At 71.4% G+C, this 54,001-nt stretch carries 46 protein-coding genes and 1 rRNA gene; 33 read left to right on the forward strand and 14 right to left on the reverse strand.

From position 1 onward, the window contains the following. Nucleotides 1-349: 349 nt before the first annotated feature. On the reverse strand, nucleotides 350-2,506 hold the full coding sequence (locus BM385_RS23200; RefSeq protein ID WP_093844260.1) for a hypothetical protein: 2,157 nt from the start codon (nucleotides 2,504-2,506) through the stop codon (nucleotides 350-352). 87 nt (nucleotides 2,507-2,593) lie between these two features. Then, nucleotides 2,594-3,037, reverse strand: coding sequence for a hypothetical protein (locus tag BM385_RS27335; RefSeq protein WP_019436419.1), 444 nt, complete (start codon nucleotides 3,035-3,037; stop codon nucleotides 2,594-2,596). 170 nt (nucleotides 3,038-3,207) lie between these two features. Here BM385_RS27335 and dxr point away from each other — a divergent pair, with 170 nt between their 5' ends. The 6 genes from dxr to BM385_RS23235 all read left to right on the forward strand — a co-directional run bounded on the left by dxr (nucleotide 3,208) and on the right by BM385_RS23235 (nucleotide 10,610). Then, nucleotides 3,208-4,485 carry a 1-deoxy-D-xylulose-5-phosphate reductoisomerase gene (gene dxr / locus BM385_RS23210; protein ID WP_093844261.1) on the forward strand — a complete coding sequence of 426 codons (1,278 nt, stop codon included), beginning with the start codon at nucleotides 3,208-3,210 and terminating at the stop codon, nucleotides 4,483-4,485. Then, entirely contained in the window at nucleotides 4,482-5,786 is a 1,305-nt protein-coding gene (locus BM385_RS23215) for a M50 family metallopeptidase (protein ID WP_019436421.1), read from the forward strand. Before dxr ends, BM385_RS23215 begins: the two co-directional genes overlap by 4 nt. Before the next feature lie 85 nt (nucleotides 5,787-5,871). Further along, entirely contained in the window at nucleotides 5,872-7,029 is a 1,158-nt protein-coding gene (gene ispG, locus BM385_RS23220) for a flavodoxin-dependent (E)-4-hydroxy-3-methylbut-2-enyl-diphosphate synthase (RefSeq protein ID WP_093844262.1), read from the forward strand. Nucleotides 7,030-7,366: 337 nt separating this feature from the next. Then, entirely contained in the window at nucleotides 7,367-8,218 is an 852-nt protein-coding gene (locus tag BM385_RS23225; RefSeq protein ID WP_093844263.1) for a GNAT family N-acetyltransferase, read from the forward strand. Nucleotides 8,219-8,242: 24 nt separating this feature from the next. After that, the gene (locus BM385_RS23230) at nucleotides 8,243-8,812 is read left to right on the forward strand and encodes a GNAT family N-acetyltransferase (RefSeq protein ID WP_051131256.1); all 570 of its coding nucleotides are present in this window, start codon (nucleotides 8,243-8,245) and stop codon (nucleotides 8,810-8,812) included. Nucleotides 8,813-8,897: 85 nt separating this feature from the next. Next, nucleotides 8,898-10,610: a proline--tRNA ligase gene (locus BM385_RS23235; RefSeq protein WP_026047857.1), complete on the forward strand. Its 1,713-nt coding sequence runs from the start codon at nucleotides 8,898-8,900 to the stop codon at nucleotides 10,608-10,610. Nucleotides 10,611-11,523: 913 nt separating this feature from the next. On the opposite strand, the gene BM385_RS23240 is transcribed toward BM385_RS23235, so the two are convergent. Genes BM385_RS23240 through BM385_RS23250 form a run of 3 tightly spaced genes read right to left on the reverse strand, consistent with a single transcriptional unit; the run spans nucleotide 11,524 to nucleotide 13,405 of the window. After that, entirely contained in the window at nucleotides 11,524-12,423 is a 900-nt protein-coding gene (locus tag BM385_RS23240; protein ID WP_093844264.1) for an aminoglycoside phosphotransferase family protein, read from the reverse strand. Continuing rightward, on the reverse strand, nucleotides 12,420-12,899 hold the full coding sequence (locus tag BM385_RS23245; protein WP_019436318.1) for a DUF4439 domain-containing protein: 480 nt from the start codon (nucleotides 12,897-12,899) through the stop codon (nucleotides 12,420-12,422). The genes BM385_RS23240 and BM385_RS23245 overlap by 4 nt, the downstream gene beginning before the upstream one ends. After that, nucleotides 12,896-13,405: a hypothetical protein gene (locus tag BM385_RS23250; protein ID WP_093844265.1), complete on the reverse strand. Its 510-nt coding sequence runs from the start codon at nucleotides 13,403-13,405 to the stop codon at nucleotides 12,896-12,898. Before BM385_RS23250 ends, BM385_RS23245 begins: the two co-directional genes overlap by 4 nt. Nucleotides 13,406-13,648: 243 nt before the next feature. Between BM385_RS23250 and rimP the strand changes: the two genes are divergently transcribed. The 8 genes from rimP to BM385_RS23290 all read left to right on the forward strand — a co-directional run bounded on the left by rimP (nucleotide 13,649) and on the right by BM385_RS23290 (nucleotide 21,740). Beyond that, nucleotides 13,649-14,194 (forward strand): ribosome maturation factor RimP, encoded by a 546-nt coding sequence (rimP, locus tag BM385_RS23255; RefSeq protein WP_019436316.1) that lies wholly within the window; start codon nucleotides 13,649-13,651, stop codon nucleotides 14,192-14,194. 2 nt (nucleotides 14,195-14,196) lie between these two features. After that, a complete protein-coding gene (nusA, locus tag BM385_RS23260; protein ID WP_093844266.1) occupies nucleotides 14,197-15,243 on the forward strand; it encodes a transcription termination factor NusA in 1,047 nt (348 codons plus the stop codon). Nucleotides 15,244-15,347: 104 nt separating this feature from the next. Then, nucleotides 15,348-15,644 (forward strand): YlxR family protein, encoded by a 297-nt coding sequence (locus tag BM385_RS23265; RefSeq protein WP_078576495.1) that lies wholly within the window; start codon nucleotides 15,348-15,350, stop codon nucleotides 15,642-15,644. 153 nt (nucleotides 15,645-15,797) lie between these two features. Further along, nucleotides 15,798-18,836, forward strand: a complete 3,039-nt coding sequence (infB, locus tag BM385_RS23270) for a translation initiation factor IF-2 (protein WP_078576493.1) — start codon at nucleotides 15,798-15,800, stop codon at nucleotides 18,834-18,836. A 78-nt stretch (nucleotides 18,837-18,914) separates the two neighbouring features. After that, entirely contained in the window at nucleotides 18,915-19,211 is a 297-nt protein-coding gene (locus tag BM385_RS23275; protein ID WP_026047856.1) for a DUF503 domain-containing protein, read from the forward strand. A gap of 38 nt (nucleotides 19,212-19,249) precedes the next feature. Next, complete coding sequence (gene rbfA, locus BM385_RS23280) at nucleotides 19,250-19,771, forward strand: 30S ribosome-binding factor RbfA (RefSeq protein ID WP_019436312.1); 522 nt, start codon at nucleotides 19,250-19,252, stop codon at nucleotides 19,769-19,771. Further along, nucleotides 19,768-20,700 (forward strand): tRNA pseudouridine(55) synthase TruB, encoded by a 933-nt coding sequence (truB, locus tag BM385_RS23285; RefSeq protein ID WP_019436311.1) that lies wholly within the window; start codon nucleotides 19,768-19,770, stop codon nucleotides 20,698-20,700. Before rbfA ends, truB begins: the two co-directional genes overlap by 4 nt. A gap of 92 nt (nucleotides 20,701-20,792) precedes the next feature. Then, nucleotides 20,793-21,740: a bifunctional riboflavin kinase/FAD synthetase gene (locus tag BM385_RS23290; RefSeq protein ID WP_093844267.1), complete on the forward strand. Its 948-nt coding sequence runs from the start codon at nucleotides 20,793-20,795 to the stop codon at nucleotides 21,738-21,740. Between the two features lie 96 nt (nucleotides 21,741-21,836). On the opposite strand, the gene BM385_RS28045 is transcribed toward BM385_RS23290, so the two are convergent. The 4 genes from BM385_RS28045 to eccE all read right to left on the reverse strand — a co-directional run bounded on the left by BM385_RS28045 (nucleotide 21,837) and on the right by eccE (nucleotide 27,900). Continuing rightward, nucleotides 21,837-24,605 carry an SCO5717 family growth-regulating ATPase gene (locus BM385_RS28045; RefSeq protein ID WP_254791714.1) on the reverse strand — a complete coding sequence of 923 codons (2,769 nt, stop codon included), beginning with the start codon at nucleotides 24,603-24,605 and terminating at the stop codon, nucleotides 21,837-21,839. A 253-nt stretch (nucleotides 24,606-24,858) separates the two neighbouring features. Beyond that, on the reverse strand, nucleotides 24,859-25,671 hold the full coding sequence (locus BM385_RS23300; RefSeq protein WP_093844268.1) for a DUF8017 domain-containing protein: 813 nt from the start codon (nucleotides 25,669-25,671) through the stop codon (nucleotides 24,859-24,861). A 163-nt stretch (nucleotides 25,672-25,834) separates the two neighbouring features. Beyond that, on the reverse strand, nucleotides 25,835-26,518 hold the full coding sequence (locus BM385_RS23305; protein WP_019436307.1) for a hypothetical protein: 684 nt from the start codon (nucleotides 26,516-26,518) through the stop codon (nucleotides 25,835-25,837). Continuing rightward, complete coding sequence (gene eccE, locus BM385_RS23310; RefSeq protein WP_093844269.1) at nucleotides 26,518-27,900, reverse strand: type VII secretion protein EccE; 1,383 nt, start codon at nucleotides 27,898-27,900, stop codon at nucleotides 26,518-26,520. The genes BM385_RS23305 and eccE overlap by 1 nt, the downstream gene beginning before the upstream one ends. Nucleotides 27,901-28,022: 122 nt before the next feature. On the opposite strand from eccE, the gene eccB reads away from it, so the two are divergent. From eccB to BM385_RS23325, 3 genes are read left to right on the forward strand one after another with little or no spacing between them, the layout of a single operon-like run. Then, the gene (gene eccB, locus BM385_RS23315) at nucleotides 28,023-29,531 is read left to right on the forward strand and encodes a type VII secretion protein EccB (protein ID WP_019436305.1); all 1,509 of its coding nucleotides are present in this window, start codon (nucleotides 28,023-28,025) and stop codon (nucleotides 29,529-29,531) included. A 14-nt stretch (nucleotides 29,532-29,545) separates the two neighbouring features. After that, the gene (mycP, locus tag BM385_RS23320; RefSeq protein ID WP_254791715.1) at nucleotides 29,546-30,781 is read left to right on the forward strand and encodes a type VII secretion-associated serine protease mycosin; all 1,236 of its coding nucleotides are present in this window, start codon (nucleotides 29,546-29,548) and stop codon (nucleotides 30,779-30,781) included. Nucleotides 30,782-30,800: 19 nt separating this feature from the next. Beyond that, nucleotides 30,801-32,219, forward strand: coding sequence for an outer membrane protein assembly factor BamB family protein (locus tag BM385_RS23325; protein ID WP_093844271.1), 1,419 nt, complete (start codon nucleotides 30,801-30,803; stop codon nucleotides 32,217-32,219). A 16-nt stretch (nucleotides 32,220-32,235) separates the two neighbouring features. On the opposite strand, the gene BM385_RS23330 is transcribed toward BM385_RS23325, so the two are convergent. Next, complete coding sequence (locus BM385_RS23330) at nucleotides 32,236-32,499, reverse strand: DUF397 domain-containing protein (protein WP_019436302.1); 264 nt, start codon at nucleotides 32,497-32,499, stop codon at nucleotides 32,236-32,238. A gap of 71 nt (nucleotides 32,500-32,570) precedes the next feature. Further along, the gene (locus tag BM385_RS23335) at nucleotides 32,571-32,846 is read right to left on the reverse strand and encodes a hypothetical protein (RefSeq protein ID WP_026047855.1); all 276 of its coding nucleotides are present in this window, start codon (nucleotides 32,844-32,846) and stop codon (nucleotides 32,571-32,573) included. A 197-nt stretch (nucleotides 32,847-33,043) separates the two neighbouring features. Here BM385_RS23335 and BM385_RS23340 point away from each other — a divergent pair, with 197 nt between their 5' ends. From BM385_RS23340 to BM385_RS26885, 6 genes are all read left to right on the forward strand, one after another. Beyond that, complete coding sequence (locus BM385_RS23340; RefSeq protein ID WP_093844272.1) at nucleotides 33,044-33,469, forward strand: hypothetical protein; 426 nt, start codon at nucleotides 33,044-33,046, stop codon at nucleotides 33,467-33,469. A 47-nt stretch (nucleotides 33,470-33,516) separates the two neighbouring features. Further along, the gene (locus BM385_RS23345) at nucleotides 33,517-33,873 is read left to right on the forward strand and encodes a WXG100 family type VII secretion target (protein ID WP_019436299.1); all 357 of its coding nucleotides are present in this window, start codon (nucleotides 33,517-33,519) and stop codon (nucleotides 33,871-33,873) included. A gap of 46 nt (nucleotides 33,874-33,919) precedes the next feature. After that, a complete protein-coding gene (locus tag BM385_RS23350; protein ID WP_093844273.1) occupies nucleotides 33,920-34,219 on the forward strand; it encodes a WXG100 family type VII secretion target in 300 nt (99 codons plus the stop codon). Nucleotides 34,220-34,301: 82 nt separating this feature from the next. After that, the gene (locus BM385_RS23355) at nucleotides 34,302-34,739 is read left to right on the forward strand and encodes a hypothetical protein (RefSeq protein WP_019436297.1); all 438 of its coding nucleotides are present in this window, start codon (nucleotides 34,302-34,304) and stop codon (nucleotides 34,737-34,739) included. A gap of 11 nt (nucleotides 34,740-34,750) precedes the next feature. Next, the gene (locus BM385_RS23360; RefSeq protein WP_093844274.1) at nucleotides 34,751-37,030 is read left to right on the forward strand and encodes a hypothetical protein; all 2,280 of its coding nucleotides are present in this window, start codon (nucleotides 34,751-34,753) and stop codon (nucleotides 37,028-37,030) included. Next, nucleotides 37,002-37,658 carry a hypothetical protein gene (locus BM385_RS26885; RefSeq protein WP_139275226.1) on the forward strand — a complete coding sequence of 219 codons (657 nt, stop codon included), beginning with the start codon at nucleotides 37,002-37,004 and terminating at the stop codon, nucleotides 37,656-37,658. The genes BM385_RS23360 and BM385_RS26885 overlap by 29 nt, the downstream gene beginning before the upstream one ends. 4 nt (nucleotides 37,659-37,662) lie before the next feature. Here the strand turns inward: BM385_RS26885 and eccCa are convergent, their stop codons facing one another. Next, nucleotides 37,663-41,586 (reverse strand): type VII secretion protein EccCa, encoded by a 3,924-nt coding sequence (gene eccCa, locus BM385_RS23365; protein WP_093844275.1) that lies wholly within the window; start codon nucleotides 41,584-41,586, stop codon nucleotides 37,663-37,665. 131 nt (nucleotides 41,587-41,717) lie between these two features. On the opposite strand from eccCa, the gene eccD reads away from it, so the two are divergent. The 6 genes from eccD (at nucleotide 41,718) to BM385_RS23395 (ending at nucleotide 48,802) form a co-directional block, all read left to right on the forward strand. Then, nucleotides 41,718-43,181, forward strand: coding sequence for a type VII secretion integral membrane protein EccD (gene eccD, locus BM385_RS23370; RefSeq protein ID WP_019436293.1), 1,464 nt, complete (start codon nucleotides 41,718-41,720; stop codon nucleotides 43,179-43,181). A gap of 152 nt (nucleotides 43,182-43,333) precedes the next feature. Next, nucleotides 43,334-43,624 (forward strand): 30S ribosomal protein S15, encoded by a 291-nt coding sequence (gene rpsO / locus BM385_RS23375; RefSeq protein WP_019436292.1) that lies wholly within the window; start codon nucleotides 43,334-43,336, stop codon nucleotides 43,622-43,624. Between the two features lie 320 nt (nucleotides 43,625-43,944). Beyond that, entirely contained in the window at nucleotides 43,945-46,167 is a 2,223-nt protein-coding gene (locus BM385_RS23380) for a polyribonucleotide nucleotidyltransferase (RefSeq protein ID WP_019436291.1), read from the forward strand. After that, nucleotides 46,164-47,564 (forward strand): M16 family metallopeptidase, encoded by a 1,401-nt coding sequence (locus BM385_RS23385; RefSeq protein ID WP_380980918.1) that lies wholly within the window; start codon nucleotides 46,164-46,166, stop codon nucleotides 47,562-47,564. The genes BM385_RS23380 and BM385_RS23385 overlap by 4 nt, the downstream gene beginning before the upstream one ends. A gap of 36 nt (nucleotides 47,565-47,600) precedes the next feature. Beyond that, complete coding sequence (gene dapB, locus BM385_RS23390; protein WP_093844276.1) at nucleotides 47,601-48,356, forward strand: 4-hydroxy-tetrahydrodipicolinate reductase; 756 nt, start codon at nucleotides 47,601-47,603, stop codon at nucleotides 48,354-48,356. 2 nt (nucleotides 48,357-48,358) lie between these two features. Further along, nucleotides 48,359-48,802 carry a tetratricopeptide repeat protein gene (locus tag BM385_RS23395; RefSeq protein ID WP_019436288.1) on the forward strand — a complete coding sequence of 148 codons (444 nt, stop codon included), beginning with the start codon at nucleotides 48,359-48,361 and terminating at the stop codon, nucleotides 48,800-48,802. A gap of 65 nt (nucleotides 48,803-48,867) precedes the next feature. On the opposite strand, the gene BM385_RS23400 is transcribed toward BM385_RS23395, so the two are convergent. Further along, entirely contained in the window at nucleotides 48,868-49,416 is a 549-nt protein-coding gene (locus tag BM385_RS23400) for an SCO5741 family PH domain-containing membrane protein (RefSeq protein WP_019436287.1), read from the reverse strand. A 59-nt stretch (nucleotides 49,417-49,475) separates the two neighbouring features. Next, nucleotides 49,476-49,631, reverse strand: coding sequence for a hypothetical protein (locus tag BM385_RS27340; protein ID WP_175543088.1), 156 nt, complete (start codon nucleotides 49,629-49,631; stop codon nucleotides 49,476-49,478). A 159-nt stretch (nucleotides 49,632-49,790) separates the two neighbouring features. Between BM385_RS27340 and thyX the strand changes: the two genes are divergently transcribed. From thyX to BM385_RS23420, 4 genes are all read left to right on the forward strand, one after another. Beyond that, nucleotides 49,791-50,513, forward strand: coding sequence for an FAD-dependent thymidylate synthase (thyX, locus tag BM385_RS23405; protein WP_019436285.1), 723 nt, complete (start codon nucleotides 49,791-49,793; stop codon nucleotides 50,511-50,513). A gap of 191 nt (nucleotides 50,514-50,704) precedes the next feature. Beyond that, nucleotides 50,705-51,604, forward strand: coding sequence for a 4-hydroxy-tetrahydrodipicolinate synthase (dapA, locus tag BM385_RS23410; protein WP_019436284.1), 900 nt, complete (start codon nucleotides 50,705-50,707; stop codon nucleotides 51,602-51,604). 196 nt (nucleotides 51,605-51,800) lie between these two features. Next, nucleotides 51,801-53,486 (forward strand): ribonuclease J, encoded by a 1,686-nt coding sequence (locus BM385_RS23415; RefSeq protein WP_019436283.1) that lies wholly within the window; start codon nucleotides 51,801-51,803, stop codon nucleotides 53,484-53,486. A gap of 364 nt (nucleotides 53,487-53,850) precedes the next feature. Then, nucleotides 53,851-54,001: ribosomal RNA gene (locus tag BM385_RS23420) — 16S ribosomal RNA — on the forward strand; the annotation flags it as partial.

Raw genomic sequence — 54,001 nt, forward strand, 5'->3', positions numbered from 1 at the left:
TGTTCTGTGGTGGGCCGCGATGAGAGAACTTCAGCCAGAGGATCTTTCTCTGCTTTCAGGGTATATGCGACTGCACTGAGGGCCCAATGGTCATCGACGGAGATTCGACAGTCCGTATACCCCTCGAAACTGTGCTCATTATTCTGCCTGACTTCTTCTCCGGGCGGAAGGGTCGCCTCGAGGAGATGTGAGTCAACGCTTACCTCGCATATGTGATCGGGTACGGTATAGGTGGCCTTTTCTTCTCCTTGTGCGCACGAGGAGGCCAGAATCAATGGGATTGTCACCAATGCTCCGGTGCATGTGCGCGACGCTCGTGACTTTTGACTTCGCTTATTATTGTAATATGTCATGAATTCCTGTTGTTTCCGAGGTTTGCGCTTGCGTGAATTTCCCCGACGCGCCCAAAGCGCGTATTGTGGCTTTCGCTTGATTCTGCCCAGTCGGGATGGATCTCGTACCATTCTTCGGCCAGTGCCACCAGTTGCCTGTCGCGAATCTCGCTAACCTTTTTACTGTCCAAGCTGTACCCGTCGTTGATTCGCTCCAGCTCGTCGTCAAGCCATTTCTGGCTCCAGACATCCACGCCACGTTGAAAAATGTCTCCGGCGTAGGGCGTCTGCCCGACTATGCCTCCCCATCCGTGGTATTGCATTCGCGCATCCCATACGGCACGGGATTCTTCGGTCGCAAGTTCACCGTGCAGGGCTTCGTATCGGGCCTGCTCCAGGAACCCGACCGCCATACCGGCTCGGCTGAGAGTGTCGCCCGGGTCTATGGGCTCGCCGTCGAACGTCTCTGTGTGATGGAACGATTCGACGAGGGCGGCATTGATACCGGAATTGAGCAAGGCGTAGGCGTCCGGGTCGCGTGACAGTTGTCTGGTTACCTCGAAGAGGTGCTCCTTGTGCAGGGGGCGTTCCCTCTCGTCGAGGCCGCCGGAGGTCTGAACGTACTCCTCGCCATGGTTGAGGAATACCTTGGCCATCGGTTCGCGGAACTCCGGCTGGAGATCGTCGCCGGCCTCCGCCGTGATCGCGAGCCCTCGATCGAGGTTTCTGCGGTGCACGTCCTCGTGTTCCACCGGAAGTGCTCCCGGATCGTAAGGATTCATTCCGGTGGTTGCGGCAAGGAATGCGTTGCCGATAGCTTCACTTGCAGCGCGGCCGCCGCCTTCTCCGAGTTCGGGAGGCAGACCCTCCAGGGGGCGACCCGTCAGCAGGTATTCGGAGGCTTCGTCGTTACTGAAGATCGTCGCGGCTGCCTCCGGGCTTCGGGCCGTCGCTTCCATGAGCCCGGTCATCGGGTCGAGCCTGAAAGCGTCTCCTGTGATGGGGGTGTACAGGGCCGCTGTTCGGTTCCAGGCCGAGCCCGGTGGACTCATCTCCTGTTCCCAGGAGACAAGCGCTTCATGATAGTTGGTGAGATAGTGCGTGCTGTACTCGCCGGAGCCCATGATATTGCTCATGAGTTGGAACCCGTAGGGTCCCTGGCGTCCGTCGCTGAGGATGACTCGCTGCCCGCCGAGTGCCACCATGTCGTCTTCCCAGGCGGCCACCATATCGGGCTGAATGGTGTCCGTGCCCGCGTGACCACTTTGGCTGGCCAAGCCCAGGACGAAGCCTAGATTCTCTCCCATATCACCGATGATGGCGGCCCGGTGGTCATCCGGACCGGTCCCTTCGGCGTCGTAGATGTCACCGAGGAACAGAAGCAGTTTGTTCGGCGGCAGTTGGCTCATCAAGTGGGTGGCGAAGTATTCATTGTTCTGTTGGGAGTCGAGGAGTTCGTTGAGGTGGGCCAATTCCTCATCGGTAGCTGTCGGGCCCTTGTCGATGATGGCCAGTGCCTCTTCCGCGTCCTCGAATCCCTGCCTCCTTTCTGCGGATTCCAGAGTGCTGTAGGCGGACATTGCAAAGGGAGCACCATCGTCCCCGGCCAGTTCTAGCAGTGCGCGGGACGCCGCTTTGTCGAACTCGTCGGACTCCTCGAGAACAGCCTGGATCCGGGCCTTGATCGAGTTGATCTCCGCCTGTAGTTCGGGCGGCTGGAACTGACTGTAGTCGCCTTGGCGGTAGAGGCGTTCCACTTCCTCATCGGTCAGCCGGTACTGCTGGTTTCCATTGTCGTCGGTATAGGCGTTTCCGCCTCGGGCAACGACCTGGCCGTCTGGGGTGACGGACAGTCCCTTCCCCCAGGCTTCTTCAGACAGCTCCCGCAGCCGTTGCTGACAATCCTTCTGCCGATCCCGGAAATCACGCAGAACGCCGTAAATGCCGCTCGCCTGACTGCCTGCATAGGTGAAGGCCAAGGCAGCCTGCTCGATGCGTTCGCCGCTGGCGGTGGCGTTCATGCCGAACCAGTTGGCGGCGCGGGTTTTGGCCAGCATGCCGTCGCTGGACTCCTCGCCCAATTCGGTCATGCGCTGGGCAGTGGTGTTCCAGTCCTCGACCGCCTGATTGAGCTGTGCGAAGTCGAGGCTCGTCAGTTGCTGGTAAGTCGGCATTCCATCCCCCTCAGTTGTCAAGACCGATGAGAGACGTGACATCGGGAATCACTGGCGCCGGTGGCGGTCCTGACGCCCGGCCTCCGGTCATGGTGCGAAGAGCTCGCCGTAGGGATCGAGATCGCCCTCCTGCCGTTGCATCTGAGCGGCGATGTCCTGCTCCGCAGCGGCGTGGCTGCTGACGGTAAAACCGAGATGTTCCTCGATGTCCTGACAGTCCTGGGAGAGACCATTGGCCTTCTCCTTGTACCGAGTCGCTGCCCGGCTGAGTGCGGCACCAGTGGCGAGGAGGCCGGCCGGCTCCAAGGTGGACGCGGCCGATTCGCTGGCGTTCAATGCGTGGTACGCGGCGGCGTCCAGGCCCTCACGCAGCTCGTGGGCGTCCTCGGCGATCGGCCTCAGCTCGTCCCCGTGCATTTCGAGATCCGGACCGCTGTCGCGCCCTGTGTAGGGATCCGGAGCCGCCCCGCCGCCCGTGCCATCGTCATCCGCGTTCAGCCGCGTACGCACCCGGCCGTTGTCCGTGGCCATAACGCGCCACCCCCGCTACAGCTTGTGTTCGACTACCCGGAGCAGCGTAGCAACGCCGGTTTGGGTCTGTCCCGGAGCTCAGGGCAGTGCATCGGTCGACTGTTCGAACGGAAGGGGGGCGAAGGGTGGGTGCGCGGCGGGGTGGTCCGGGCAGCCGCCACAATGGGGGAATGACCGAGTCTTCCGGGGTCCTCGCCGATCCCCGTCTGCGTTATTCCGCCGCACCGCCCGAGGGGGTGCGTGAGGTGGTCATCCTGGGCTCGACGGGATCGATCGGGACCCAGGCCATCGATGTGGTGCTGGCCAACCCGGGCCGGTTCCGGGTGACCGGCCTCTCCGCCGCAGGCGGCCGGGTGGAATTGCTGGCCATGCAGGCGCACCGGCTCCAGGTGCGCACCGTGGCGATCGCCCAGGAGGGGAAGGTCACCGAGCTGCGCGAGGCGCTGCGCACCCGGTACGGGGTGGGGGAGGCGCTGCCGGAGATCCTCGCCGGGCCGGACGCCGCCGCCGAGCTGGCGGGCCGGCCGTGCCACACCGTCCTCAACGGCATCACCGGGTCCATCGGGCTCGCCCCCACTCTCGCCGCCCTGCGCGCCGGGCACGTGCTCGCCCTCGCGAACAAGGAGTCGCTGATCGTCGGTGGCCCGCTGGTCGCCGCGCTGGCGAAGCCGGGCCAGATCATCCCGGTGGACTCCGAGCACTCGGCGCTCTTCCAGGCGCTGCTCGGCGGCACCCGGGGCGAGATCGGCAAGCTGATCGTCACCGCGAGCGGCGGGCCGTTCCGGGGCCGTACGCGGGCGGAGCTGGCCGACGTCACCCGTGAGCAGGCGCTCAACCACCCCACCTGGGACATGGGCCCGGTGATCACGATCAACTCGGCGACCCTGGTGAACAAGGGCCTGGAGGTGATCGAGGCGCATCTGCTGTACGGGATCCCGTTCGACCGTATCGAGGTCGTGGTCCACCCGCAGTCATACATTCATTCGATGGTGGAATTCACCGACGGCTCCACGCTCGCCCAGCTGTCCCCGCCCGACATGCGCATGCCCATCGCGCTCGGTCTCGGCTGGCCGGAGCGCGTTCCGCAGGCGGCACCGGCGGTGGACTGGACCCGCGCCCACACCTGGGAGTTCTTCCCGCTGGACACCGACGCCTTCCCCTCGGTGCCGCTCGCGTGCCATGTCGGTAGCCTCGGCGGTACCGCACCCGCGGTGTACAACGCGGCCAACGAGGAGTGCGTCGACGCCTTCCTCGCCGGTCTGCTGCCGTTCACCGGGATCGTGGACACGGTGGCCCGGGTGGTCGAGGAGCAGGGCGACGCCTTCGCCGGAACCTCGCTCACCCTCCCCGACGTCCTCGAAGCGGAGACCCGGGCGCGCGTCCGCGCCCGCGAGCTGGCCGGGCTGTCGCAGCCGGCACCCGTGGCGAATGGAGAAGCGACAGTATGACGGGCTTGATGTTCCTGATCGGGATACTTGTCTTCGTCTTCGGACTGCTGTTCTCCATCGCCTGGCACGAGCTCGGGCATTTCAGCTTCGCGAAACTCTTCCGGGTCCGGGTGCCGCAGTTCATGGTGGGTTTCGGCCCCACCCTCTGGTCGCGGAAGAAGGGCGAGACCGAGTACGGGATCAAGGCCATCCCCATGGGCGGCTACATCCGCATGATCGGGATGTTCCCGCCCGCCGACGACGGCAAGCTCAGACAGCGCTCCACCTCGCCGTTCCGCGGCATGATCGAGGACGCCCGCGCCGCCTCCTTCGAGGAGCTGGAACCCGGCGACGAGAAACGGCTGCTCTACACCCGCAAGCCCTGGCAGCGCATCGTCGTCTTCGTGGCCGGTCCCGCCATGAACCTCATCCTCGCCGTCGCGATCTTCCTCGGCGTGCTGATGTTCTTCGGGATCAACACCCAGACCACCACCGTCGCCTCCGTCTCCGAGTGCGTCATCTCGCAGAGCGAGGAGCAGCGCGACTGCCGCGCCGACGACCCGCTCGCCCCCGCCAACGCCGCGGGCCTGCGGACGGGCGACACGATCGTCGCCTTCAACGGTGAGCCCGTCGACGACTGGGGCACCCTCCAGCAGAGCATCCGCGACACCATCGGCCCCGCCACCATCACCGTCGAGCGGGACGGCGCCACCCACGTCCTGGAAGCCGACCTCATCGAGAACCAGGTCGCCAAGACGGACAGCAGCGGCGCCTACGTCGAGGGCGAGTACGTCAGCGCCGGCTTCCTCGGCTTCTCGCCGGCGTCCGGCATCGTCAAGCAGGACTTCCCGCAGGCCGTGGACCGGATGGGCGACATCATGACCACCGGCGTCCAGGCCCTGGTCAATCTCCCCTCCAAGATCCCCGACCTGTGGGACGCCGCGCTCGGCAACGGTGAGCGCGCCCAGGACTCCCCGATGGGCGTCGTGGGAGCCGCCCGCGTCGGCGGGGAGATCTTCACCCTCGACATCCCGGCCAGCCAGCAGATCGCCACGGCGCTCTTCCTGGTCGCCGGCTTCAACCTCTCCCTCTTCCTGTTCAACATGCTGCCGCTGCTCCCGCTGGACGGCGGCCACATGGCCGGGGCGGCCTGGGAGAGCGTGCGCCGGCACACCGCCAGACTCCTCAAGCGCCCCGACCCGGGCCCGTTCGACGTGGCGAAACTGATGCCTGTGGCCTATGTGGTGGCAGGGGTCTTCGTCTGTTTCACGCTGCTGGTTCTGGCAGCCGATATCGTCACACCGGTACGGCTTACCGGTTAACCGACCATCACTCGGGAAGGGTAATGTCAAGGGCTTGAGCCCGCTTTTCCCGGGACCTAGATCCGCATGGGGTTGCACGTACATCATGAGCGCCATCTCGTTGGGAATTCCCTCCGTACCCATCAAGCTGGCTGATCGCCGCGTCAGCAAGAAGATCCAGGTCGGCTCCGTAGCGGTGGGCGGCGACGCCCCCGTGTCCGTGCAGTCGATGACCACCACCCGTACCTCCGACATCGGGGCCACGCTCCAGCAGATCGCCGAGCTGACCGCCTCCGGCTGTCAGATCGTCCGCGTCGCCTGCCCCACCCAGGACGACGCCGACGCCCTGCCGGTCATCGCCCGCAAGTCGCAGATCCCCGTGATCGCCGACATCCACTTCCAGCCCAAGTACGTCTTCGCGGCCATCGACGCCGGCTGCGCGGCGGTCCGGGTCAACCCGGGCAACATCAAGAAGTTCGACGACCAGGTCAAGGAGATCGCCAAGGCGGCCTCCGAGGCCGGCACCCCGATCCGGATCGGCGTCAACGCCGGATCGCTGGACCGCCGCCTGCTCGCCAAGTACGGCAAGGCCACCCCCGAGGCGCTGGTGGAGTCGGCGCTGTGGGAGTGCTCGCTGTTCGAGGAGCACGGCTTCACCGACCTCAAGATCTCGGTCAAGCACAACGACCCGGTCGTGATGGTCAACGCCTACCGCCAGCTGGCCGCCCAGTGCGAGTACCCGCTGCACCTGGGCGTCACCGAGGCCGGGCCCGCCTTCCAGGGCACCATCAAGTCGGCCGTCGCCTTCGGCGCGCTGCTCTCCGAGGGCATCGGCGACACCATCCGCGTCTCGCTGTCCGCACCGCCGGCCGAGGAGATCAAGGTCGGCATCCAGATCCTCGAATCGCTGAACCTGCGCCAGCGCCGCCTGGAGATCGTCTCCTGCCCCTCCTGCGGACGGGCCCAGGTCGACGTCTACAAGCTCGCCGAAGAGGTCACCGCCGGGCTCGACGGCATGGAGGTGCCGCTGCGCGTCGCGGTCATGGGCTGCGTCGTCAACGGCCCCGGCGAGGCCCGCGAGGCCGACCTCGGGGTCGCCTCCGGCAACGGCAAGGGCCAGATCTTCGTCAAGGGCGAGGTCATCAAGACCGTGCCCGAGTCGAAGATCGTGGAGACCCTCATCGACGAGGCGATGAAGATCGCCGCCCAGATGGAGAAGGACGGCGTCGCCTCCGGCGAGCCCAGCGTCTCCGTCGCCGGCTGACCGCAGCACCGCAGCGCAGCACCACCCGCCCGCCGCCGCCCCGGATCCGAGCCCGGGCCGGGGCGGCGGCGGTGCCGGCGCGGCGGCCCGGCGGCGCGCCGCGGGCGTACGGCGTTCCGGCACCGCGCCGCGCGGCCGGCGGCGGCCCGGGGCCACCGCACGCGGCGTCCCGGTACGCCGCACCTTCGGCCACCCGGTACGCCGCGCCCCCCGGCCCCCGTCCCCCGCACGCCGCGGCCCGCGGCCACTCCCCGCACCGCGGTACGTACGGCGGCGGCCCTACCCCCGGCGGTACAGTGCGCGGACACCCGCCCGCCGCTCACCTCCAAGGCCCCCCGTGCTCACCACGCCCGCCACCCGCCCGCTCGAACCCGGCGAGCTGGGCGACGCCCTGGCCCTCCTCGCCCGTGAACCCCTCGCCGGCGCGTTCGTCACCGCGCGGGTCATCGAATCCGGCCTCGACCCCCGGCTTCTCGGCGGCGAACTGTGGGGCTGGTACCACCGCGGACGGCTGCGCTCGCTGTGCTTCTCCGGCGCCAACCTCGTCCCGCTGCACGCCGGCCCCGCCGCCCTGCGCGCCTTCGCCGAACGCGCCCTGGCCGAAGGCCGGCGCTGCACCTCCATCGTCGGCCCGGCCCCCGCCACCGCCGCCCTGTGGGCCCACCTCGAACCGCACTGGGGTCCCGCCCGCGCCGTCCGCGCCCATCAGCCGCTCATGGCCACCAGCTCCCCGCCGCCGCCCGGCATCACCCCCGACCCCCTGGTGCGCCCCATGCGCAAGGACGAGATGGACCTGGTGCTCCCCGCCGCCGTCGCCATGTTCACCGAGGAGGTCGGCGTCTCCCCGCTCAGCGCCGAGGACGGCGGCCTCGCCTACCAGTCCCGGGTCGCGGAAACGGTCGGCACCGGCCGCTGCTTCGCCCGCGTCGAGGACGGCCGGATCGTCTTCAAGGCCGAGATCGGCGCCGTCACCCCGCACACCTGCCAGCTCACCGGCGTGTGGACCGCCCCCGACCGCCGCCGCACCGGGCTCGCCGCCGCGGGCCTCGCCACCGTCGTCCGGCACGCCCTCACCACCTGGGCCCCCGTCGTCAGCCTCTACGTCAACGACTACAACGCCCCCGCCCTCGCCCTCTACCGCCGCCTCGGCTTCACCACCGCGGGCGCACTGATGAGCGTGCTGTTCTGACCGGGGCGCGTTAGCCTCCCCGGCATGACACCATCTGCCTCGGGAACCGCGCCCGACGCCCAGGACATCGCCGTCGGACCCATCGATCTGACGGCCAGGGTGGACGAAGCCCTCGCCGTCCAGGCCCAGGCGTTCGGACTGACCCCCGAGGAGATCGCGGTCCGCCGCCACATCGTGCTCCGCCACCTCGCCCACCCCGGCGCCCGCGCGCTGGGCGCCGTCCACACCGCCACCGGCGCCCTGGCCGGCTTCGTCTACGGCATGCCCAACGACCGCAGCCAGTGGTGGTCCACCGTCGTCGAGCCGTACCTGCGCCGCGCCGGACACGACGCGTGGCTGGACGACTCCTTCACCATCACCGAACTGCACGTCCTCCCCGCCTACCAGGGCCGCGGCATAGGCACCCGCCTCATCACCGGCATCACCGACAGCGCGGAGGAACCCCGCTCCATCCTCTCCGCCATCGACATCGAGAGCCCCGCCCGCCGCCTCTACCGACGGCTCGGCTACCGCGATCTGGCCCGCCGCGTGCACTTCCCCTCCGCCGCCAGCCCCTACGCCGTGATGGGCGCCGACCTGCCGCTGCGCCGCTGACCCCGGCATCCGCTTGGCGCGGCGGGCCGCGGACCCGCTACCCTCGGGCGCAATCGCTCATCCCACGCAGGAGTCACGAATCCCCATGGCAGCCCGAGTTCAGCGCCTGTCCCGATCCATGCTCAAGACGCTGCGGGACGCCCCGGCCGACGCGGAGACCACCAACCACCGGCTGCTGGTGCGCGCCGGGTACGTACGCCGCACCGCCGCCGGCATCTGGAGCTGGCTGCCGCTGGGCAAGCAGGTCCTGGAGAACGTCTCCCGCGTGGTCCGCGAGGAGATGGACGCCATCGGCGCCCAGGAGGTCCTGCTGCCGGCGCTGCTGCCCAAGGAGCCCTACGAGGTCACCGGCCGGTACGAGGAGTACGGCGACCTGCTCTTCCGGCTGCGGGACCGCAAGGGCGCCGAGTACCTGCTCGGCCCCACCCACGAGGAGATCTTCACCCAGCTGGTCCAGGACCAGTGCACCTCGTACAAGGACCTCCCGGTCGTGCTGTACCAGATCCAGACGAAGTACCGGGACGAGGCGCGCCCCCGGGCCGGCATCCTGCGCGGGCGCGAGTTCCAGATGAAGGACTCGTACTCCTTCGACACCACCGACGAGGGCCTGGCCGAGTCCTACCGGCTGCACCGCGAGGCGTACATCAAGATCTTCACCCGCCTCGGCCTCGACTACCGCATCGTCTCCGCGATCTCCGGCGCGATGGGCGGCTCCGCCTCCGAGGAGTTCCTGGCCCCGGCGGCGGCCGGCGAGGACACCTTCGCCGACTGCCCGGCCTGCGGCTACGCCGCCAACACCGAGGCCGTCAGCTTCGCGCTGACCCCGGTCGAGGGCGTGAACCACCCCGGGATCGAGGAGGTGGACACCCCCGACACCCCCACCATCGAGACGCTGGCGGCGCACCTGGACGTGCCCGCCTCCGCCACCCTGAAGAACCTGCTCATCACCATCGACGGCGAGATCGCGGCCGTCGGCGTGCCCGGCGACCGGGAGGTGGACCTCGGCAAGCTGTCCGAGGCGCTGGCCCCGGCGGTGGTCGACCTGGTGACCGCCGAGGACTTCGCGCAGCGGCCCGACCTGGTACGCGGCTACGTCGGCCCGCAGGGCATGGCGGGCAAGGCCTTCCGCTACCTGGCCGACCCGCGCGTCGCCCCGGGCACCTCCTGGGTCACCGGCGCCAACAAGCCGGGCGTCCACGCCCGCAACGTGGTCGCCGGCCGCGACTTCGAGGTCGACCAGTACCTGGACGTGGTCGTCGTCGAGCCCGGCGACCCGTGCCCGAACTGCGGCTCCGGGCTGAACCTGGACCGCGCGATCGAGATCGGCCACATCTTCCAGCTCGGCCGCAAGTACGCGGACGCCTTCGGCCTGGAGGTGCTGGGGCGCGAGGGCAAGCCGGTGCGGGTGACGATGGGCTCCTACGGCATCGGCGTCTCGCGCGCGGTGGCGGCGCTGGCCGAGCAGACGGCGGACGAGCAGGGCCTGTGCTGGCCGCGCGAGGTCGCCCCGGCCGATGTGCACGTGGTGGCGGCGGGCAAGGCGGTGCAGACGGAACTGGCCGGCGAGATCGCCGACCGCCTCGGCGCCGCGGACGTCCGCGTCCTGCTGGACGACCGCGCGGGCGTGTCGCCGGGCGTGAAGTTCACCGACGCCGAGCTGATCGGCGTTCCGACGATCCTCGTGGTGGGCCGCGGCGCGGCCGAGGGCCGCGTGGAGCTGAAGGACCGCCGCACCGGCGAGCGCGAGGACCTGACGGTGGACGAGGCGATCGCCCGCCTGACGGCACAGCTGAGCTGACGCCGGCCCCCGGGCCCCGGCCCCGGCCGCACCGAGAACGACCGCCACGCCGCCCCGCCGCACTGCGCGGCGGGGCGGCGTGCGCGTGCGGGGCGGCCTGCGCCCGACACGTACGGCGCCGCGACGGCACCCGCCCCGGCCCGTCCCGCCCCGCGCGTGCAGCGGCGCGGTGTACGGGTACGGCCTGCGGCTCCGGTCGAGCCGAGCTGCCGGCTGTCCGGATCGCCGCCTCCGGCGACGCCGCCGCGCCCGGGCCGCGCAGGCGGGGTGCTGGGACGGTGTGCGGGTCGGTCTGGGAGCCCCGGTGGGGTCGCGCGGGTTGTGCGGCTAGCCGTTTGGGTTGCTGTCGCCGGAGGCGTTTTCGCCCCCGGGCCGCAGGGCAGGGCCCCGGTGCCGGAGCGTTGTGCGCATGCGGCCTGCGGCTCGTGAGCGGGCCGCGTAGATGGGGTGCCGGAACGGCCTACGGGTACGACCCGCCGCGCTGGCGGTGCTGCCAGCCGTGCGGATTGCCGTTCCCGTTGGCGGCTACGCCACCGGGCCGCGTAGGACCGGGCTACGGTTCCGGCAGGGCCGCGTAGGCCGCGGATGCCGGGGCGGCGTACGGGCCCGGTCCGGGGCCCGGGCCGGGCAGTGCAGGCCGGGGCGGGACGTGCCGCCGGTCGTCCGGCCCGTCGTCTCCGGGGGCGGCCTTCGCTGACCCCGTCCACGCCCGATTCGCCGGGCGCCACTCCGCGACCCGCCGGGCCCCACGCCCCAGCCCGCCGGGCGCCACGCCCAAGACCCCGCGAGGCCCCAACCCGCCGGGTACCAGGCCCGGCCATGGCCCGCGGCCAGACGGGCAACGGCGGGCCGTGCCGGGCCCGGGCATGACCCCCGGCCGGGCGGCCGAGGGCAGGGCGCGCCAGGCCGTCCGTCACAGCCAGGTGGCGAACTCCAGCAGTGCCTCCGCGTCCGTCCGGCGTCCCTCGCCGTGCGCGCGGATGCCCGACTCCACCGCGCGGAACAGGGTCCAGCCGCGCAGCCGCTCGGGGTCGGCCTCCACAGAGGCGGCCAGCTTCGTCATCCGGCGCCGGGTGATCGCCGGGGCACCCGCCGAGGCGATCAGATCGTGCAGCCGGTCGCGCGCGAGCCGGGCCAGATCGTAGGCCCGCTCGCCCACCAGCGGATCGGGCCCGACCGCCAGCCACGGCGCTCGCCCGGTGTCGGCCGCCAGCACCGCGCCCTGCCGGAAGTCGCCGTGCAGCAGGACCTCCTCCGGCGGGCCGGCCAGCAGCTCGGCGCGGGCCGCCAGCGCCTCGGCGATCAGCGGGCCCGCCCCCTCCGGCAGATCCGCGCCGTCCGCCGCGAGTCCCGCGGTGCGCTCCGCCACGGTGGGGAACGGGTGCCCGGCACCCGGCGGCACCCACAGCCGGTGCAGCGCGGACACGGCCTCCAGCATCGCCTTGGTCTCCGGCAGCGACCGCAGCGAGGTCTCGCCGTGCAGCCGCTCCAGCAGCAGCGCCCCGTCCTCCGGGGCCGCCTCCAGCGCCCGCACCGCGCCGCGCCCGTCCCAGCGCGCCAGCGCCGCCGCCTCCAGCGCGGCGGAGGCGCCCGGGGCGCACAGCTTCAGCGCCGCCGGGGTGCCGTCCGCGCGGCGTACCAGCACCGTCATGCTGGTGCGCCCGCCCGGCGCGGCCACCCGCTCCACGGTCAGCTCCCACGCCCGGGCCCGGCGGGCCACCAGCTCCGGCAGCTCCGCCAGCCACGCGCCGGCCGCCGCCGGCTGGGCCAGTGCCAGCCGGCGCGGCGCGGCCAGATCCGGCGCCGCCGTCATGCCCGGCCCTCCGCGTACTCGGCGAGCCCCGGGAACGCCGTACCCGTCCCGCTCCACCGCGCCGCCCGCACCGCGCTGTCGCGCAGCGCCGCCGCCGCGTCCCGGCGCGCCGCGCCGGTCGCCGCCAGCACCAGGTCCGCGTACGCCCCGGCCACCCGCGCCTCCAGGTCGGCGGCCAGCGCCTGCGCCGTCGCGGCGTCGGTCACCTCGAACGGCAGCGCGTACGCCGCCGCCGCCGCTTCCGGCACCGCGCCGAGGTCCAGCACGGCGCGGCGCAGCGCGTCCCGCCGCGCCCGGTGTCCGGTGTACGCCTCGCGCACCTCCGCGTCCCGCTCCGTGCCGATCCGGGCGCCGACCACGCCGTACCCGTACACCGCCGCGTGCTCGGCGGCGAGCGCCGCCTGCGTCGCGCGCAGCGCCGGGGTGTCGGGGACCTCGGCGGGCTCCTCGCCCCGCCGCGTCGTCCGCTGTGTCATGCGCGGGCCTCTCCCAGCAGATAGACATGGACCGAGCCGGCCGCCGACAGCGAGGCCAGCAGCCGCGCCAGCTCCGGCGGGGCGCCCTCCAGGGCGCGCAGCCGCTCCTCCGCGAGGGTGCGCTCGGCGGTGATCAGTTCGTCGAGTGCGGCGGAGGCGTCGGACGGGACGGGGGGCGCGGAGGCCGGCGCCGGGGCGTCGTCCTCCTGCAGCGCCGTCAGCTGCGCGGCGACCGTCTCCCGCAGCGGGGTGAGGGCCCCGGCGAGATCCGGGTGGGCGCCGGTGGTGGCGTCGTAGTGGGCCAGCAGCTTGGAGCTGTCCCGGGCGGCCCGCCGCCGCAGCCCCTCGTCGCCGCCGGCGGCGGCTTCGCCGGTGCGGTCCTGCCCGGCTCCGTCCGCCGCGGAGCAGCCGCTGAGCAGGCCGGTGAGACCGGTCAGGGCGGCGAGGGCGCCGCCGGTGAGCAGAAGGGTACGTCTGGGCAGCTCGATGGGCGGGCCGCTGGACATGGCTTCCCCGTACTTCCCGCAGGTGAGGTCATCTGATGATGCGTCAGCGATATCTCCAGTGGAGATCACCGCAAGGTGAGCGTACCTGTGCACTCAGCTCATCGGTCCGCGACCCCGCCTTCCCGGCGTGCCCGGCCCGGACGACAACGCGGTCGGCGTACCGTGCCACAGACGATAGGCTGTGCCGCGGGCGTGAGCCCCCCGTATCCCCACAACAGCAGACGCGGCCGAGGAGTCACCCGGATGAGCACGACCCAGATCGACAGGCTGCGGGAGTTGCTGGAGCCACTGGCCGCGGAGCGGGGGATGGATCTGGAGGACGTGCGCCTGACGCCGGCCGGCAAGCGCCGGGTGCTGCGGATCGTGGTGGACACCGACGAGGGCGTGGGCCTGGAGGCGTGCGCCGAGCTGAGCCGCGCCGCCTCCGCCGCGCTGGACGCCGCCGACGCCCTCGGGTCCGCGCCGTACGTCCTGGAGGTCTCCTCGCCCGGCGCCGACCGGCCGCTGACGGAGCCCCGCCACTACCGGCGCGCCCTCGGCCGGCTGATCAAGGCCAAGCTGCACGAGGGCGGCGAGCTGACCGCCCGGATCACCGGTGTGGACGACAGCGGCCTGGATCTCGAAGTGCCCGGCGTCAAGGGACGGCGGCCGACCGCGCGCCGGGTGGAGTTCGCGGAGATCGCCGCCGCCCGCGTGGAGATCGAGTTCAACCGCCCCGCGGCCGGCGACGGCGCCGACGGTGGCGACGACAACGACGACAACGACGACGAGAGCCAGAAGGAGGCGTAGCCGTGGACATCGACATGAGTGCCCTGCGGGGACTGGTGCGGGAGAAGGAGATCTCCTTCGATCTGCTGGTGGAGGCGATCGAATCGGCCCTCCTCATCGCCTACCACCGCACCGAGGGCAGCCGCCGCCACGCGCGGGTGGTGCTGGACCGGGCCACCGGCCATGTGACGGTGTGGGCCAAGGAGGACGCGGCCGACCTGGAGGTGGGCGAGGACGGCGAGCGGCCCGAGCCGCGCGAGTTCGACGACACCCCGGACGGTTTCGGCCGGATCGCGGCGACCACCGCCAAGCAGGTCATCCTGCAGCGGCTGCGGGACGCGGAGGGCGACGTCACCTTCGGCGAGTACGCCGGGCGCGAGGGCGATGTGGTGGCCGGCGTGGTCCAGCAGGGCCGCGACCCGCGCAGCGTGCTGGTGGACATCGGCAAGATGGAGGCCGTGCTCCCGCCGCAGGAGCAGGTGCCGGGTGAGTCGTACACCCACGGTTCCCGGCTGCGCTGCTACGTGGTGCGGGTGGCCAAGGGGGCGCGCGGCCCGTCCGTCACGCTCTCGCGTACCCACCCGAGCCTGGTGAAGAAGCTCTTCGAGCTGGAGGTCCCCGAGATCGCCGACGGCTCGGTGGAGATCTCGGCGATCGCCCGCGAGGCGGGCCACCGCACCAAGATCGCGGTGCGCTCCACCCGCCCCGGGCTGAACGCCAAGGGCGCCTGCATCGGCCCCATGGGCGGCCGGGTGCGCAATGTGATGGCGGAGCTGCACGGCGAGAAGATCGACATCGTGGACTGGTCCGACGACCCGGCGGAGATGGTGGCCAACGCCCTGTCCCCGGCCCGGGTGAGCCGGGTCGAGGTGGTGGACGCGGCGGCCCGCTCGGCGCGGGTGACCGTCCCCGACTACCAGCTCTCGCTCGCCATCGGCAAGGAGGGGCAGAACGCCCGGCTGGCGGCCCGGCTGACCGGCTGGCGCATCGACATCCGCCCCGACACCGAGCAGCGCCGCCCCGAGGGCGCAGCGGGCGGCGGAGGGGACGCGCGCCCGTCCGGGGAATGAGAACGGCCACCGCGCCGTTGTGACAGCCGGAGCCCCGTGCGACGGGGCGCTGATCGTGCCCACCCGGGTAGGGAAGCGGTACGTACGGGGAGGTAGAATCTACGGTGTCTGGCCGGACACGTGTCCAGGCATGCCCGGAGCGGACGTGCATTGGCTGTAGGCAACGCTCGGCCCGGGATGATCTGCTGCGTGCGGTGGTGATCGAGGGGCGGTGCGTCCCCGATCCACGCGGTACGCTGCCCGGTCGGGGCGCTTATGTGCATCCCGTACCGGCCTGCTATGAGCTGGCGGTCCGCCGTCGGGCGTTCCCCCGGGCCTATCGGACCCAGGGGCCGCTTGACACCGGAGAGCTGGCACGGCTGATCGGCCGGGCGGAAGCACAGGAAACGCACCAAACGTAAGAAGCGCCGCGTGGTGGTCACCACGCGGTCCAGGTACCTCGCGAGTCGGAAGTAGGTCGAGATTGCGATGAGCACTCGATGAGTACGCGATGAGTACGCCCGTGAAATAGCGAAGGTCCGAGGGACGACCCACCCCGGACCGTAAGGAGCGAAGTGGCTAAGGTCCGGGTATACGAGCTCGCCAAGGAGCTTGGAGTCGAAAGCAAGGTCGTCATGGCCAAGCTCCAAGAACTCGGTGAATTCGTCCGTTCGGCGTCCTCGACGATCGAGGCGCCGGTTGTCCGAAAACTGACCGACGCGCTCAGCGCGGGTTCCGGCAACGCCAGGAAGTCCGCGAAGCCCGGTGCGCCGGGCAGGAGTGTCCCCAAGCCGGGTGCCGCGCCCAAGCCGGGCGCCCCCGGTCCCCGTCCGGGTCCCGCCGCGCCCAAGCCGGGTGCGCAGGCCCCCAAGCCGGGCAGCGCCCCGCGGCCGGGTCCCACCCCGCCGCCGGCCGCCCCGAAGCCGGGTGCCAAGCCGGGCCCCGCGGCGCCCGAGTTCACCGCGCCGCCGAGCCCCGAGCCGGCGCCGCGTCCCACCGGCCAGCGTCCGGGCCCCGGTGGCCAGGGTGGCGCGGCCCCCAAGCCGGGCGCGCGTCCGGCCCCGAAGCCGGGTGCCGCGGCTCCCAAGCCGTCCGGTGCCAAGCCGGGTGGCGGCGCCGCCAAGCCGGGTGCCCCGAAGCCGGGCGCACGTCCGGCCGGTCCGCGCCCGGGCAACAACCCCTTCTCGACCGGTGGCTCCACGGGCATGGCCCGTCCGCAGGCCCCGCGTCCCGGCGGCGCGCCGCGCCCCGGCGGCCAGGGCCAGGGCGGTCCGCGTCCCGGTGGCGGCCAGCAGGGCGCGGCGGGTCCGCGTCCGCAGGCGCCCGGTGGCGGCCGTGCCACCCCGGGCAACATGCCCCGTCCGCAGGGTGCGGCCCCCGGTGGCCCGCGTCCCGGCGGCGGTAACCGTCCGAACCCCGGCATGATGCCGCAGCGTCCGGCGGCCGGCGGCCGTCCGGGCGGCGGTCCCGGTGGTCCCGGCGGCCGTGGCCAGGGCGGTCCCCGTCCCGGCGGCGGTGGCGGCTTCCGCGGTGGCGGCGGCGCCCGTCCGGGCGGTGCCGGCCGGCCCGGTGGCGGCGGCGGTTTCGCCGGCCGTCCCGGTGGTGGCGGCGGTGCCGGTGGCGGCGGCGGTTTCGCCGGCCGTCCGGGCTTCGGTGGCCGTCCCGGCGGTCCCGGTGGCCGTGGTGGCACGCAGGGCGCCTTCGGCCGCCCCGGCGGTCCGGCCCGGCGTGGCCGCAAGTCGAAGCGGCAGCGGCGCCAGGAGTACGAGGCCATGCAGGCCCCGTCGATCGGCGGCGTGATGCTGCCGCGCGGCAAGGGTGAGGCCATCCGGCTGTCGCGCGGTGCGTCCCTGACCGACTTCGCGGAGAAGATCAACGCCAACCCGGCGTCGCTGGTCCAGGTGATGTTCAACCTGGGCGAGATGGTCACCGCGACCCAGTCGGTCTCCGACGAGACCCTCCAGCTCCTCGGCGACGAGATGAACTACACCGTTCAGATCGTCAGCCCCGAGGAGGAGGACCGCGAGCTGCTCGAATCGTTCGACATCGAGTTCGGTGAGGACGAGGGCGGCGAAGAGGCCCTGGTCAAGCGGCCGCCGGTGGTGACCGTCATGGGTCACGTCGACCACGGCAAGACGCGTCTGCTGGACGCGATCCGCAAGACCAACGTCATCGAGGGCGAAGCCGGCGGCATCACCCAGCACATCGGTGCGTACCAGGTCTCCACCGAGGTCAACGGCGACGACCGCAAGATCACCTTCATCGACACCCCGGGTCACGAGGCGTTCACCGCCATGCGTGCCCGTGGTGCGAAGTCGACCGACATCGCGATCCTGGTGGTCGCCGCCAACGACGGTGTGATGCCGCAGACGGTGGAGGCGCTCAACCACGCCAAGGCCGCCGAGGTGCCGATCGTCGTCGCGGTCAACAAGATCGACGTCGAGGGCGCGGACCCGACCAAGGTGCGCGGTCAGCTGACCGAGTACGGCCTGGTCGCGGAGGAGTACGGCGGCGAGACCATGTTCGTCGACATCTCCGCCAAGCAGGGCACCAACATCGACGGGCTGCTGGAGGCCGTGATCCTCACGGCCGACGCCGCCCTCGACCTGCGGGCCAACCCCGGTCAGGACGCCCAGGGCATCGCCATCGAGGCCCACCTGGACCGCGGTCGCGGTGCGGTGGCCACGGTGCTCGTCCAGCGCGGCACGCTGCGCGTCGGCGACACGATGGTGGCGGGCGACGCGTACGGCCGGGTGCGGGCGATGCTGGACGACTCCGGCAAGAACGTCTACGAGGCCGGTCCGTCCACGCCCGTCCTGGTGCAGGGTCTGACCAACGTGCCGGGCGCCGGCGACAACTTCCTGGTGGTCGGCGAGGACCGTACCGCCCGGCAGATCGCCGAGAAGCGGGCGGCGCGGGAGCGCAACGCGGCCTTCGCCAAGCGCGTCCGCAGGGTGTCGCTGGAGGACCTGGACAAGGTGCTCAAGGAAGGCGAGATCCAGCAGCTCAACCTCATCATCAAGGGCGACGCGTCCGGTTCGGTCGAGGCCCTGGAGTCCTCGCTGCTCCAGCTGGACGTCGGCGAGGGTGTGGACCTGCGGGTCCTGCACCGCGGGGTGGGTGCGGTCACCGAGACCGACATCGACCTGGCGGCCGGCTCGGACGCCATCATCATCGGCTTCAACGTGCGCGCCGAGGGGCGTGCCACGCAGGCGGCCGAGCGTGAGGGCGTGGACGTCCGGTACTACTCGGTCATCTACCAGGCGATCGAGGAGATCGAGGCGGCCCTGAAGGGTCTGCTGAAGCCGGAGTACGAAGAGGTCGAGCTGGGCACCGCGGAGATCCGCGAGGTCTTCCGCTCCTCCAAGCTGGGCAACATCGCGGGTGTCATCATCCGCTCCGGCGAGGTCAGGCGGAACACCAAGGCGCGGCTGCTGCGCGATGGCCGGGTCGTGGCGGAGAACCTCAACATCGAGGGTCTGCGCCGCTTCAAGGACGACGTCACCGAGATCCGCGAAGGCTTCGAGGGTGGTATCAACCTCGGGAACTTCAACGACATCAAGATCGACGACGTCATCGCGACCTACGAGATGCGGGAGAAGCCGCGCGTCTAGCGCGGTGGGCCGGGGCCGGTCGGCGGGGTGGGAAAACTCCGTCGATCGGCCCCGGCCGTTCCCGTTACGATCATCAGCATGTATACCGGGACGTTGTCCTTCGACCTGCTGCTGGGGGACGTGCACTCCCTCAAGCAGAAGCGCTCGGTCGTCCGGCCCATCGTGGCCGAGCTCCAGCGCAAGTACGCGGTGAGCGCCGCCGAGGTCGGCGAGCAGGACCTCTACCGCCGGGCCCGGATCGGCCTGGCCGCCGTCTCCGGGGACCACGGGCATCTGTCCGGGCTCCTGGACGACTGCGAACGGCTGGTGGCCGGCCGCCCCGAGGTGGAACTGCTGTCCGTGCGGCGGCGGATCCACGGCGATCACGACGAATAGCGAAAAGCAAGCCGAACGGCAGGCAAGGAGAAGGACCAGTGGCCGACAAGGCGCGCGCGAAGAGGCTGGCGGACCTCATCCGCGAGGTGATCGCCGAGAAGCTGCACCGGGGCATCAAGGACCCCCGGCTCGGCACCCGGGTCACCATCACCGACACCCGGGTCACCGGCGATCTGCGGGAAGCCACCGTCTTCTACACCGTGTACGGGGACGAGAGCGACCGCGAGGAGGTCGCCGCCGGGCTGCGCAGCGCCAAGGGCGTCCTGCGCGCGGCGGTCGGCGCGGCGGCCGGGGTCAAGCACACCCCGAGCCTGGAGTTCGTCCCCGACGCGCTGCCGGAGACCACCCGCAACCTGGAGGACCTGTTCGACCGGGCCCGGGAGCGGGACGAGGAGGTACGCCGTACCTCCGCCGGGGCGCAGTATGCCGGCGGGGCCGACCCGTACCGCGAGGACAGCGCCGACCGCGAGGACGGCGCAGGCAGCACGGAGACCCGGGACGGCGCGGACACCGAGGGCACCGGGACCACCGGGAGCACCGAGGACCGTACCGACCGATGAGCAAAGCCAGCGGTGGCCCGGACGGGATCGTCGTCGTCGACAAACCCGCCGGGCACACCTCGCACGACGTGGTGGCGCAGCTGCGCGGCATCGCCCGTACCCGTCGCGTCGGGCACGCCGGGACCCTGGACCCGATGGCCACCGGCGTCCTGGTGCTGGGGCTGGGCCAGGCCACCAAGCTCCTCGGGCATCTGGCGCTCACCGAGAAGGAGTACCTGGGCGTCATCCGGCTCGGCCAGAACACGGTCACCGACGACGCCGAGGGCGAGTTCACCGGCGGCGCGGGCGCACCCGGCGTGGACCGGGCCGCCCTGGACGCCGCGGTGGCGGCGCTGACCGGCGACATCCTCCAGGTCCCCGCCAGCGTCAGCGCCATCAAGGTCGACGGCAAGCGGTCCTACAAGCGGGTCAGGGAGGGCGAGGACGTCGCCCTCCCCGCGCGGCCGGTGACGGTGCGCTCCTTCGACGTGCACCAGGTGAGCGCGGCGGTGGCCGAGGACGGCACCCCCGTCACCGACGTCACCGTGGGCGTGGTGTGCTCCTCCGGGACGTACATCCGGGCGCTGGCCCGCGACCTGGGCGCGGCGCTGGGCACCGGCGGCCATCTGACGGCGCTGCGCCGCACCCGGGTCGGGCCGTACGGCCTGGCCGGGCCCGGCGGCGCCCGCACCCTGGACGCGCTGCGCGCCGAGCTGACCGTGCTGCCGCTGGCGGACGCCGCCGCGGCGGCGTTCCCGCGCTGGGACGTGGACGAGCGGCAGGCGCGCCTCATCGGCAACGGGGTGCGCATCGCGGCGACCGGGCTGCCGGACGGGCCGGTGGCGGTGTTCGGTCCGCAGGGCGATCTGGTGGCGCTGATCGACGCGGCGGGGGACGCGCGGGCCAAGAGCCTCGCGGTGTTCGCCGCCCCGGCGGCCTCCCCGTCGTGAGGGCCCCGACCGGTGGCCGGGTACCTTGGAGCCGCGGCGGGCCACCGCATGGGCCCATCGGAATCCGCGAGAATCGGCGAGGAGCGTAAACGGTGCAGCGCTGGCGTGGCATGGCGGAGATCCCCGGTGACTGGGGGCGCAGTGTCGTCACCATCGGGTCGTACGACGGCGTGCACCTCGGTCACCAGCTGATCATCGGCAAGGCGGTGGAGCGGGCCCGGGAGCTGGGCGTCCCCGCGGTGGTCATCACCTTCGACCCGCATCCGACGGAGGTGATCCGGCCCGGCAGCCAGCCCGCGCTGCTGGCCCCGCACCGGCGGCGTGCCGAGCTGATGGCGGAGCTGGGGGTGGACGCCGTGCTGGTGCTGCCGTTCACCAAGGAACTCTCCCAGCTCTCCCCGGCGGAGTTCGTGGTGAAGGTGCTGGTGGAGAAGTTGCACGCGGTGTCCGTGGTGGAGGGGCCGAACTTCCAGTTCGGGCACCGGGCGGCGGGCAGCGTGGCGACACTGGCCGAACTGGGCGAGAGCTACGGCTTCGACGTCCGGGTCATCGATCTGTACGTGCGCGGCGAGGTCGGCGAGGGCGAGGCGTTCTCGTCCTCGCTGGCGCGCCGGCTGATCGCCGCGGGCGACGTGGCGGGCGCGGCGGCGGTGCTGGGGCGCCCGCACCGGGTGGAGGGCGAAGTGGTGCACGGCGCGGCGCGCGGCCGTGACCTGGGCATCCCGACCGCGAACCTGGACGTCGTGCCGGGCTCGGCGATCCCGGCGGACGGGGTGTACGCGGGCTGGCTGACGGCGGGCGAGGAGCGCTGGGCTGCGGCCATCTCGATCGGCACCAATCCGCAGTTCGAGGGCACCGTCCGGTCGGTCGAGGCGCATGTGGTGGACCGCACCGATCTGGACCTGTACGGGCAGTGGGTGGCCGTGGACTTCCACTCCTTCGTGCGCGGCCAGGAGACCTTCCCGAGCCTGGACGCCTTCCTGGCGCGGCTGGAGGAGGACAAGCAGCGGGTGCGGGAACTGCCGCCGCCCCCGCGGTGAGCGGTACGGCGGGCGGGTGACCGCCCCGCCCATCGCAGCGACACGACGACGGCCGCCGCCGGTCCCTCACGGACCGGCGGCGGCCGTCGTCCTGCGTCAGCGCTGCGGCGGCGGGGGCCCGCCCCACCCGCCGGGCTGCTGCGGGAAGCCGTAGCCCGGGTGTTGCGGCTGCTGGGGCTGCTGGGGCGGGTAGCCGTACCCGGGCGGCTGCTGCTGGTGCGGCGGTGGGTACCCGTACCCCTGTGGCGGCTGGCCGGGAACCTGGCCCTGGCCGGGCAGCGGCGGCGCCATGTGCGGCGGCAGCCCGCCGTCCTGGGTCCACAGCCCCTGCTGCTGCTGGGCGCGGACGAAGTCCTCGGCGATCAGCGCGGCGAGATCGAAGTACGCCTGCCGGGTCTTGGGCCGCATCAGGTCCAGGTCCAGTTCGGCGCCGGCCGCCAAGTGCTCGTCGAACGGGGCGACGACCACGCCGCGGCAGCGGGTCTCGAAGTGGGCCACGATGTCCTCGACCTTCACCAGCCGGCCGGTCTCCCGCACTCCGGAGATGACCGTGACGCTGCGCTGCACCAGCTCGCCGTAGCCGTGGGCGGCGAGCCAGTCGAGGGTGGTGCTGGCGCTGCTGGCGCCATCCACCGAGGGCGTCGAGACGATGATCAGCTGATCGGCGAGATCGAGGACGCCGCGCATCGCGCTGTAGAGCAGGCCGGTACCCGAGTCGGTCAGGATGATCGGGTACTGCTTGCCGAGCACGTCGATGACGCGGCGGTAGTCCTCGTCGTTGAACGTGGTGGAGATCGCCGGGTCCACGTCGTTGGCGAGGATCTCCAGACCGGAGGGCGCCTGCGAGGTGAACCGGCGGATGTCCATGTAGCTGTTGAGGTACGGGATCGCCCCCACCAGATCGCGGATCGTGGCACCGGTCTCGCGGCGCACCCGGCGGCCGAGCGTACCGGCGTCCGGGTTGGCGTCGATCGCGATCACCTTGTCCTGCCGCTCACTGGCCAGCGTGGCGCCGAGGGCGGTGGTCGTGGTGGTCTTGCCGACGCCGCCCTTGAGACTGATCACGGCGATCCGGTAGCAGGACAGCACGGGGGTGCGGATGACATCCAGCTTGCGCTGCCGCTCCGCCTCCGCCGCCTTGCCGCCGATCCGGAACCGGGAGCCCGCCTTGGAAGCGGGCTGGGAACGCTGCTTGTTGCGGCGCTTGTCCTGGAGCAGCCGGTCGGAGGACAGCTCGACGGAGGCCGTGTAGCCGAGCGCGCCGGGCTGGGCCCCCTCGTACGGCTGCGCGCCGGGCCAGCCCGCCGCGGCCCGGGGGTCCTGCGCCGGCTGCTGGCCCTGGGGCTGCGATGGCTGCCCCTGGTGGGCCTGCGGGTGCGGTCCCGGCTGCTGCGGTGGGGCGAACTGCGGACCGCCCGGCTGACCGTACGGCGGCGGCCCGGCGGGGCGGTCGCTCTGGTCGTCCTGGCCGGGCGACGGCGCCTGCGGATGGTGCGCGTACGGGGCCCCGGGCTGCGGCTGCGGGTAGGGCTGCCCGGGGGCGGGCTGGTGCGGGTACGCCGGGGCGGCGGGCGGCTGCTGCGGCGTCGGCTGCGCGTGCGGAGGGTGAACGCCGCCCGGTCCCGGCTGACCCGGCACGCCGGGCTGACCCGGCTGCGGGTACGGGGCGTGGGCGGCGGGGCCTGGCCCGCCGTGCTCCGGGGCACCCGGGTACGGCGCGGGCGGCGGCGGGCTCTGCACCGGCCCGCCCGGCCCCTGGCCCGGCTGCGGCTGCGGGTACGGCGCGACGGGCCCGGCCGCCGGCGGTCCGGCCACCGGCGGCTGCGGCGCGGCGGCGGGCGGCGCGTACGGCGCAGCGGGCGGGGGCGCGGGCGTGGCCGCCTGCTCCGGTTGCGCCGCCTGCTGCTGGAAGGCCGGCGGTACGGCGTCCTGCGGTTCGTCCTGCTGCGGGTCCTCGTCGGCCGGCTCCGCGTCCCCGCCCTGCGGACTCTCCTCCGCCTCCTCCGGAGCCGGAATCGGCGTCTCGGGCTCCGCGCGGGCGAACTCGACCCGGACGGGCGGCTGCTCCTGCGCGAAGTCCGCCGCACCCTTGGGAGTGAAGACGAATGTGGCGTCCGACGCGGGCGCGGCATCACCGGGGGCCGCGGGCGCGGCGTCGGCCGGTTCGTCCGGCCCGGGAGCTGCGGCCGTGTCGGTGGACGCGGCGGAAGCTTCCGTGGCCCGGTTCCCGCCGGCCGCGTCCTCCTTCTCATCCCGCGCTCCGGCGGCCTCCTCCGGTTCGCCGGCCCCGGCCGGTGCCGAAGGCGGTGCCCCGGCCGGCGTCGGCGGCTTGATCTGGAAGTCCGGCGGCAGCGGCGGCAGTCCACCCGGCGGCGCGGCCGGTGGCACCGGCGGTACGGCGCCGGGCCCGGCGGCCGGCGCGGGCTGCTGCGGCGGGCGCTGCTCCCGTACGGCCTTGCGCACCGCGGCGGCGGAGAACTGGAGCGTGGTGCTGTTCAGGCCCTCACCCTCCTCGCGCGGCGAGGGCGGCTGCTGCGGGGCCGGCGCGGGCGGCGGCACCGGCACATCCTGCGGGTGCAACTCGGGAACCGGCCCCCGGTCGGCGGCCGGTGGGGCGGCCGGCGGAGGAACGGCGTCCTGCGGCGGAGCAGGCGGCGCGGCGGGCGGCGGCACCGGGGGACCACCCACCGGCGGAGCGGACGGCACGGACGCCGCGGCACCCCCCGAGTACCAGGCGGGAGGCGTGTAGTCGATGGTGAACTGCCCGGTGGTCTCCGTCTCCTCCTCAAGCAGTTCCTCGTCGGGCCGTTCGTCGGGGACGGAGCTGTCCTCCCCGGTGCGAACCTTGTCCCGATCGGTGTTCACGACGCCTCCCGCTGCTGGTATTGCTTTCTGGCCCGGGCATCATGGGACCGTTACGCGGATGACGGACCTGAGCCCCCGTGCGGTTCCCTCGGCATGGACCGGGGTGAGTGGCCTCTCGGCGCGCACGCCGCGACCGCATCCAGCCTAATCACCATAGCGGCGGTAACCGCACCCTCCCCGCGAAGGCTTCGCTCATCACACCGGTCAAACCGGCGTGATACGGACAGGGGTGCGGCCGGCCGTCCGAGCCCGGTCAACCGGCGTCGTGGTACCGGATACTGCCCAGGATCTGCTCGATGGTCTCATCGGACAGCTCGTCGTCATAGCCGGTATCGGCCACCAGGCCCCATTCCACGAGATCGTGGACGGGATTGAGATACGAGACGCCGATGGCGAGACCGTCCCGCACCGGACAGCGCGCCTCCGGATTGTCCGGGCGCCCGGTGATCGTCGCGGTGGTCACATGGCCCCGCACGCCGTGGTCGTTGCCGAACGGCCGGGTCTCCGTCACCTCGACCTGGGCCCCCTCGTCCCGACCGTAACGCGACACCAGGAGGTCCATCGCGAGCTCCCGGCTCGATTCCTCGGTGCCTGTCGTCCCCTGACCACTCCGGGTTCCGGCCAGGGCCCTGGCGTCCACGAGGGCGTCGGCACCATCGGCCTCGGCCTCGGCCATGGTGTCCTCGGACCAGTACTCGCACGCGGGGTTCCACAACATGGCCGGGTCCCCGATGGTGACGGGGTTCTCCCAGTCGCCTTCCCGGCTGAACGACAGGGTCGACCCTTCCGGCCCCACGCCCCAGTCCGGGGGCACGTCGAACGCCGTGTACCGCTGGGAGCTGGTCACGACCAGCCAGTCCTCGGAAACCACGGACACCGACGAGTCGGTCATCGGAGCGCGCGGGTCATCGGGATGACGACTGCGGGCCCCATCGGCCTCGTCCGGTTTCCCGGTGGCGACCACCGCCCCGTCCGCGGCCCGGCCCGGGTCGGTGAGCACCAGCAGCGCGGCGATGGCCGTGAAGGTGAGTGCCGTGCCGGCCAGGCCGAGTGCCAGGGCCCGCACCGTGCCGTGTCCGCCGCCCCTGCCGCCCCCCGTGCCGCCGCCACCGGGCGGAGGCGGCCCACCGGAAGAGACCGGCCGCAGCCAGGACGGGTCCTGGTAGGGGTTCGCTCCGCACGGCTGATCGCCGAATCCCATCCGCTGTATTCCCTCCCCGCTCCGTCACTCAGCTGCTGGGATCCAGCCGGCTGGCATGCCCCAGCAACCCGGCCTCCCCATCGGTGGGCACCAGCCTCACCAACTGCCGGGCCCGCCGCGTGCACCACACCGTGGCGTCCTCCGCCAGCGTCGACAGCGCCTCCGTCTGCTGCGCCGGCAGCCCCATCACCGGACCGATACGGGCCCCCTCCTCCGGCGAGATCCGCTGCACCCCCACCAGCGCGGCGCGTTCGGCCAGCCGCGGCGCCACCGGGCTCAGATAGGGCAGCAGCGTCAGCACCGGCTGCCACGGGGCGGACACCACCCGCCCGCGCGGCGGCCGGATGCCGCAGTCGCGGACCACCAGCACCGGGTTGCCCAGCGTCGCGCCCAGCGGCGGCACCTTGCCCACCTCGTGCAGCGTCATCAGCTCCATGCCGCCGTCCGCCGCCTGCGCCAGCCGCGTCCACAGCCGGGGCCGCCCGGTCTCCACCGCCACCCGGGTGCCGGTGCCCACCGCGCGCAGCGCCAGCACCTGCGCCGTCCACACGCCGCCGATCAGCACGATCTCGTACGGCACCGGGTGATGTATCCCCAGCACCGCCGGCCGCCCCCGGACATCGACGCCGATCACCACGCCGTCGTCGCCGACCGGCAGCGCCAGCCCGGCGAGTTCGTCCGCGGTCAGTATCCGCCCGCCGCCCCGGCCCATCAGTGCCCGCCTCCCAGCGGCAGGGTGGCCCGCACCCCGCGCAGCTGCTCGTAATCCATCCGGGCCAGCCCGACCCGTACCCCCCGCGCCGTGTGCAGCAACGCCTCGCCCGCCGCCCGCAGATGCTCCTCGCCGCGCCCGGTGACCCGGACGTGCCCGGCCATCGACACCGCGTCGGCGCCGTGCCGGCGCAGCGTCAGCGCGAAGGTCGTCGCGAACGCCGGCCCCGAGGTCAGCGCCGCCACCAGCGCCGGCAGGGGCACCGATCCGGCGCCCGGCTCCGGCCACCGGCTCACCTCGAACGTCGTGTGCCAGCGGTCGTCGCACCGCCAGCCCCGGGTGCTCTCCGCCGTACGCCGCGGCCTGGGTCCGTCGCCCTGGCCGATCAGCGTCGTGGTCGCCGGGTTGGAGCTGACGCAGGCGGCGACCGCCGACAGCAGCTCCGCCTCCGACAGCACCGTGGTCCGGAACCCCGCCCCGGTCAGCCGGCTCGCGAGCTGGTCGGCGGCCCGGGTCAGTGCCCGCTGCGCGCCCCTCAGCCCGCCGCCGCGTTCGGCAACGGCGGCTCGGCACCGTTCCGGGTCGAGCCGCAGCGCCACCCAGGTCAGCCGCAGCCCGGGCGCCGGTGCGTGGCCGCCCTGCGCCGCGGTGCCCAGCAACTGGGCGTAGTTCCGCCCGGCGATCGCCTGGTCCGGCAACTGCGGCGCGGGCGCCGGCTGGGTGTGCTGCACACACTGCACCGAGTCCAGGACGATGCCGTCCGTCTCCAGCGCGTCCGCCAGCAGGGCCAGCGGCAACGGACTGCCGTCCCGCCCCGGTTGCAGCGGCGCGCGCGGCGCCTCCACCCGCAGTACGGCCGTGAGCCGGCTGCCGTCCCCGGCCATGCCCACATCGCCCGCCCAGGACGAGCCCAGCGCGCCGCTCCCCGCGCCTCCGGCGGCCTTCGAGCGCTGCACCGCGTAACTGCGCAGCCCCGGCTCGCACTCGGCAGCCAGCGACAGCAGCGGATCGACACCGGACGGCAGCGGACCCACGGCCCGCCGCCGGCGGCGGCGCAACCGCCGCACCGCCGCGGCCCACACCGGAAGCGGCCGGCCGCGCCGCCGGGCCACGGCGATCAGCACCAGGGCGGCGGCCGGTGGCGCGGCAGCCGCCAGCAGCACCGGGCTGTCCGCCGCCCAGGCGCCCAGCACCAGGGCCAGCGCCGCCTGCACACACACCAGCGGCCACACCACCAGTCCGGGACCGGACGCCGCGCCCGCCGCCCCGGACGCCGCCCGCGTCCCCCGGTCCGCCACCGGCGGACGTCCGGGCGCGGACACCGGCTCCCGGGACGCGGCGTCAGGTGCCGTGCTGTGGGCCGCCGTCACCGTGGTCGTCATCGTCAACGCCCCCCTCCTCCCGGTGATCGGTTCGTCACCCGGCATAGTAGAGGTCGACTCCGGCGACCGGCACAGCCGACCCGGACAGTTGAACCAGCCGCACGGGGGAGGAGCGCCCGGCCATGGCCTCGCGCAAGGACGAGCTGAACGCATACACCTACGCCAAGCGACGGCGGGTCGCCGCCTTCGTACAGCCCTCGCCCACCGGCAGCGACGAGGGCGCCCCGCGCCCGCTGCGCGCCGTCGTGCCCGGCCTGGTGGTCGGCGCGCTGGTGCTGGCGGGCTTCGGCGCCTGGGGGATGTTCAAGCCGGCCGTCCCCGCGAACTGGGACACGCCCAACAAGAACGTCATCATCGGCAGCGAGTCCACCACCCGCTACGTCGTCCTGACCACCGACGGCCGCGACCAGCTGCACCCGGTGCTCAACCTCTCCTCCGCCCGGCTGCTGCTCGACCCCGACTCCTTCGACATCGTCAGCGTCAACGAACGCGAGCTGGACAACGGCCGCATCCCGCACGGCGCCACCCTCGGCATCCCGTACGCCCCCGACCGGCTGCCGTCCGCCGCCGACGCCGGGACCGCCAAACGGTGGGCGGTGTGCCAGCGCCCCGGCGGCGGGGCCGGCGGCGTGCAGCAGGCGGTGTTCGTCCTCGGCGAGCGCGACGCGGACCGGGTCGAGGGACGGCAGCGGCTGCGCGACGGACAGGTGCTGTACGTCGCCTCCACCCGCGACCAGGCCAGCTATCTGGTGGACGAGGCGGGCACCAAGTACCTCATCGGCGGCCCGGACTGGGAACAGCTGCCCGGCGACGAGACGGAACTCCTGCACCGCTCGCTGGTCGGCAGCGAACAACAGCCGCAGCCCGTCACCGAGGAGTGGCTCGCCACCCTGAACGACGGCGACCCCATCGTCTTCCCGGAACTGGAGGGCGTCATCGGCGCACCGGCCGGCGTACCGGGCCTGGATCCGGGCGCCGACCTGGTCGGCACGGTGCTGCTCGCCCCCACCGGCGCCGGACCGCAGCACTACGTGGTGTTGCCGCAGAAGGTGGTGCCCGTCTCGGAGTTCACCGCCCGGCTGCTGTTGTCCAGCCCGGCCGCCGGACCGCTCGGCCAGGCGGGCCGCCCGCTGGAGGTCGGTGCGCAGACGTTCACCCCGGCCCCCGCCGCCGACAGCATCGACAGCGGGCGGCACTGGCCTGAGCACGCCGCCGAGCAGGTCAACGCCCTCGACGGGGACGACGATCCGCGCGAGACCGTCTGCTCGGTGCTGCGCGGCGTGGACGAGGACGACGGCGCCACCGAACTGAGCACCTGGGCCGGCACCGGCTACCCGGCCACGATCGTGAACGAGGCGGGCAGCGCGTACGTCACGCCCGGCTCCGGCCTGCTCTACCGCCAGGTCCAGGGCGAACAGGCCGAGGCGGGCGGCCTGTTCCTGGTCACCGACACCGGACTGCGGTACGCGGTGACGGCCGGCGCCACCGCCGACAAGAGCGCCGACGACACCCGGATCCGGCTCGGCTACCGGGACGTCACCCCGGTCCCGGTGCCCGCCCACTGGTCGCAGTTCCTGCCGGTCGGCCCGCGCCTGGATCCGGAGAGCGCCCGGCAGCCGCAGGGATCATGAGCGGGGGAACACGGATGGGACGACGGAATATCGTGGCGGCGTGCGCGCTGCTGGCGGGCGCGCTGTACGTACCGTACGGGCCGGCGGGCGCGGCCCTCGCCGACGACCGGCGCTGCACCTTCCCCTCGGAACCGATCGAGGAACAGCCCTGGTCGCTCCAGCGCGTCCTGCTGGACCGGCTGTGGCAGGACACCCGCGGGGCGGACATCCGCGTCGCGGTGATCGACAGCGGCGTGGACACCACCAACCCGCAGCTGGCCGACGCCGTCGACCGATCCTCCGGAGCGGACTTCACGCCCGAGGACCCGGACGAGGACGACGCGCCCTCCTCGGTCAGCCGGGGCGACGGAACGACGGACACCGTGGGCCACGGCACCAAGGTCGCCGGCATCATCGCCGCCCGGCCGGACGACGCCAGCGGCTTCGTGGGGCTGGCGCCGGAGGCAACGATCATCCCGGTGCGGCAGAACGACGCGTACGGCAGCGGCACGGTCGACTCGCTGGCCTGGTCCATCGACCACGCGGTGGCGCAGGGGGCGCGCATCATCAACATCTCGCAGGACAGCGAGCAACAGCTCAGCGACGACAACAATCTGAAACGGGCGATCGACGCGGCCCTCACCGCGGACGTCGTCGTCATCGCCTCGGTGGGCAACGACGGCGCCGACGGGTCGATGGCCGAGACCTACCCCGCCGCGTACGACGGCGTCCTGGCCGTGGCCGCCTCCGACCGCAACAACGAGCGCGCCTTCTTCTCCCAGTCCGGCGACTTCGTCGGCATCGCGGCGCCCGGCGTCGACATGGTCTCCACGGTCCCCGGCGGCGGCCAGTGCGTGGACAACGGCACCAGCTTCGCGGCCCCGTACGTCGCCGGCGTCGCGGCGCTGCTCCGCGCCAAGTACCCGGACTGGACGGCGCCGCAGGTCATCACCCATCTCCAGCAGACGGCGGAGCGCGGTATCCCCGGCCCGGACCCGTACATCGGCTGGGGCGTGGTCGACCCGGTCCGCGCCCTCACCGAACCGGCGGCACCCGGCGACGCCCCGGTCCCGGACGAGCCGGCGCCGCCCGCCCCGGCGCCCGACATCCCGGAGCTCCAACTCGGCGAGTCCTACGCGGACCGCGCCGAACGGCTGGGCACCTACGTCCTGCTCACCGGCACCGTCCTGACGGCCTCGGTGGCCGGCACCGCACTGATCCTGCGGGACCGCCGCCGTCGTCGCCGTCGCCGTACCACCGCCACTTCCTGACCCGTCCGGGAGACCCCAGATGTCCCAGCCCCACGGCGGCTTCGGCCCGGCCATCCCGCCGCCTGCCCCCACCGGCGGACACCCGCGCTGGGCGGCTCCGCTCCTCATCGCCCTGTCCCTGGCGGTGCTGGTGTCGGCCGGCGGCCTGGTGTGGGCGATCGACCAACGCCTGGGCCGGGAACCGGCCGCTGCGGAGCCGGCGCCCCCGGCACCGCTGCCGGCCGAGCCGATCGAGGCGACCCTGGCCTGGCAGATCCCGGCACCCGACACCAGCTCCTTCGACGAGGAGGTGTGGGAGGCCGGACTGTGGCTCCATGAGGACACCGTCGTGCGGGTGATGCCCGACGCCCTGGTGTCCTACGCGGTGTCCGACGGCAGTGAACGGTGGAGGATGCCGCTGGCGGCGGGACGCAACGGCTGCACCTCGTCCCCGCGGGTCGACGCGGGCCGGATCGCCGTCCTCTCCGGCATGAGCTGTGAGCATCTGATCGTGGTCGATCTGACGAGCGGCGAACAGCAGGCCACCATCGCGCTGGGCACCACCCGGATGAAAGCTCCCTACCTGCAGCCGGCGATCCTGGGCGACACGGTCGCGATCGGCTCCTGGAACGGAGGCGCCGGGTTCCGGATCAGTGACGGCGAGCAGCTGTGGTGGCACCAGCCGAGCGGGCGGTGCGCCGAGACGGGTTTCACGGTGCTGGAGGACCGCTTCGTCTCCCGGCTGGAGTGCGGGACCGGCTGCAACGACCTGGGCGTGTGCGGGTACGGCCACACGGGCACGGGGTTGCGGGCGACGACCGAGGACGGGGAAGAGCTCTGGCGGTGGGATTTCGACTACGAGGTGGAGGGCTCCCGGCTGGACATCACCGGGGTGATCTCGGTCGAACCACTGGTCATCCACGTCCGTCTCGACGGTATGTTCCCCGGTGACGAGCGGGTGTTCGTGGTCGAGGACACCAGGAACTCCGTGCTCACGGAGGTGGGCTACGAGAAGCACCGGCACGCGTCACCTTGCTCCCTCCAGGCCCCCTGGTGGTGCGGCGGCGCCCTCGTCGGCGGGGACTACCTCGCCCTGTCGGGGATGGACGCGGTAGGGCTGTCGGTGTTCCGCCTGACGACGGGCGAGCTGGTGGGCGACGTCCCCGCCGATGGAGCGACCATGCGGCCGATCGCCATGGTCGAGGGCGAACTGCTCGTGTACCGGGGCGAACGGGGGGAACACCCGGGGGCGCTGTTGGCGATCGACCCGGAAACGCTCGCGGAGCGCACGGTCATGACCCTGGACGGGAACGCCGCCCCGGAGGCCGACATGTGGGGAGCCTTGGGTTACGACGTGCGCATCGCGTGGGACTCCCGGACCCGGACCCTGATCATGGCCTCCGCCGCTTTCCACACCAACGCCCCCCGGAAGGAAGCGGCCCTGCTGGCCTACCGGTGACGCGGCACGGTCCGGCTCACTCGATGTCGAACTCGCCGTCCCGCGCGCCCAGGACGAAGGCCTCCCACTCGGCCGCGGTGTACCGCAGCACGGTGTCGGGGTCGCTGGAGTTGCGCATGCCGACGCCGCCGCCGGGCAGGTAGGCGATCTCGACCCGCTCCTCCTCGGGGCTGCCCGGCGCGCTCAGCCACTCCACCCCCGAGATGTCCAGCGCGTACAGTTCGTCCTTCTCCCGCTCCTTGCGAGCGGCGATCTCGGCCTCGGTCTCCGTCCCGGACATCGCGGGGACTCCCTTCTCACCACAAAGCTGCCGACTGCGACCGATGGTAACGCAGCGCACCCGGGCGTGAACTATCGGCTGCGCAGGAGCCATTCCGCGAGCAGGACGAGAACGAACCCGGTGACCAGAACCGCCATGCCCAGCCGGGTACGGCCCCGGCGGCTCATCTCGATGACGGCGCCGGACAGGACGAACGCCGCGCCGTAGAGCCCGAGGGACACCAGGGAGGAACCGTCACCGAGTTGCATGACGAGCACCACCGCCATCACGGCCATGGCCGCCGCGCCGATGCCCATCCGCAGTCGTCTGGCCTGCCGTGGGGTGAGTCCCTGCGGTGTCGAAGTCACGTCAAGAGCATAGACGTTCGGTCTCTCCCGGTACTCAGTGCCGTGGATGAGTACCTGTACGGATAGCGGGCGCAGGAACCGTCACTAGTCTCACTCGCGTGGTTACCCGCGTGTCTGTCCGATGTAGCCGACGCCTAAGATGAGCTACGAACGGCAAGGGAGGGGGCACGGGGGGTAGATGAAAATGGGGGTGGGGCATGCCCGATGAAACCGGCTCCGCGCCGGACCTGATCGTTTCCCCGGAGGCACTGGGAGCCTTCCGCGGGCGGCTCGACGATCTGCTGACCAGGACGCGATCGGCGGGCCTGACGCCGTCGCTGATGGCCGAGCTGCGGCTGGACCAGTACAACTTCGGTGGCCTGATTCCCGGGATGACGCAGATCTCCCATGAGTTCCAGAGCGCGACCCACCGGCTGGAGGCCTTCATCCGCATCCAGCAGGACCTGATCGAGGCCCTGGGGATCGCGACGCTCATCTCGCAGCACGGTTACGAGAACGTCGAGGCGGAGAACAGGGAACGCCTGCAGCAGATCATGGCGCGGCTGGCGGAGGACTACACACCACCACCGCCGATCACCGACCAGGACCTCCACGGCCCGCCGGGCATCACACCCCTGCGCTGAGTGCCGTGAGGATTGCCTGAATCGATCACCAAGGAGGAGGAGTCAGCATGGCGGAAGAGCCTGCGAACAGTGATCTCACCGTCAGCAGTGGCGATATCACCACGCTGCTGGGGCACTTCGAGGAAGCCCAGCAGCTCATCGCCTCGATGAGCGCCCAGTCGGACGAGACCAAGACGACCGTACGGGCGCACTGGCAGAGCACGAGTGCCGGGGAGTTCAGCCGGGGCCAGGAGCAGCTGGGCCTCGACATCCACAAACTCTCGGCGGCTCTGGAGAACCTGGCGGAGCTGGTCCGCCTGAGCCGGGACGGCTTCTCGACCGAGGAACAGGAACAGGCCGCGGCCCTGAAGTCCGTGTACGCCCCGTTGTCCACCGGTGGAAACCCCGTGGTGGCCGGGCTCTAGACGGAGACCGAGAGGTTCCGGCAATCGACTGTGTGAAGGGCAGACCATGACAGACGACCACATCTCCGTCAGGTATTCAGGGCTGAACCAAGGAAGCGAGGAGCTGAGTGAGATCGAGCGCCAGCTGAAGGAGAGCCTGGAGAAGATCGAAGCCGCGATGCGCGCCGTCTCGGCCGGCTGGATCGGTGAGGCCAAGACCGCACTGGACCAGAACATGGTGGTGTTCAACGCGGAGCTGGACAAGCTCCGTGGCGTATCGGGCGCCATCGGCGGCGCACTGGTGAACATCATGGGCAATTACCACCGGGTCGACCAGCGCCACGCCGGGCTGATCGCCCCGGCCTGACCTCTGGCACCCACTCTCCGGGACACAGGAGTCATCCTGTGTCCCGGAGAGTTCGGCAGGTCGGAGGAGGAGGCCGGCAGCAGTGGGCTTCGATGAGGAATGGGCCCGGATCAAGGCGGACGCGCGCGATGAAATCGCTCGTACACAGCTCAACAGCACGTCGCCGGCCGGAGGTGAACAGGGGGAACTCGTCGTTCACAGCGCCGATATCAGCGCCATCGGGGTGCAGGCCGATGAACTGGCGACGTCCTTGCAGGAACACGGGCTGGTGGCTGACAATCCGACGCGCGTCGCCGGCATCCTCCTGCGCACGCCCGGGTTCGAAACCGGCAGAGCGCTGACCGACGTCGCGGAGGCATGGCAGTCCCAGGTGGAGACCTTGACCGAAGCCTGCCTGGGGATCGCCGGGCACCTTCACCACACAGTGACGGATCACGCGGGGGGCGAGCTCGAGAATCAGGCTGAACTGGTCAGGGCCCGGACATCCGAGACGGTACGCCATATCACCGGCATGGCGTGAAAGGGTCAGACATGGGTGCGGGCGATCGCCTGGGATTCGAGGAGCTCTTCAACGCCCCGCTGGACGAACTGCGCAAGGCCAGGGACAGCTGGGACGAGCAGGTCCAGCGTCTCACTGAGTTGCAGGAGCCGGCCGAGAACATGGCAGGCCAGGCACGATCGGCGAGCTGGGAGGGCGAGAACGCGTCCGTCACCGTGCCGCACGTCTTCGCTCAGGCCGGCCAGTTCGAAGCAGCGCTGCTGCAGGCCACCTCGCTCCGGAACATCTGCAGAGACGGATACCACCGGCTCAAGGGCTATCAGGACCGTCTGGGAGAGTTGATCGACGAAGCGGCGGCGGACGGTGTCCACGTCTCCGGCTCCGGACGGGTGGACGCCCGGCTGTCCGAGGTGGACGGCGAGACGCGCCGGATTCGGCAGCAACGCGCGCTGGAGGTTTCGCAGAGCATCGAAAGCGTCCTCCAGTCCGCGACGGACGCGGACCAGAGCATTGCCCAGGCCCTGCGGGACGCCAAGGGCACGGATCCGTACGCCTTCAACCCCGTCGAATACGCCAACCTTTCACAGGCTGAGACGGCCTACGCCGACGCCCAGCACTTCATCGAGCTGGCCGAGCGGGGTTCCGAACTCACCGATGACGAACTGCGCACGTTCAGTTGGCTGGCCGAATACTATGCGGACGACCCGGTTTTCGCCGAGCGCGTGACACTCGCTCTGGGAGCAGAAGGGACACTGCGACTCTGGGCCGACCTCAGTTCCGGAAACTGGCACCCGAATTCCGAACGATGGCAGATCATGGACGGCCTTCAGACCAATCTGGGTAACCTTCTGGGCACGGCGACCCGCTCCGACTCCGTAGCCATGGGGGAGTGGGAGCAGGACATGCTCGGCCTCGGAGAGCAGCCCATCAACGGTGGTCCCCGCGGGTATCAGGTGATGAGCGCACTGATGCGCGACGGTGAGTACGAGACGGAGTTTCTTCTCGACTACGGCGAAGCCCTGATGAACTTCGAGATGGAATTCGTCGCGGGTTACGGTGGTTCCGACCCGGTCCTGGGTGGCTCAGGGGCACCGAACTGGCGTCTTTGGCACTCCGACACACGACTCAACTTCGGGGACGCGGATGACTTCGGCCAGGACCCCGTGGTCGGCTACATGAGCGCGTTGAGCCACAATCCGGAGGCTTCCACCGCGTTCTTTGCCGCCCCCGAAGGGTTTGATCCTTCCGACCGGGAATCGGAGATCAGCCGTCGCCTCGCATACCTTTCGCAGGAGCGTACGTGGTGGACGAGCCCCGATGCTTTCGTTCCAGAGGCCATCGGAATTCACCCGATAGTGGGAGAAGCTCTGGTGGCGGCTACGACAGGCATCTCACCGGAAATGCTCGATCCTGAGGCCATGGAAGAAGGTGGCTTCGGGGACTACCGGACCGCGGACACGGCCAGAGTCATGGATCAAGTCATGCATCTGTACGGAACTCTTGATCCGGAGCTATTGAGCAGTCAGCCAGAAATGAGTACTGCCCTCGGTTTCATGACGGGCATGTACATGGATGACATCAACTATGCGGTTTCCGGGATGGGGGACGAGAAAAACGCCGAGCATGCCGATATCTTTGCGACCTCGTACGGCGACACATTGGAGTCCGGAAGATACTCCACAATTCGCTTTCTGAGCGTTATCGGGAAGGATGAGACTGCTTACGAGAGTGCAACCCTGCTTCAGCACGTCTATATGTTGGGGAAGCTGGATGAATTCCCGCCGACCGACTCGGATAATTTTATTTCCGGATCCCAGATCCTTATGGCGGGAGGTGAGGTGCGCGGCATTCTGGATCATGCACGAGCAGAGCAGGTCGCTGCGGATTATGTGGGAGACTCAGCAGCTGCGCAGGCAGCATTGGCCAGTTCTGCGGAATGGAAGGGTGCTGCGGTCGGCGCTGCGGTGGGTGCTGGTGTTGCCTTTGTGACGGCTCCGTTCACGGGTGGTCTGAGCGGCTTCCTGGTCCCCATAGGCGCTGATATGGGCGGAGAATTTTTGAGCACGTTCTTCGAAGGGTTCATCGATGACGGCTCCGATTCGGACGGTCAGGCGGAGAAGAAAGGGCAGCTTTCTCGGCAAGGGTTTTTTGAGGCCGGGGAAGAAGATATCGCGGAACTTCTGAATCTCTATACATCCTCGGCCGAGTCGTACATCGATCGAGAAAGTATATCTGTGCAGCGAAGTCTCGTGGAGGGTTCTTACGTAAATGGGAGGGCCAGTGATGAAGCGTATGGATATCTGCCTCACTAGAAATGCGCGCAGTGACGGCGGTGGTCTCTTTTCCAGGATGGCGCTCCGTCCGATATTTATCGGTGCGGGGGCGCTGTTGGTCGCTTCTTGTCACAGCCCTGCGGAAGAACCTGGAATCTCAGGCGTTGCCGCAGAGGAGATCTGCGGCGGTATCCTCTCGGCTGACGCCGCCACTGCTCTCGAAGATCTCTCCGGCATGACGCAGTTCGGTGAGTTGCCAGAAGATCCGGCAACCGAGCTTTCGAACTCCATCGCACGTCTGCGTTCAGCGGAACCCGGGGAAGAGAAAATATGCAGCGTCTATGCGCCCCCCGATTCCGATCTCCCGTCCGTCACGATCTCGTTCGAATGGGTCTTGCCCAATTTTTCCGGTGATGGCAGGCGCTACGACACCGGTATGAATGCCACCGTATTGCCGAACACGGCGATCATCGCATTCCGATGCGAGGGCGAAGATTACCCCTCCGAGAAAGTGATGCTGGGAAGGTTGAGTATTCGCTCCGGGGCAGGGACGTCGGAGGGCCAGATGGCCATCGTCAACTCAGCATCCCGGGCAGTGGCCGAAGAGCTGGGTTGCCTCGACGAGTCCGGTCTTGTCGAAGGCGTTCCCCAGCCCCTCGGCGACTAGCTCCCTACTCCTCCGGGAGCCAGCCCAGCTGGATCTGCGGGTTGCCCTTCTTGCGTGTGGTCAGGACCGCGCGGCCCGGCGGTTGGGGACGGGCCCGGACGCCGCTCATGATCTCGCCCTCCTTCGGGTCCCCGGACAGGATGAGGGCCTGGGCGCCGAGGTCGCGCAGCCGCTGCATGAAGGGCTCGAAGAAGGCGCGGGCCACCCCGGCCGAGTTCCTGGCGATGATGAAGTTGATGCCCACGTCCCGGGCGTAGGGCAGGTGCGGGGCCAGCTGCGTCAGCGGGTTGTTGGAGTTGGCGGCAACCAGGTCGTGGTCGTCGACGATCAGGAAGATGCGCGGACCGGTCCACCAACTGCGCTCCCGCAGCTCCTGGATCGTGATGTCCTCCCGCGGCGAACGCTTCTCGAAGACCGACCGCAGGGCTACCACGTCCTCGATCAGCTTCGACTCCATGATCGCGTAGTCCGCCACGTACTCCTGGGGCGCCGCCGCCATGAGGGAGCGGCGGTAGTCGGCGATGATGAAGCGGGCCTGCTCGGCGGGGTAGCGCTCGGTGATCTTCTGCATGATCAGCCGGAGCGCCGCCGACTTGCCCGACTCGCTCTCGCCGAGGACCAGCAGGAACGGGTCCTTCTCGAAGTCGAGGAACACCGGCTCCAGATCGGTCTCGCTGATCCCGATCGCGATACCGGCCTCCGGGCGAGTCGCGCCGTGCGGGAGCCGTGCGGCCGGCAGCACGCGCGGCAGCATCCTGACCTGGGGAGCCACGGTGCCCTGCCACCGCTCGGCCACCGCGGCCACCAGCGCCGCCGTGCCCTCGGCGAGGTCACCCGGGGTGCTCCGTCCGTCGATGCGCGGCAGTGCGGCCATCCAGTGCAGTTTCTCGGGAATCTGACCCCGGCCGGGAGCGTTGGCCGGCACCGCTCGGGCGATCTTGCGATCGAAGTCCGAATCCAGCGCCTCCGCCAGCTTCAGCTCCAGCCGGTTGCTCAACTGGTCCTTCAGCGCGGGCCGCACCTCCATGTGCCGGGACGCCGCCACGACGACGTGGATCCCGTACCCCAGTCCGCGGGACGCCAGATCGTTGATCACCGGCTCCAGCGTCATGTCGTAGTCCTGCTTGAACGCCCCCCAGCCGTCCACCAGCAAGAAGACGTCCCCCCAGGGCTCCTCGGCGAACTGCCCCGCCGCCCGCATCTTGCGGTAGGTGGTGACCGAGTCGATGCCGTGCCGGCGGAACAACTCCTCGCGGCGCGCCAGCACACCCGCCACCTCGGACACCGTGCGCCGCACCCGGTCGGCGTCCAGCCGCGAGGCGACACCGCCCACATGCGGAAGACCCTCCAGGGAGGCGAGCCCGCCGCCGCCGAAGTCCAGGGCGTAGAACTGCACTTCCTGCGGCGTATGGGTCAGGGCGAACGACGCGACCAGCGTGCGCAGCAGCGTCGACTTGCCCGACTGGGGGCCGCCGACGATCAGCATGTGACCGCCCGCGCCGGAGAAGTCCCGGTACAGGGTCTCCCGGCGCTGCTCGTACGGCTTGTCGACCTGGCCCAGCGGAACGACCAGCGTGCCGGTCGGCCCCCTGGTCACCAGTTCGTCCAGCGTCGCCGCCGCGTCCAGCGGCGGGAGCCACACCTGGTGCGCCGAGGGGCCCTGGCCCTCCAGGCGGCGGACCACCACGTCCAGCACGGTGTCGGCCAGGGCGTCGTCCTGCGGCGCCGGGCGGTCGGCCGCCACGGGCGTGCGCGGGTCGGGCTCCGGGTGGGGGAGCGGGACCGGGGCCGCCGAGAACAGCACCGGGTGGCGCCGCACCGGGGCCGGGCCCGCCGGGGCCTGCTTCGTGGTGCCCTCCCGGTAGGGGCCGGAGACGTACGCCGCCTTGAACCGCACCATCTCCTCGGTGCCCGACTTCAGGATGCCCGAGCCCGGGATCTGCGGCAGGTGGTACGCGTCCGGCACCCCGATCGCCGTACGCGACTCCGCCGCCGAGAACGTCCGCAGCCCGATCCGGTACGACAGGTACGTGTCCAGGCCCTTCAGCCGGCCCTCCTCCAGGCGCTGCGACGCCAGCAGCAGGTGCACCCCCAGTGACCGGCCGATGCGGCCGATCTGGATGAACATGTCGATGAAGTCCGGCATCGCCGTCAGCAGCTCGGAGAACTCGTCGATCACCAGCACCAGCGACGCCAGCGGCTCCAGCGGCGCGCCCGCCGCGCGGGCCTTCTCGTAGTCGTGCAGGTTCGCGTAGTTGCCCGCCGCCCGCAGCAGTTCCTGGCGGCGCTGGAGCTCGCCCCGGATCGAGTCGCCCATCCGGTCCACCAGCGTCAGATCGTCCGCCAGGTTGGTGATCACCGCCGAGACGTGCGGCAGCTGCGCCATCCCCGCGAACGTCGCGCCGCCCTTGAAGTCCGCCAGGACGAAGTTCAGCGTCTCGGAGGTGTGGGTGACGGCCAGCCCCAGCACCAGCGTGCGCAGCAGCTCCGACTTCCCGGAACCGGTCGCGCCCACGCACAGGCCGTGCGGGCCCATGCCCTCCTGCGCCGCCTCCTTCAGGTCCAGCATCACCGGCTGGCCGCTCTCGTCCACCCCGATCGGCACCCGCAGCCGCTCCCCGGCCGACCGCGGCCGCCAGGTCCGCGACACCTCCACCGCCGCCGGGTCGCCGAGCCCCAGCAGGTCCCCGAAGTCCAGGTCCGCCAGCAGCGGCTCGTCCTCCTCGCCGCCCGTGCTCAGCCGCAGCGGCGCCAGCTGCCGGGCCAGCGCCTCCGCCGCCGCCACCGGCAGCTGATCCGGCTCCCCGTCGAAGAACACCCCGTCGCCCGCGTCGAACCGCAGCGACCCCGCCGCGCACCGCACCGCCAGCCGCCCCCGGGCCGGCTCCGGCTCACCCGGCAGCACCTCGACCACGGTGACGCCCTGCAGCCCCTCCGCCGACGCGAACGCCGAGTGCGGCGGCACCCGCACCCCGTCCAGCACCAGCACGACGTGCGGCTGGTCCAGCACCGGCTTGCCGTTCGCCGAGAACCGACCCCGCCCGTCCAGGCGTTCGGCCAGCTCCTCCTCCAGCTCCGGCACACTGCGCCCGATCAGCCGCCGCGACCCCGCGCCGTCCACCGACCCGGCCTGCACATGGGGCAGCCACTTCGCCCACTCCCACTCCGCCGCCGCGCCCTGCGAGGTGGCCACCGCCACCGTCACGTCCTCCGGGGAGTGCAGCGCCGTCAACGACGCCACCAGCGCGCGCGCCGTACCCCGCGCCACCTCCACGTCCCCCGCCAGCACCACCTGGTAGAAGCCGCGCAGCGACACCGCCATCGGCAGCCCCGCCACCGTGCTGTGCGTCGCCAGGAAACGCCGCATGGCCCCGGCCGTCAGCGGCTCCAGCTCGTCCACCGGCGCGGTCACCGGCGGCACCAGCGGCGTCGCCAGGCCGTGCTCACCCAGACCCAGCCGGACCTGTCCGAAGTCCCCGTCCCCCGGACGCCGCTCCCACAGCCGGCTGCCCTCGGCCACCAGCGCCCACAGCTGCTCCGGCGCCGGATGCAGATACAACTGCGCGTCCCGCTGCGCCCGCGCCGTCCCCCACACGGCACGCCGCGTGCGTCCCAGATACCGCAGGTAGTCCCGCCGCAGCTGGCCCATCTGCCCCTGCGTGCCACGCCGGTGCCGGATGATCATCGCCACCACCATGGCGCCCGTCGAGACCATCATCAGCATGCCCATGATCCGCATGAACGGATGGGCGTTCGGCATGAAGAAGAACACCACCGACGACCCCATGCCCAGCATCGGCATGAGCTGCATGAGCACCCCGTCCTGCGGGCCCTTCGGCAGCTCCGGCGGCGCCTGTACCGCCACCTCGTCGCCCGGCACCTCGGCCGGCAGCGTACGCGGCGGACGTTTCACGATGATCTGGCTCATACGGCCCCCCGATCCGACAACCCCTGCGGCGCCGCCCGATCCTACTGACCGGCTCCGGAACCACAGCGGGTAGGGTGACCGACGCAGTCCGTGCGCAACCGTCTTCCGCGCGCATCTTGGGGGAATCACACGTGAACTCGACAGCGGCCACCGGCTTCTGCCGCGTCACCGTCGCCGCGCCCGACAGCCGGATCGATGTGGCGCTTCCGGAGGATCTGCCTCTGGCCGACCTCTACGCCCAGATACTCCAGCTCACCGGGCAGGCGCCCGCCGAGGGCGCCCCCGTCGGCTACCACCTGCTGCGCCGCGACGGCAGCGTCCTGGACGGCGCCCGCACCCTGGCCGCGCAGCGCGTCCTGGACGGCGAGGTGCTCGTCCTGCGCCCCGTCGCCGACGCCCTGCCGCCGCCGGTGCACGACGACGTCAGCGAGGCCGTCGCGGACGCCGTCACCCACGACCGCGCCCTGTGGCACGACCAGCGGCTGCGTACCGCCGGACTGACCGGCGCCGCCGTCCTGGCCACCGTCGCCGCCGCCGTCCTGTGGTACGCCGACCCGGTCCACCACGACCTGCACGGCCTGCCCGGCATCATCGCCGGGGTCCTGGCGCTGCTGCTGACCTCCTTCGCCGTGGTACGCGCCCGGGTGTACGCCGACCGGCCCGCCGCCGTCGCCGCCGGCCTCGCCGCGCTCCCGCACGGACTGATCGCCGGTACCGGGGCCCTGCCGCTCGCCGAGGGCCACGGCGTGGGCCGCCTGGAACTGCTGCTGGGCTGCGTCGCCGTCCTGCTGCTGTCCGTCGTCGCCGCCGCGGCGCTGCCCGACGCCGCGGCCCCGTTCGTCGCCACCGCCACCGCGGCGCTCATCGGCACCCTCGCCACCTTCGCCGCCATCGTGGCCGACGCCCGTCCGGTCTCCGCCGCCGCGCTCACCGCCCCGGTCGCCATCGGCGCCCTCGGCTTCCTGCCCGGCCTCTCCGCCGCCCTGGTCCGGCTGCCCATCGGCTACGACGCCCCGCGCACCGGGTTCGACACCGACGACCCCGACCAGGCCCCGCCCACCGGGGAGCCCATCGACGCCGAGCGCATCGCCGCCCAGGCCCGCCTCGGCCACCAGCTGCTGCTGGGCCTGACCGCCGGCTGCGCGCTGGCCGCCACCGTCGCCGTCGCCGTCCTCGGCTTCGCGGGCGACGGCTGGGCCCAGCTCCTCGCCCTGGCCACCGCCGGCACCCTGCTGACCCGCTCCCGGCTCTTCCGGTACGCCGTCCAGGTCTCCGTCCTGCTGGTGGCCGGTCTCGCCGCTCTCACCCTGCTGGCCACCGGCTTCCTGCTGCACCCGCCGGCCGGCGCCGTCCGCGATCTGCTGGCGGGCGACAGCACCGCCCTCGATCTGCGCACCCTGTGGCTGACCGCCGCGCTCGCCGCCGCCGCGGCCGTGATGACCGCCATCGCGCTCATCGTGCCCCGCTCCGGGCTCACCCCCTTCTGGGGACGGGTCCTGGACCTCACCGAGTCGGCCCTGCTGCTCTCCCTCATCCCGCTGTGCCTGGCCGTCCTCGGCGTCTACGCCCGCGCCCGCGGCCTCACCAGCGACTAGCGTCCGCAGGGGAAGGGCGCACAACCGGAACAACCGGGTCAGGACCACCCCGGCCCGGCTGATAGGGTGTTCTGCGCCCGGCGAGTTGCCATCTGTCATCCCCTGTGAAGCAGACCAGGGGACGCTCCCGGGCTGATCCTCAAGGAGTCAGTGTGTCGTCGCTCGATGCCGCCACGAAGCAGAAGATCATCGCCGAGTTCGCCACCAAGGAAGGCGACACCGGCTCCCCCGAGGTGCAGGTGGCGCTGCTGTCCCGCCGCATCTCGGACCTGACCGAGCACCTCAAGACCCACAAGCACGACCACCACTCCCGCCGTGGTCTGCTGCTGCTGGTCGGCCAGCGCCGCCGGCTGCTGCAGTACCTGGCCAAGAAGGACATCCAGCGCTTCCGCAGCCTGGTCGAGCGCCTCGGCATCCGCCGTGGCGCGGCGGGCGCCCGCTGAGACGACGGAGAGGGAGCGGCCACCGCTGGCGGGGGCCGCTCCCTTCGCCGTATCCGGCCCGGCAGCACTCCGGCGGACGACCGCGGGGAGCCGAAACCGGGCCCTCGGACCGATGCCTTTGTAGGCTGGTCCCACCACTGCACAACGACAGAGCATGAGTATGAGGCGGAGCGCCTTCTCAACCGTCGCCGGTCCTCGGTAGTGGCCCCCGGGCGACTTCCCGGGAGCTTCGATCGATGGCCGGCCCGTACGGAGGTGCTCCACCGCAGACCGTCCCGCCCGGTAGTCCCCGGCGGGGCGAGAAACAGGAGACATCCCAGGTGGAGAACGAAACCCACTACGCCGAAGCCGTGATCGACAACGGCGCCTTCGGCACCCGCACCATCCGCTTCGAGACCGGCCGCCTCGCCAAGCAGGCCGCCGGTTCCGCCGTGGCCTACCTGGACGACGACACCATGGTGCTGTCGGCCACCACCGCGTCGAAGACCCCCAAGGACCAGCTGGACTTCTTCCCGCTGACCGTGGACGTCGAGGAGCGCATGTACGCCGCCGGGAAGATCCCCGGCTCCTTCTTCCGGCGCGAGGGCCGCCCCTCCGAGGACGCCATCCTCACCTGCCGGCTGATCGACCGCCCGCTGCGCCCCTCCTTCAAGAAGGGCCTGCGCAACGAGATCCAGATCGTCGAGACGATCATGGCGCTCAACCCCGACCACCTCTACGACGTGGTCGCCATCAACGCCGCCTCCTGCTCCACGCAGCTGGCCGGCCTGCCCTTCTCCGGCCCCATCGGCGGCACCCGCGTCGCGCTGATCCAGGGCCAGTGGGTGGCCTTCCCCACCCACAGCGAGCTGGAGAACGCCGTCTTCGACATGGTCGTCGCCGGCCGGGTGCTGCCCGACGGCGATGTCGCGATCATGATGGTCGAGGCCGAGGCCACCGAGAAGACCATCGAGCTGGTCAAGGGCGGTGCCGCCGCGCCGACCGAGGAGGTCGTCGCCGCCGGTCTGGAGGCCGCCAAGCCCTTCATCAAGGTGCTGTGCCGCGCCCAGTCCGACCTCGCCGCCAAGGCCGCCAAGCCCACCGGTGAGTTCCCGGTCTTCCTGGACTACCAGGACGACGTCTTCGAGGCGCTGTCCGCCGCTGTCCGCGACGAGCTGGCGCAGGCGCTGACCATCGCCGGCAAGCAGGAGCGCGAGAGCGAGCTCGACCGGGTCAAGACGGTCGCCGCCGAGAAGCTGCTGCCGCAGTTCGAGGGGCGCGAGAAGGAGATCTCCGCCGCGTACCGCTCGCTCACCAAGCAGCTGGTCCGTGAGCGCGTCATCAAGGACAAGGTCCGCATCGATGGCCGCGGCGTCACCGACATCCGTACCCTGGCCGCCGAGGTCGAGGCGATCCCGCGGGTGCACGGCTCGGCCCTCTTCGAGCGCGGCGAGACCCAGATCCTGGGTGTCACCACGCTCAACATGCTCCGTATGGAGCAGCAGCTGGACACCCTCTCCCCGGTGACCCGCAAGCGCTACATGCACAACTACAACTTCCCGCCCTACTCCACCGGTGAGACGGGCCGCGTCGGCTCCCCCAAGCGCCGCGAGATCGGCCACGGCGCCCTCGCCGAGCGCGCCCTGGTGCCGGTGCTGCCGACCCGCGAGGAGTTCCCCTACGCCATCCGGCAGGTCTCCGAGGCGCTGGGCTCCAACGGCTCCACCTCCATGGGCTCGGTCTGCGCCTCCACCATGTCGCTGCTGAACGCCGGTGTGCCGCTGAAGGCCCCGGTCGCCGGTATCGCCATGGGCCTGATCTCCCAGGAGATCGAGGGCGAGACCCACTACGTCACCCTCACCGACATCCTCGGTGCGGAGGACGCCTACGGCGACATGGACTTCAAGGTCGCCGGCACCAAGCAGTTCGTGACCGCGCTCCAGCTGGACACCAAGCTGGACGGCATCCCGGCCTCCGTGCTGGCCGCCGCCCTCAAGCAGGCCCGCGACGCCCGGCTGCACATCCTGGACGTGATGGGCGAGGCCATCGACGTGCCGGACGAGATGTCCCCCAACGCCCCGCGGATCATCACCGTGAAGATCCCGGTGGACAAGATCGGTGAGGTCATCGGCCCCAAGGGCAAGATGATCAACCAGATCCAGGAGGACACCGGCGCCGACATCACCATCGAGGACGACGGCACCATCTACATCGGTGCCGCCGACGGCCCGGCCGCCGAGGCCGCCCGCGCCACGATCAACGGCATCGCCAACCCGACGATGCCCGAGGTCGGCGAGCGCTACCTGGGCACCGTGGTGAAGACCACCACCTTCGGCGCCTTCGTCTCCCTGCTCCCCGGCAAGGACGGACTGCTGCACATCTCGCAGATCCGCAAGCTCGCCGGCGGCAAGCGCGTGGAGAACGTCGAGGACGTCCTCGGCGTCGGCCAGAAGGTCCAGGTCGAGATCGCCGAGATCGACCAGCGCGGCAAGCTCTCGCTGATCCCCGTCCTGGAGGACGAGGCCGGCGAGGAGACCACCGAGAAGGACGCTGCCGACAAGTGACGCGTACCCCTCGTCCGAGGACGGCCCGCCCCACCGCACCGGTGGGGCGGGCCGTGCCCCGTCCGCGCGGCATGACCCCGCGCACCGCGCCGGCCGGGTCCGGCGACGCGGGCACCGTCCGCAAGACCGTGCTGCCCGGCGGGCTGCGGGTCGTCACCGAGACCCTGCCCTCGGTCCGCTCGGTCTCCTTCGGCATCTGGGCCCGGGTCGGCTCCCGCGACGAGACCCCGGCCCTGGCCGGCGCCACCCACTATCTCGAACACGTGCTGTTCAAGGGCACGAAGCGGCGCAGCGCCCTGGAGATCTCCTCGGTGATCGAGGCGGTGGGCGGCGAGATGAACGCCTTCACCACCAAGGAGTTCACCTGCTACTACGCGCGGGTGCTGGACAGCGACCTGCCGCTGGCCGTCGACGTCGTGTGCGACATGCTCACCTCCTCGGTCATCGACCCGGCCGAGGTCGAGGCCGAGCGCAATGTGATCCTCGAAGAGATCGCCATGACGGACGACGATCCCGGTGACGGCGTCCACGACCTGTTCGCGCAGACCCTGCTGGGCGACACCCCGCTGGGCCGCCCGGTGCTCGGCACCGAGGAGTCCGTCGGGGCCCTCACCCGGGACCAGATCGCCCGCTTCTACCGCCGCCACTACGACCCGACCCGCCTGGTGGTCACCGCCGCCGGCAACCTCGACCACGACACCGTCGTCGAGCAGGTCCGCGCCGCCTTCGAGCGGGCCGGCGCCCTCGGCCGCGCCGACGCCGCCCCGCTGGGCCCGCGCGGCGGCGACCGCCGCATCCGTACCGCCGGCGCCGTCGACGTCCAGGAGCGGGCCACCGAGCAGGCGCACCTGATCCTCGGCATGCCGGGCGTCTCCCGGCACGACGAGCGGCGCTGGGCGCTGGCCGTACTCTCCACGGCGCTGGGCGGCGGCATGTCCTCCCGGCTGTTCCAGGAGGTGCGCGAGCGGCGCGGGCTCGCCTACAGCGTGTACGCGCACACCTCCGGGTATGCCGACTGCGGCCTGTTCGGCGTCTACGCCGGCTGCCGCCCCGACCGGCTGGGCGAGGTGCTGGAGATCTCCCGGGAGAGCCTGGCCGACATCGCCGCGCACGGCCTGCCCGAGGAGGAGGTCGGCCGGGCGATCGGCCAGCTGGCCGGCTCCACGGTGCTGGGCCTGGAGGACACCGGCGCCCTGATGCACCGGCTGGGCAAGAGCGAGGTGTGCTGGGGCGAGCAGCTGTCGGTGTCGGGTCTGCTGGAGCGGTACCGGGCGGTGACGCCGGACGCGGTGCGCGAGGTGGCCGCCGAGGTGCTGAGCCACCAGCCCTCGGTGTCCGTCATCGGGCCGCTGAAGGACAAGCACACCGCCAAGCTGCACCGGGCGATGGCCCGATAACGAGTCCGAGCAGAAGAGACGAGCGGAAGAGTACGCATGAGCAAGCTGCGGGTCGCCGTGCTGGGTGCCGGCGGGCGGATGGGTTCCGAGGCGGTACGGGCGGTCGGGGCCGCCGAGGACATGGAACTGGTCGCGGCGCTCGGCCGGGGGGACGACCTGGAGCAGCTGGTCTCGGCCGGCGCCCAGGTCGCCGTCGATCTGACGCACCCCGACGCGGTGATGGCCAACCTGGAGTTCTGCGTCCGGCACGGCATCCACGGCGTGGTCGGCACCACCGGCTTCACCGAGGAGCGGCTGGCGCAGCTGCGCACCTGGCTGGCCGCCTCCCCGGCCACCGGGGTGCTGATCGCGCCGAACTTCGGCATCGGGGCCGTCCTCACCATGCACTTCGCGCAGCAGGCCGCCCGGTTCTTCGAATCCGTGGAAATCGTCGAACTGCACCACCCGCACAAGGCCGACGCGCCCAGCGGTACGGCGGTACGCACCGCCCAGCTGATCGCCCGGGCCCGCGCGGAGGCGGAGCTGCCGGCGCAGCCGGACGCCACCAGCACCGCGCTGGAGGGCGCCCGCGGCGCGGACGTGGACGGGGTGCCGGTGCACGCGGTGCGGCTGCGCGGTCTGGTCGCCCACCAGGAGGTGCTGTTCGGTGACGAGGGCGAGATCTTCACTCTGCGCCACGACTCGATGAACCGCGGGTCCTTCATGCCCGGGGTGCTGCTGGGCATCCGCCGGGTCTCCGGCGCTCCGGGGCTGACGCTGGGCCTTGAGCACTTCATGGACCTGGACGGCTGAGCATGTCGGGGAAGATCGGCTACGCGCTGGTCTCGGTGCTGCTGGTCGGCTACTTCGTGCTGGCCGGGCACCGCGGGGTGGTGCTGATCGGGCAGGGCACCTGGGTGACGGTCACGTTCGGGGTCGCGGTGCTGGTGATGCCGCTGATCGGGGCGTGGTTCCTGTGGCGTACCACCCGTTTCGCCCGGGACGCCGGGCGGCTGGCGAAGGAGCTGGAGGCCGAGGGCGGGCTGCCGGTGGACGATCTGCCGCGTACCCCCAGCGGCCGGGTGGAGCAGGCGGCGGCCGACGCGGCCTTCGCGGCCCGCAAGGCCGAGGCGGAAGCGCATCCGGGCGACTGGCGGTGCTGGTTCCGGCTGGCGCTGGCGTACCACGACGCCCGGGACACCCCGCGCGCCCGCAAGGCGATGGAGCACGCGATCGCGCTGCGAGCGGGCCGGAGCTGAGCGGGACGGCTGAGCGGAACGGCTGGGCGGAACGGGAGCGGCGGGCGCCGCTCCCGTTCCGCGTCCTAGTGCCGGTGCTCGGAGGCCCAGGCCTCCAGCACGTCGGAGGCGCGGGCGAAGGCTTCGGCCCGGGTGAGGAAGTCGGCGCTGTGGTCGGTGAGCAGCGGGGCCAGCGGCTCTCCGCGGCGCGGCTCGATGTGGACCGCCTGGCCCTGCACGGTGCGCGGCAGGCCCAGCCAGCGCACCGGCTGCTGGACGGTGGAGACGCGTTCGATCTCCCGCCAGCGCAGGGTCTTGGTGCTCAGCAGGCCGACCCGGCGCAGTCCGCGTGGGCTGACCCAGATGCCCATGCGCAGCACGCGCAGGGCGAAGGCTATGACGCAGGCGGCGAGGAGCAGGGTGACGCCCGCCGCGCCGACGGTGCCGGCGATGGCGATGATCAGGGCGGAGATCAGCAGGTAGGCCGCGAGCAGCAGGGCCAGTGCGGAGATGGCCACCCGCTGGGGTCCGAGCCGGTAGGGGCGGCGCCACTGATCGGTTCCGGCGTGGGGGAGGGCTACGTCCGACGCGGTGGTGCCGAAGTCACGGTCGGCCGCGAGAAAGGGCAGGGGCAAGGCTTGTCCTCGTTCGTGTCACGTTCGCCGCTGGCAGTGCACGGGTGAGGCTATCGCGCTCAGGACCCCTCGGCCGCCTCCGGTGTCCCGGCCGGGACCCCGTGCTCGACGTCGAGGGCGGGACGGGCCAGCAGAACGGCTCCGACCAGGGCGGAGACCAGGAGGAGGCCCAGCAGGGCGCGGCCGAGGAGCGCGCCGATCGTCAGCTGTCGCATACCCTCTCCTTCCCCCATTTGGCCGTAAAACAAAAATATCAGCCGAACAGTCCTCCTCTGTCGTTCGATCCCGATCTGTCCGGTCGCCGCCGGGGCTGTCGGTGGCGGGCCGTAGGGTGGGCCCCGCTACTCGCAGTACGCTCCGAAGGGGATCCGCCGGTGACCGATACACCCACTTTCCGCAGTGATGTGACCGTCGAACTGGTCAAGCACAGCGCGTCCGACACCGACGTCCTGTGGGCGGCCCGCGTCTCGACGGCGGGGGAGCAGTCACTCGAAGAGATCAGCAAGGACCCCGAGCGGTCCAAGGGGCTGATCAACTACCTGATGCGGGACCGGCACGGCAGCCCGTTCGAGCACAACTCCATGACCTTCTTCGTCAGCGCACCGATCTTCGTCTTCCGCGAGTTCATGCGGCACCGGGTCGGCTGGTCCTACAACGAGGAGAGCGGGCGCTACCGGGAGCTGGAGCCGGTCTTCTACCTCCCCGGCGAGGACCGCAAGCTGGTGCAGCGCGGCCGGCCGGGCAAGTACGAGTTCGTCGACGGCACCCCCGAGCAGCACGCGGCCCTCGGCAAGACCATGGAGGACTCCTACCGGCAGTCCTACGCCGCCTACCAGGAGCTGCTGGCCGCCGGGATCGCCCGTGAGGTGGCCCGCGCCACGCTGCCGGTGGGGCTGTTCTCCAGCATGTACGCGACCTGCAACGCCCGCTCGCTCATGCACTTCCTGGGGCTGCGCACCCAGCACGAGCAGGCCCGGGTGCCGTCCTTCCCGCAGCGGGAGATCGAGATGGTCGCCGAGAAGATGGAGGCGGAGTGGGCGCGGCTGATGCCGCTGACGCACGCGGCGTTCAACGCCAACGGCCGAGTGGCCCCGTAGGGAGCCCGTTGCGGGCCCGGGTCTCCGAAAAGCTGAGCGAAGTGTCCGTATTGCGACATTTCGAGAAGTTCATCTAGGGTGATTGAACGGACCCCGGCGCTGTCTGAACCCCCGAGCAGGCAGCGCCGGGATCCACACGGAGGGCATCCCCGTGGCTCGCGGAACGCTGAGCTGCGAGTAGCGTGGTTCCCATGGCTCCGACCTCCACACCCCAGACGCCCTTCGGGCGGGTGCTGACCGCGATGGTCACGCCGTTCACCGCGGACGGCTCGCTCGACCTCGACGGCGCGCAGCGGCTCGCCGCCCACCTGGTGGACGCCGGCAACGACGGCCTGATCGTCAATGGCACCACCGGCGAGTCCCCGACCACCTCCGACGCGGAGAAAGCCCAGCTGGTCCGCGCCGTGGTCGAGGCGGTCGGAGACCGCGCCCACGTGGTGGCCGGAGCCGGCACCAACGACACCCGGCACAGCCTGGTCCTGGCCCGCGCCGCCCAGGACGCCGGGGCGCACGGCATCCTCGCCGTCACCCCGTACTACAACAAGCCCCCGCAGGAGGGGCTGGTCCAGCACTTCACCGCCATCGCGGACGCCACCGACCTGCCGGTGATGCTCTACGACATCCCCGGCCGCAGCGGCGTCCCCATCAACACCGAAACGATGGTGCGGCTGGCGGAGCACCCCCGGATCGTCGCCAACAAGGACGCCAAGGGCGACCTGGGGCGGGCCGGCTGGGCCATCGCCACCACGGGCCTCGCCTGGTACTCGGGCGACGACATGCTGAACCTCCCGCTGCTCTCGGTGGGCGCGGTCGGCTTCGTCTCCGTCGTCGGCCACGTGGTCACCCCCGAGCTGCGCGCCCTGGTGACCGCCTACACCAGCGGCGACGTCGCCAAGGCCACCGAGATCCACCAGCGGCTGCTGCCCGTCTTCACCGGGATGTTCCGCACCCAGGGCGTGATCACCACCAAGGCCGCCCTCGGCTTCCAGGGGCTGCCCGGCGGCCCGCTGCGCCTCCCGATGGTCGGGCTCACCGACGAGGAAACCGAACAGCTCAAGCGGGATCTCGCCGCCGGCGGGGTACAGATCTGAGCACCCAGACTTCGCAAGACCAGCGGTAACGAGCAGCACCGGAAGAAAAGAGCAGGACCGGGACCACCGGACACCAGCACAGCGGCTTCGGCACATCGCACAACGCCGACACACCAACAGCTCCATCACACGCACACCCACGCGCGCGCCCGCTGCCTCGACAGGGGCAACGGGCGCGCGCGGTCAGGAGAGTCTCTTGAGTCATCCCCATCCAGAACTCGGCCGCCCGCCGAAGCTCCCGGAGGGCGGCCTGCGGGTCACCCCGCTCGGCGGCCTCGGCGAGATCGGCCGCAACATGACCGTCTTCGAGTACGGCGGCCGGCTGCTGATCGTCGACTGCGGCGTCCTCTTCCCCGAGGAGGAACAGCCCGGCATCGACCTGATCCTGCCGGACTTCAGCTCCCTGCGGAACCGTCTCGACGACATCGAGGGCATCGTCCTCACCCACGGGCACGAGGACCACATCGGCGGCGTCCCCTACCTCCTGCGGGAGAAGCCGGACATCCCGCTGATCGGCTCCAAGCTCACCCTCGCCCTGATCGAGGCCAAGCTCCAGGAGCACCGCATCCGGCCGTACACCCTGGAAGTGGCGGAGGGCACCAGCGAACGCATCGGCCCCTTCGACTGCGAATTCGTCGCGGTGAACCACTCCATCCCGGACGCGCTCGCGGTCGCCATCCGCACCCCCGCCGGCATGGCCGTGCACACCGGCGACTTCAAGATGGACCAGCTGCCGCTGGACGGCCGCCTCACCGACCTCCGGGCCTTCGCCCGGCTCGGCGAGGAGGGCATCGACCTGCTGCTGTCCGACTCCACCAACGCCGAGGTCCCCGGCTTCGTCTCCCCGGAGCGGGAGATCTCCGGAGTGCTGCGCCAGGTGTTCTCCCGCGCGGACAAGCGGATCATCGTCGCGAGCTTCGCCAGCCACGTGCACCGCATCCAGCAGATCGTGGACGCGGCCCAGGAGCACGGACGCAAGATCGCCTTCGTCGGCCGCTCCATGGTGCGCAACATGGGCATCGCCCGGGACCTGGGCTACCTGCGGGTTCCGCCCGGCCTCGTGGTGGACGTGCGCACGCTCGACGATCTCCCCGACCGCGAGGTGGTGCTGGTCTGCACCGGCTCCCAGGGCGAGCCCATGGCGGCCCTGTCCCGGATGGCCAACCGCGACCACCAGATCCGCATCGTCGAGGGCGACACGGTCATCCTCGCCTCCTCGCTGATCCCCGGGAACGAGAACGCCGTCTACCGGGTCATCAACGGGCTCACCCGGTGGGGCGCCAACGTCGTCCACAAGGGCAACGCCAAGGTCCACGTCTCCGGGCACGCCTCGGCCGGCGAGCTGCTGTACTTCTACAACATCTGCCGCCCCCGCAACCTGATGCCGGTGCACGGCGAATGGCGCCACCTGCGCGCCAACGCGGAACTCGGCGCCCTGACCGGGGTGCCGGCCGACCGGATCGTCATCGCGGAGGACGGCGTCGTCGTCGACCTGGTCAAGGGCAAGGCGAAGATCGTCGGCAAGGTCCAGGCCGGCTACGTGTACGTGGACGGCCTGTCCGTCGGCGGCGTCACCGAGGCCAGCCTGAAGGACCGGCGGATCCTCGGCGACGAGGGCTTCATCTCCGTCTTCGTGGTCGTGGACAGCAGCACCGGCAAGATCGTCAGCGGCCCGAGCATCCACTCCCGGGGCTCCGGCATCGACGACGCGGCCTTCGCCGAGGTCATCCCGAAGATCGACGAGGCCCTGGCCAAGTCCGCCCAGGACGGGGTCGTCGAGGCGCACCAGCTGCAGCAGCTGGTGCGCCGTACGGTCGGCAAGTGGGTGTCGGACGTCTACCGCCGGCGTCCGATGATCATGCCGGTCGTGGTCGAGGTCTGACCGGTCCGCCGGCACCGTCATCTGGCAGCGGGGCGCCAGGATTTGCATCCGGGCGCCCCGCTCCAGTACGTTTACGTCACCGCCGCAACGGGAACGCCGGACAGTCCAACTGACCGGGGGTTCCGGGACGTCGGAGGGCAGGCTCAAGTGCCGGGAAAGGCGCGGGAGTTACCTCTGATAAGGTGGGAAACACGAAGGGAAAGCCCGGAGGGGCCCGAGAGGGAACCAAAGGAAGCATCCGTTCCTTGAGAACTCAACAGCGTGCCAAATAGTCAATGCCAGATTATTTTGACTGAGTCTGCATCTCGACCTCGTCTGAGGTGCAGCATTTAAGCGAGGATTTTCCTTGCTCTTACATGAAGCATTCATGGAGAGTTTGATCCTGGCTCAGGACGAACGCTGGCGGCGTGCTTAACACATGCAAGTCGAACGATGAACCGGTTTCGGCCGGGGATTAGTGGCGAACGGGTGAGTAACACGTGGGCAATCTGCCCTGCACTCTGGGATAAGCCCGG

Origin of the sequence: Streptomyces harbinensis (assembly GCF_900116145.1) — a bacterium.
GTDB lineage: Bacteria > Actinomycetota > Actinomycetes > Streptomycetales > Streptomycetaceae > Streptomyces > Streptomyces carpaticus.

Bases quoted from the DNA above. Each gene is read 5' to 3' on its own strand.
- BM385_RS23200 (WP_093844260.1), bottom strand. From the start codon at position 2,506: ATGCCGACTTACCAGCAACTGACGAGCCTCGACTTCGCACAGCTCAAT.
- BM385_RS27335 (WP_019436419.1), bottom strand. From the start codon at position 3,037: ATGGCCACGGACAACGGCCGGGTGCGTACGCGGCTGAACGCGGATGAC.
- dxr (WP_093844261.1), top strand. From the start codon at position 3,208: ATGACCGAGTCTTCCGGGGTCCTCGCCGATCCCCGTCTGCGTTATTCC.
- BM385_RS23215 (WP_019436421.1), top strand. From the start codon at position 4,482: ATGACGGGCTTGATGTTCCTGATCGGGATACTTGTCTTCGTCTTCGGA.
- ispG (WP_093844262.1), top strand. From the start codon at position 5,872: ATGAGCGCCATCTCGTTGGGAATTCCCTCCGTACCCATCAAGCTGGCT.
- BM385_RS23230 (WP_051131256.1), top strand. From the start codon at position 8,243: ATGACACCATCTGCCTCGGGAACCGCGCCCGACGCCCAGGACATCGCC.
- BM385_RS23235 (WP_026047857.1), top strand. From the start codon at position 8,898: ATGGCAGCCCGAGTTCAGCGCCTGTCCCGATCCATGCTCAAGACGCTG.
- BM385_RS23240 (WP_093844264.1), bottom strand. From the start codon at position 12,423: ATGACGGCGGCGCCGGATCTGGCCGCGCCGCGCCGGCTGGCACTGGCC.
- BM385_RS23245 (WP_019436318.1), bottom strand. From the start codon at position 12,899: ATGACACAGCGGACGACGCGGCGGGGCGAGGAGCCCGCCGAGGTCCCC.
- BM385_RS23250 (WP_093844265.1), bottom strand. From the start codon at position 13,405: ATGTCCAGCGGCCCGCCCATCGAGCTGCCCAGACGTACCCTTCTGCTC.
- rimP (WP_019436316.1), top strand. From the start codon at position 13,649: ATGAGCACGACCCAGATCGACAGGCTGCGGGAGTTGCTGGAGCCACTG.
- BM385_RS23275 (WP_026047856.1), top strand. From the start codon at position 18,915: ATGTATACCGGGACGTTGTCCTTCGACCTGCTGCTGGGGGACGTGCAC.
- truB (WP_019436311.1), top strand. From the start codon at position 19,768: ATGAGCAAAGCCAGCGGTGGCCCGGACGGGATCGTCGTCGTCGACAAA.
- BM385_RS23305 (WP_019436307.1), bottom strand. From the start codon at position 26,518: ATGGGCCGGGGCGGCGGGCGGATACTGACCGCGGACGAACTCGCCGGG.
- eccE (WP_093844269.1), bottom strand. From the start codon at position 27,900: ATGACGACCACGGTGACGGCGGCCCACAGCACGGCACCTGACGCCGCG.
- eccB (WP_019436305.1), top strand. From the start codon at position 28,023: ATGGCCTCGCGCAAGGACGAGCTGAACGCATACACCTACGCCAAGCGA.
- mycP (WP_254791715.1), top strand. From the start codon at position 29,546: ATGGGACGACGGAATATCGTGGCGGCGTGCGCGCTGCTGGCGGGCGCG.
- BM385_RS23325 (WP_093844271.1), top strand. From the start codon at position 30,801: ATGTCCCAGCCCCACGGCGGCTTCGGCCCGGCCATCCCGCCGCCTGCC.
- BM385_RS23330 (WP_019436302.1), bottom strand. From the start codon at position 32,499: ATGTCCGGGACGGAGACCGAGGCCGAGATCGCCGCTCGCAAGGAGCGG.
- BM385_RS23340 (WP_093844272.1), top strand. From the start codon at position 33,044: ATGCCCGATGAAACCGGCTCCGCGCCGGACCTGATCGTTTCCCCGGAG.
- BM385_RS23345 (WP_019436299.1), top strand. From the start codon at position 33,517: ATGGCGGAAGAGCCTGCGAACAGTGATCTCACCGTCAGCAGTGGCGAT.
- BM385_RS23350 (WP_093844273.1), top strand. From the start codon at position 33,920: ATGACAGACGACCACATCTCCGTCAGGTATTCAGGGCTGAACCAAGGA.
- BM385_RS23360 (WP_093844274.1), top strand. From the start codon at position 34,751: ATGGGTGCGGGCGATCGCCTGGGATTCGAGGAGCTCTTCAACGCCCCG.
- BM385_RS26885 (WP_139275226.1), top strand. From the start codon at position 37,002: ATGAAGCGTATGGATATCTGCCTCACTAGAAATGCGCGCAGTGACGGC.
- eccCa (WP_093844275.1), bottom strand. From the start codon at position 41,586: ATGAGCCAGATCATCGTGAAACGTCCGCCGCGTACGCTGCCGGCCGAG.
- dapB (WP_093844276.1), top strand. From the start codon at position 47,601: ATGAGCAAGCTGCGGGTCGCCGTGCTGGGTGCCGGCGGGCGGATGGGT.
- BM385_RS23395 (WP_019436288.1), top strand. From the start codon at position 48,359: ATGTCGGGGAAGATCGGCTACGCGCTGGTCTCGGTGCTGCTGGTCGGC.
- BM385_RS27340 (WP_175543088.1), bottom strand. From the start codon at position 49,631: ATGCGACAGCTGACGATCGGCGCGCTCCTCGGCCGCGCCCTGCTGGGC.
- dapA (WP_019436284.1), top strand. From the start codon at position 50,705: ATGGCTCCGACCTCCACACCCCAGACGCCCTTCGGGCGGGTGCTGACC.